Consider the following 54,876-nt stretch of genomic DNA (forward strand, 5'->3'; position numbering starts at 1 on the left):
AACGTCAACCGCAGCTACTGGAACGATCTCAGCCGTTCCTTCGGCGCCAAGGCCGTGCAGCCCTACGATTTTAGCGTCGGTGTCGCTAGGTGAGCCTTCCGGTCGCCATTGGCGCCTAATATGGCCAACTGGCGCGTCGCCAGCACTGGGCGCACTTCCTTGTGGAAGAAACGGAAATAGGAAGAGATCTGCGCCCGCGCATTCGAATTCACATCGAACTGGATGCCGACGCGGCCATTGTGCTTCCAGCGGATGACACCTTCGAGCAGCCCGAGGTTTTCGGCCTCGATGCGCACCTTGCTGCCGGAGGCGGCATGGAGCGGCCCCTTCATCTCCAGGGCGGCACCGGTTGGCGACAGGTTGAGGATGCGGGCATCCACCTGGCTGTTCAGGTATTTGACATGGCCGAAGACGCGGCAGCTTTTCCGATCAGTCTTTCGGGCCGTGATTTTCAAGTTGCGGGTCATACTGTCTCCCTTGATATAGCCAGGGAGCATAGCGCCGGAAAATTGAAATGGTTTTAGGGGCTTGGCTAAAATTGCAGTGAAACGTCAATTGGCAGCAACGGCCCTGCGTCCCACCACATGTTCGCGCCAGACCGTGAAGATGCCGGCGGCGACCACGATGACCGAGCCGACGATCGTGTTGAAACTGAGCGTTTCGCCATAGATCGTCATGCCAATGATAGAGGCGTAGACAAGTGACAGATAGGTCAGCGGCTGGACGGCGGCGGCATCAAGAATATCATAGGCGCGGATCAGGAAATAATGGCTGGAAATGCTGGTCACGCAGACGAGCGCCATCCAGCCCCAGTCGCCCGGCGACATCCAGCTCCAGTAGAACGGTCCGATGAGCGTCATCGTGACGCCGCCGACGACGCCGGTATAGAAGAAGCTGGTCATCGACGAATCGTCGCGGCTGACCAGACGGGTGGCGATGACGTAGAAGGCGAAGTTGAAGCAGGAAATGACGGCGAGAAGCAGCTTCACGTCGAAAAATTCGCCTTCCGGCTTCAGGATCAGCAGCACCCCGAAAAGTCCGGCGCCGATCGCTGCCCACCGCCGCCACCCGACCCGCTCGCCGAGGATCGGCATCGCCAGCAGCGCGATCAGGATCGGCGTCGCGGAAAAGATCGCCTGTGAACGGGCAAGGCCGATCATCGCAAAGCAGGTGATGGCGAGGACCACCTGGACGGCAAGCAGCACGCCGCGGGTTACCTGCAGGAGAGGGCGTTTGGTGCGGGCCGTCGCCTTGATGCCGCCACGCATCTTCGAAGCGAGGATGATCGTGAAAAGCGCAAAGGCCCAGTAGCGGATCATCGTCACGAAGATTGGCGGATAAGCCGTCGCCAGATGTTTCGAGATGGCATCCTGCAGGGAGAAGATGGTGATCGCCAGCAGCGCGAAAATATAGCCTTGGGTCTTCGATGTCATGATTTGCCATTACTGCATAATTTCACCCTTAATCGATTCCGATTAAGGGTGAAATTATGCAGAAGTCCAAAGTGTTACAGCGTCCTCTGCGCGTCTGAAAAGACGCGCGGCGCTGTAGTGGGGAAACGCCTGCGCGCATCGAAAGTCTGGGCAGGCTTTCGGCAAAGATGCAAGGCCTCAAAGGCCGACATTCGGCTTGTCGATGATTTCTCTGAGCGCGAAGCTCGAATTGATCTTGACGACATGGGGCAGGGCCGACAGCCAGTCGCGGTGGATGCGCTCATAGTCCTCGAGGTCGCGGGCGGCGACGCGCAAGATATAGTCGTATTCGCCCGACATCAGGTAGCAGACGAGCACGTTCGGGCAGAGCTTCACCGCTGCCTCGAATTCCGCCAGCGTCTTGGCGAACTGGCCGGAGAGCGAGATATGCACGATGGCGATCATCTTGTAGTCGAGCGCCTTGTGTGAAAGCCGCGCATGGTAGCCGTCGATGACGCCGCTTCTTTCCAGGATGTCGAGCCGGCGCGAACAGGCCGAAGGCGACAATCCGATTCTTTCGGCAAGCTCGGCATTGGTGATGCGGGCATTGGCCTGCAATGCCCGGAGAATCGCAAGATCGATGGTATCGAGATCGGCCATTCGAAGAACCTTCGAAGAAAGATGGGAGATGCGCAATAGTCGCCGAAAAATCGCGTCTTCGCAAATCGTCTTTGCAAGGACATTTCGCGGCCTTGATGGTTGGATTCCTCATCTGAAAAAATCCGCGGCCGCGGAGATAAAGTGAGAGGAACGCGCATGCGTGTCGGTTGCCCGAAGGAAATCAAGAATCATGAATATCGCGTCGGCCTGACGCCGGCTTCGGTGCGCGAATATGTTGCCCACGGTCACGAGGTCTGGGTGGAAACCAAGGCAGGCGTCGGTATAGGCGCTGATGATGCCGCCTATGCCGCGGCCGGCGCCAGGATCGCCGCCTCCGCCAAGGATATCTTCGAAAAATGCGACATGATCGTCAAGGTGAAGGAGCCGCAGCCCGCCGAATGGGCGCAGCTCCGTGACGGCCAGCTTCTTTACACCTATCTGCATCTGGCGCCGGATCCCGAGCAGACCAAGGGTCTTATCGCCTCGGGCGTCACCGCGATCGCCTATGAGACGGTGACCGACGAGCGCGGCGGCCTGCCGTTGCTGGCGCCGATGTCGGAGGTCGCCGGCCGCCTATCGATCCAGGCAGGGGCAACCGCGCTGCAGAAGGCCAATGGTGGCCTCGGCGTCCTGCTCGGCGGCGTGCCCGGCGTGTTGCCGGCCAAGGTCGCGGTCATCGGCGGCGGCGTCGTCGGCCTGCATGCGGCCAGGATGGCCGCCGGCCTTGGCGCCGATGTCAGCATTCTCGACAAGTCGCTGCCGCGCCTGCGCCAGCTCGACGATATCTTCGCAGGCCGCATCCACACGCGTTATTCCAGCATCCAGGCGCTGGAGGAGGAAGTCTTCTCGGCCGATCTCATTATCGGCGCCGTGCTGATCCCGGGCGCCGCCGCTCCGAAGCTCGTCACCCGCGAGATGCTCTCCGGCATGAAGAAGGGGTCCGTCATCGTCGACGTCGCCATCGACCAGGGCGGCTGCTTCGAGACCTCGCATGCGACGACCCATTCCGATCCGACCTACGAGGTCGACGGCGTCGTGCATTATTGCGTCGCCAACATGCCGGGCGCCGTGCCGGTCACCTCGGCGCACGCGCTGAACAATGCCACATTGGTTCATGGCCTGGCGCTTGCCGATCGCGGCCTGCGCGCCATCGCCGAAGACAAGCATCTGAGGAACGGCCTCAACGTCCACAAGGGCCGCATCACCAGCAAGCCGGTCGCCGACGCGCTGGGCTACGAGGCTTTCGCGCCGGAAAGCGTACTGAACGTAGCGTAAGCCAGCTCACTCAAGGTAAGGACTTACAGCGCGTTATTGTCGCCCAGCAAGGCGGTATCTGAGAGGATGCCGCCTTCTTTGCATGAATGCGCACCCGTAATCGAACGCGACCGTTGGCGGCGTTGGAGGTATGCTTCCCCCGTCGATCAGCGCGACGAGTTGTGTCTCCCGATCGGTTGCCATCATATCATGCCGATGGGCAGTCGCCATCCAAACGGAGCAGCAATGACGGTTGATAATCGGGAGCAAACATCGCCGGTTCCGCTTCGAACGTCACCTGCCGGCCTTGAAACATATATCGCCGGCAGAACACTCGTCAGCGGGGATGGACCGGCCTGGACGGATATATTCGTTCAGGTGTTTTCCCGCCTGACGGTGCAACGCCCCTTTCTTGTTCCGGCGGTCGCCGAACCTCTCGTCGTTTGGGTGATCTCAGGTCAGGCATGCGTGGAAGAACGCGATCTGGGTGGGGAGTGGGAAGCCAACACAGTCAGAGTCGGAGACTTTTTTCTGACGCGGTCGCCCACGCCATATGAAATGCGCTGGCGTGCCGAGGGAGACGAACTTTTCCAGGTGATGCATCTCTATCTCTCCGTTCCGTTGTTTGAGCGGGTGGCGGAAGCGGTTCTCGGCAAAGCTGCCAGCGCCATGCGCCTGCGCGACATATCGGGCGGCCGCGACCAACCTCTTTCCAGCATGCTGGAGCTGATCCATGCCGAACTGACGGCCGAAGGGCAGGGAAGTCGGCTCTTCGTGCAGGGATTGGCACAAACGCTCGCCGTTCATCTTATCCGGCAATATGCAACATTTGACGCGGAGGCACGGCCGTCAAATGCCCTCCCGGGCGCCAAGCTACGGCGGGCCATTGCATTCATGGAAGCCAACCTTCAGGAGCCGTTTGATCTCGCACGTCTGGCGCAAACGGCCGGCATGAGCGCGTTTCACTTCAGCCGCCTCTTCAAGAAGGCCACTGGCCTTTCTCCATCCCATTATTTCATTCGCCAACGCATAGCCAAGGCTCAGCAACTTCTGCAGGAAACCAGTACCAGCATCATCGAGATCGGCATGTCCGTGGGCTATTCGAGCCCCAGCCATTTTGCTCAGATTTTCCGCCGTGAGGCTGGCGTCTCCCCCAGCGACTATCGTCGCAGCTAAGGCGCGTCGCAATCTTTCAGATTCGCTGCTCGCGCTTTAGGTCTTTGTTTTTACGCATGTCGTTATCGTAAAACCGCTGCACACTTTTGCGCGACATACTTTAGAGTTGCTGATTTGAGCAATATCCCGACAGGTCTCGCAAGGTCCCGAGAGAGGGATCAAGCCCTCCTCCTTATGTTCCTTCTTGTCGAACACGACCGCCCTTTCTGTTGGAAGGACGCCAAGACAAGGAGATAAACCATGACGAATATCAATGGAAAAGTCGCGCTGGTCACCGGCGCCTCGAGCGGCATCGGCGCCGCAACCGCATTGAAGCTCGCCGAGGCCGGCTCAAAGGTCGGTATCGCCGCCCGTCGCACCGACAAGCTTGAAGACCTCAAAAAGGAGATCGTCTCGAAGGGCGGTGAAGCCCTCGTGATCGAAATGGACGTGGTTGATCCAGCCTCCGTCGAAGCCGGCGTCAAAAAGCTGGTGGGTGCCTATGGTTCGATCGACATTGTCGTCAACAATGCCGGCCTGATGCCGCTTTCGGATGTCGATCAGTTCAAAGTCGACGAATGGCACCGGATGGTCGACGTCAATGTGAAAGGCCTGCTGAACACCACGGCTGCGGTTCTGCCGCAGATGATCGATCAGCATTCGGGCCACATCTTCAACATGTCGTCGATTGCTGGCCGCAAGGTCTTCCAGGGCCTGTCGGTCTATTGCGCCACCAAGCATGCGGTCGCCGCATTCTCCGACGGCCTGCGCATGGAGGTGGGCCAGAAGCACAATATTCGAGTGACCTGCATCCAGCCGGGCGCCGTGGCGACCGAACTGTACGATCACATCACGGAGCCTGGCTATATCAAGCAGATGGACGACCTTGCCAAGCAGATGACATTCCTGCAGGGCGCGGACATCGGCGACACCATCGTCTTCGCGGCGCAGGCGCCCGCGCATGTGAATGTCGCGGAACTGTTCGTTCTGCCGGTCGAACAGGGCTGGTAACCACACCAGAACGTCTGTCAGCTTCCCCGCATAGGTGCGGAGAATAGACCCGCGATGGAGAGCGCACGATGAGAGAGATTTCCGCTTCCCAGGCCTATCGCATGCTCGAACCCGGCCCGATCGTTCTTGTGACGACGAACCTTGAGGGCACGCAGAATGTGATGACGATGGGTTTTCACATGATGATCCAGCATGCGCCGCCGCTGATCGGTTACGTCATCGGCCCCTGGGACTTCAGCCACCACACCCTGAAAAAGACCGGCGAATGCGTGATTGCGATTCCAGCTGTCGACCTTGCCGAAACCGTGGTGGACATCGGCAACTGCTCCGGTGACGCGGTGGACAAGTTTGAGCGGTTCAGCTTGCGGACTCGCCCAGCAAAGGATGTCGCAGCACACTTGCTGTTGGACTGCCTTGCCAATATCGAATGCCGTGTTGCCGATCCGAGCCTCGTCGATCGATACAATCTCTTTATCCTCGAAGCGAAGAGGATCTGGATCGACGAGACCAGCAAGGAACGACGGACCATGCATCATCGCGGTGATGGCAGCTTCACCGTGGATGGCGGCACGCTCGATCTCCGCAAGCGCATGGTTAAGTGGCGGCATTTGCCCTAAGCGCCACAGCACGCAAAAAACACATCCCCTGAACTTCACACTGATTGAAAGGACATCATCATGTCCGCCTACCTCGTTGTCGAACTCAATATCCACGACCCCGAAGCCATTGCCCATTACCGCTCGAAGGCCTTGCCCCTGGTGGCAAAGGCCGGCGGCCGCCTCATCGCTCTCGATGACGCACCGCTCGAACTCGAAGGCTGGCAGGCGACCAATATGCTGATCATCGAATTTCTCGATATGGATGCCATCCGTGGTCTCTTTGCATCGCCCGAATATGCGCCGCTCGCACGCCAACGGCAGGCTGCCGCAGGTTCGCGGATCATTGCCTTGCGCGGCGTTTAAGAACATTGGAAGGCGCGCGATCCCGACAGATTGACGACTTCCTCTTGCGCCTATCAGGCGCCGGCCTCCGCCAGGGCCGGCGCCTTTACCTTGTCGATCCGGCATTGGAAGCAGTTGTTGCGCGCGGAGCGCACATGCACATAGGCGATATCAGATCGTCCCAGCAGCTCTTCGCCATAGGCTGGAATATCGCCGATAGCAGTCACCGCGCCGGTGCCGTAGACGATGCGGTCATTTTCGTTATAGCCGCGGACGATGAAGTCACGGCTCGTCGTCAGCACCGGCGGCATGATCTCTTCGGCGACATAGCGTGCGCAAGGCTGCTTGTGCAGGAAGACCGGGCCGGTTTCGGCGTAGGGCTGCAGCTCGGGGAAGGGCCGGTAGGCGAAGACCAGCAACGCCTCGCCCGCATCGATATTTTCGAGGCAATGGCGGCAGGGATGACCGGGACCATCGGAAACGGTCGTCTCGGGCAGCCTGTCATAGGCGTCGCTGCCGCCGTTCCAGAGGTGTTCGGCGTCGGTCGTCGGCATGGCGACAAAACGAATGACGGTCATGGCAGATCTCCTTTGTGATTGCCATGAAATGCACCTCGACCAACGCGCAAGCCACCCGATTCTTGCCTGCATCTGGATATGAGATCGCCGAAGAGCGAAAAGCGGCGTATCTTCTGTCCGTACTCTGTAGGGCGAAAGGAGAAACCCTTGGCCGACGTTGATCTCGCGCTGCTGGCGCAACAGAATGCGGAAATACTGGAAGAGCTCAGGGCTCTGCGGCGCGAGGTGGCGGAGCTGAAGGAACAGTCGGGCCGCACGCTCGATTTCGAGCGCCGCAACGACCCGCGCCGCCCGAACAGCCTGACGCAGCGTTAACAGCTCTGCCTACGTCAGGAAGGCATCCGTCAGCTTTTCCGCGCAAGCTCTAGAAGCTCCTTGTCGCTGAGCGGTCGGACGATGCCGGTGCCGGTCGAAACCGGGGAGAAGCCGTACATCTGGTAGAGCTGCAGCGCACGCGGATGGTCGAGATTGTTGGTGGTGGTGGTGACCCGCTTCGGATTGAGCGACCAGATGGCATAGAGCGCCTGCAGCAGGAACCATTTGCCGATGCCGAGACCGAGCGCATGTTCGATCAGGCCGAAATGGCTGAGCTCGATCATATCCTCGTCTTCGCAGAAATATTCGTAGAAGCCGGCCGGCGCGCCGTTCACGTAGAGAACGCTGATATTGTTGCGCTTGTCGTTCAGCGTCTCGGCAAGCTGCTCGTCGCTCATGCGCAACCGGTCCACCCATTGCCAGCGCGCGCCCACCTGCCGGTAGAGATAGCGGTAGAAGGGCAACGGGATCTCGGGAGCGCGCATGATCGCCGTCTGGATATTGACGGGCACTGGCATGCTTGCCTTCGGCGGCGCCGTCATTTCGAGCCGGGTGATATGAGCTTTCAGCGAAGCGGGTGCCTTTCCCATGGCGATCAGACTTTGACCGGCGTCGGCGGACCGGTGACGATGGGCGTATCGTCACGGCTGCCCCATTCGCTCCACGAACCGTCATAAAGCTTGTTGTCGTGATGGCCGAGCGATTCCAGCGCCAGCGTGATGATCGCGGCGGTGATTCCCGAGCCGCAGGAGGTGACCACGGGCTTTGAAAGATCGATGCCGGCATCCTCGATCGTCTGCCTGAGTTCGGGCAGCGACTTGAATCGGCCTTGGCTGGCAAAGACGCCGGAGGGCAGGCTGCGGGCGCCCGGCATATGGCCGGAGCGCATGCCGGCGCGCGGCTCGGGTTCGACGGCGGCGAAGCGGCCGGCGCTGCGGGCATCGGCAATCTGCATCGCGCCGCTGGAGACGATGTCGCGCATCGTATCGAGCGTCACCACGCGGCTTTCGTCGAAGGCGGGCGTGAAGGTCGCCGGCGCATGATTGGGCATCGTGGTTTCGAGCGGACGGCCCTCGGCCTTCCAGCCGTCGAGACCGCCGTCGAGCACGAAGACGTTTTTCGCGCCCATCACCCGGAACAGCCACCAGACGCGCGGCGAGGCAAACAGACCCATGCCGTCATAGACGACGATCCGATCGTTCTCACTGATGCCGAGCCGGCCGACTTCGGCGGCGAAATATTCGGGCGAGGGGATCGTGTGCGGCAGCGATGTCGAATGGTCGGCGATCTTGTCCTGGTCGAAGCGGATGGCGCCGGGAATATGACCGGCCGCATATTCCGCATCGGCATCTCGCTTCTGCGCCGGCAGATAGAAGGAGGCGTCCAGCACCCGCAGGTCAGCTTTCCCGAACTCGGACTGCAGCCAGTCGGCCGAAACGACGAAACGGCTCTTGGTCTCACTCATGATGGTCTCCCTTGATGGTCAGGCTTCGTCGCCGGGCGTGCCGAAGCGGATGCGGAAGCGCCGGTTCTCTTTGCCCTTCTTCTCGATCTTGGCGATATGGATCCGGCCGACTTCCTGAGTCTCGGAGACATGTGTGCCGCCGCAGGGTTGGCTGTCAATCGAGGAGTTCTCGCCGATGCAGACGAGGCTGACGCGCCCGAGCCCCAACGGCGGGCGCACGTTCTTCGATTTGACGATATCGGGATTGGCCACAAGCTCCTCGTCGGTGATCCATTGCAGAGTGACCGGATGGTTCTGCTCGACCAGTTCCATCAGCTTGGCCGTCACCGCGTCCTTGTCGATCGTCTCGATCATGTCGAAGTCGACGCGGCTTTCCTCCTCGCCGACGGCAGCCCCGGTGATCGGATAGGAGCAGACGACGGAAAGCAAGTGGCAGGCCGTGTGCATGCGCATCAGCCTGTAGCGGCGCTGCCAGTCGACATGCAGCACCAGCGTCTCGCCGATCACGGGCCGCGGCGCACCTTCGAGCGGCACGTGGATGATGACATCCTTGCTTGGACCGTGCTTCGTCTGGCCGAGCGCGATCTTGCTGCCGTCGGCGCGCTCAAGCTCTCCGGTGTCTCCGGGCTGGCCGCCCGATGTGGCATAGAAGCAGGTCTGGTCCAATTCGATGCCCCCGTCTTCGTGAACGGCGGTGACGACCGCCTCGCACGTCGAGAGATAGAAGTCGTCACGATAGAGGGCATTGACGGGCATGGGGTCTCACACCGGCTCGTAGGGAACGTGGATACCGGGCGACTTGGCCATCCAGCCCGGAACGGGCAGCCCCTTCGACGTCAGGAAATCCGGGTTGAAGAGTTTTGACTGATAGCGGTTGCCGTAATCGCAGAGGATCGTCACCACCGTGTGACCAGGTCCGAGATCCCGGGCGAGGTTGACCGCGCCGGCAATGTTGATCGCCGTCGATCCGCCAAGGCAGAGGCCCTCGTTCTCGACGAGGTCGAAGAGATAAGGAAGCGCTTCGGTATCGGGGATCCGATAGGCATAGTCAGGCGTGAAGCCCTCGAGATTAGCGGTGATGCGGCCCTGGCCGATGCCCTCGGTGATCGAGGATCCCTCGGATTTCAGCGCGCCGTTCTGGTAGAATTCATAGAGTGCGGCGCCGTCGGGATCGGCGATGCCGATCTTGACGTCTGCCTTGAAAGCCTTGAGGCCGGCGGCGACGCCTGCCAGCGTGCCGCCGGAGCCGACCGAGCAAATGAAGCCATCGACTTTACCGTCGGTGTCTTGCCATATTTCTTTTGCCGTCGTTTCGACATGCGCCTGGCGGTTGGCGACGTTATCGAACTGGTTTGCCCAGATCGCCCCGTTCGGCTCGGTCTTCGCCAACTGCTCTGCCAGCCGCCCGGATACCTTCACGTAATTATTCGGGTTCTTGTAGGGAACGGCGGGCACTTCGACGAGTTCGGCGCCGAGCAGCTTCAGCGCGTCCTTCTTTTCCTGGCTCTGCGTTTCCGGGATGACGATGACGGTGCGGTAGCCGAGCGCCTTGGCGACCAGCGTCAGCCCGATGCCGGTATTGCCGGCCGTGCCCTCGACGATAACGCCGCCCGGACGAAGCAATCCCTTCCGCTCTGCGTCGCGGATGATGTAGAGCGCGGCGCGATCCTTGACCGACTGGCCGGGGTTCAGGAACTCCGCCTTGCCGAGAATGGTGCAGCCGGTCGCCTCGGAGGCGCCCTTGAGTTTGATCAGGGGCGTGTTGCCGATGGCTTCGAGGACGGAGGGGTGGAAGGTCATGGAATCTGCCTCTTTTCGAACTCTTACTTTAGGAACGGTCTTTTCCCTTCACAAGGCTGAGTTGGCAAGAAATGCTATTCCACGCCTCTGTCGGACACGATAAAATTTGCTTTCCTCTCCCTGAAATGACGCATGGCCCGCAATCCCGCCGTGTGAGGGGTGATCCGAAGATTGACTTTCCCCGTACGGATGACGACAAAGCGAAAACGGAACGCGGCAACAGGGCGTGACCGAAACCGACATGGTTCACGAGCAGATCGACACGATCGATGCATTGATGGCGCATTATGTTGCCGGCTCCTTGCCCGAGCCGGCGCGTGTGCTGGTCCAGTCTCATCTCGAAATGAAACCGGACAATCGCAGCCTGGTGAACAGCCTCGAGCTGCTGATAGGCGAAGCTCTGGAAAACGCGCCTGAAGCTGCCATTGCCGATCGCGACGGGCGGCTTGCGGCAATCTTTTCCTCTGCGTCTCCCATTCCGGCGCCACGGACGGTCACGCGACCGGAAAACGCGCTGTTTCCGCAAGCGTTGCGCGCCCTCTTGGGTTTCGAGGCCGAGGATGTGCCCTGGCGCCGGCGGTTGCCCGGTTTTAAGGAATATTCGCTTGACATGGACGGCTGCGAGGTCAGCCTGATGTGGATCCGGCCTGGCCGCGCCTTGCCGGCGCACACCCATAAAGGCGTGGAGCTGATCCTCATTCTCGACGGCGCCTTCAACGATGAACGCGGCCGTTTCGGCCCCGGCGACATCTCCGTTGCCGACGAGACGGTCGACCACCGGCCGGTCGCCGAAAAGGACAGGCCTTGCATCGCCTTTGCCGTTTCGGACGGGCCGGTCAAGCTCACCGGATCCTTCCGCCAGATGATCGGCGACCTGATCGGCTGAAAGCAGCCACAATAGTGTGATAGAGCCGTAAATCCGGAGGGGTTGAGGAACTTCCGGACCTGTTTTCGCATTTGATCAGGCAGCCGGAGGAACATGTCATGCGTGATTTCATTGCCCATCCCGAACATGGAATCGTCTGGATTTCGGGTGCGAGTTCGGGCATCGGCCGGGCGCTTGCACTGAGGCTCGCCGGCGAAGGATACAAGGTCGCCGTCACCGCCAGAAGCCACGAAAAGCTGGTCGAACTGCAAGCCGAAGCCAATGGCCTCTCGGGCAGTATCATTGTGCTCGACGGCGACGTCACCGATGCCGAGGACATGGAACATGTCATGGCCTCCATCGAATATGAGCACGGCACGCTCGCCATGGCGATCCTCAATGCCGGCGTCTACCTGCCTGTTCATGCCGAGGATCTGAAACGCACCGATTTCGAGAAGAGCTTTGCCGTCAACCTCTCCGGCGTCGTCAACTGTCTGCTGCCGGCGATCCGCCATATGAAGGCGAAAGGGCAGGGACAGATTGCCATCGTTTCCTCCGTTACCGGCTATGGCGGTCTGCCGACGGGGGCTGCCCATGGCGCCACCAAGGCGGCGCTGATCAACATGGCCGAGAGCCTGAAATTCGATCTCGACAAGCTGGGCATCCGCATCCAGCTCATCTGTCCGGGCTTCGTCGATACGCCGGCGACGAGGAAGAATGCCTTTCCGATGCCGGCTCTGGTACCGGTCGAGGAGGCGGCCCGGGAGATTGCCGCCGGCTTGAAGTCGCAAGCCTTCGAGATCACCTTCCCGAAGCGCTTCACCACCATGCTGAAGCTCGCGCGGCTGCTCCCTTACGGCGCCTATTTCACGCTGGTGAACCGCGTGACCGGCTGGCGGGAGCGACCGCCTCTGGCAGGTCACCGTCCGGTGACGCCGCATGCGGCGGAATGATCAACGGCGCGAGAAAACGACCTGGCGCACATCGATATTGCGGGCGCGGAAGCCGGCCTCGCAATAGAACAGATAGAATTCCCAGAGTCGCTTGAAACGCTCGTCGAAGCCCATCGGGCGGATGCGTTCCCAGACCGACCAGAAACGCTCGCGCCATTCGGCAAGCGTGCGGGCGTAATCGAGCCCGAAGCCGAAGTCCTTGACCAGCGACAAATCGACCTTGCAGGCAAGTTCGGCGAGATGATTGCGCGTTGGCAGCATGCCGCCGGGAAAGACATATTTCTGGATGAAGTCGGGGTTGCTGCGATACTGGTCGAAGGCTTCCGGCCGGATGGTGATGATCTGCAGCCCAGCCTTGCCGCCCGGCTTCAGACATTGCCGGAGCTTGGAGAAATAGGACGGCCAGTATTTTTCGCCGACCGCTTCGAACATCTCGATCGAGACGATCCGGTCGTAGAGCCCTGCTTCATCGCGGTAGTCCTGGAAACGGAATTCCACGCGGTCATCGAGGCCGGCCTTGTGAATGCGCTCCTCGGCAAAGGCGAGCTGCTCACGGCTGATCGTCAGCCCCGTCACCTTGCAGTTCAGCTCGCTTGCGGCAAATTCGGCAAAACCGCCCCAGCCGCAGCCGATCTCCAGCACATGATCGCCAGGCCCGATGCCGGTCGCCTCGGCAAGCGCCCGGTATTTGGCGTTCTGGGCCGATTGCAGATCATTGGCGCCGGTCGAATAGAGTGCTGAGGAATAGGTCATGCTCGGATCGAGCCATTCCCTGTAGAAATCGTTGCCAAGATCGTAATGGGCGGAAATGTTGCGCTTCGAGCCCGTTTTGGTATTGGCGTTCATCCAATGGCGGACGCGCTCGAAGAGGCGGCTAACGCCGCCTTTGCCATGTGCATAGCTGTGCGCGGCCTCGCCGTTGACGAGGAAGAGTTCAAGGAAGGCGGTGATGTCCGGGCTGTCCCAATCGCCGTCCATATAGGTTTCGGCGACCCCGATCGTGCCGCTTGTCAGCGCCCGATAGGCAAGGTTCCAATTGTTGAGGCTGAGCGCCGCCTTCGGCCCGGGCTGCTTGCCCTCGATCAGCAGCGTGCGGCCGTCGGGGAGGGTGACGGCAAGCGAACCGTGCTGCATGCGCAGAAGTCCGCGCAACGCCAGCTTCGCCTTGAAGGGCAGCCCCTTCGCCAGACGAGATATATTTTCCCCCGTCAGCGTCACCGCGTCACGGGCCAGCAGATTCCAGTCCTGCGCCTTGCTCATCTCTCCTCCTCCAGCATTTTTTTGCCGGTTAGGGACGGCGATACATTCGTGACCATGCGCTCGACCGGCCCCCGGCCATTGCATTGAAGGCTACTGCATAATTTCCTAATTCGGAACCGGTCCAAGGATAGATTATGCAGCAGTTCAATATGCTGCAACCCGCTTTGCGCGTGTGAAAAACGTGCGGCGCCGTCATGTCATTCCGCCGCTTCCGCAAGCGGGCGGGGCTGCCGGATGCTGACTTCAGGTGGAGCCGCCGGACGCCCGACGTAGCGTGCGCCCTTCAGCCACAATTTCAATGCTTCCCCATGGATGCCGGCGATGATCTTGAAGGTGAGGAAGGGATGCGCGGCGTCGAGGGCGTGGTTGTCGTCAAGTCGCAGGTCCTTGCGAAACCAGAGGATGACCGGTGGTGCCGCGTCCATTGTCAATGAAGCCGTTCCCCGCTTGTTTTTTTTCAACCCGCTACGGATGTACGGAACGCCCGGATTAAAGTTTCATCCGGCGGAAAAAGCTTTCACGGCTGTCGGCGACATGAAAAAGGCCGGCGTGAACCGGCCTTTTTCTGAGAGCGGCAGTCTGTTGCTTAGTTGTCGTATTCGCGGCAGGCGTCGCTGATGGATGCGCCGCTCTGTCCGCCACGCGTATCGACGCCGGACATCTGTTGCGGCATGCCGGGGCATTCCATCGTCTGCGGTCGGCCGATGCTCTGTGTCGTCGTCGGATCGACCGGCGAGACGGGTACCGGACGAAAGCCGTTGTCATCGTTGGTGTAATCGGATGAATAGGTGCCGGAACCGGGATCGGTCGAGCCGCCATTCGTTGGCCCGATCGGACTCGGGTTAGACTGGGCAAAAGCCGACGACGCCATGCCGATCGCGAGCAGCGAAGCGGCAATAAGGGATCTAGACATGGGATATCCTCCTTGGATTTTCATCTTGGATGACCTTGGGGTAACTGCCTGATGGAATCATTGTTCCGAAATTTGCAGAAAACCTGCATTCAAGCCTCGCGGCATACCCGCATGGTTATGCGTAAACCTTAACGGGGGATGTCGCTGGAACGGCGCCAGCACATGTCTTACTTGCATGCGGAGATACTAAAAAACCGTGGCATGAGGCCGCTATGTTTATCTCCTTTCGCGAAGCCGCAGATCTCGGTCTCCAGATCGTACTTGCACTCACCTTGACGCTGAGTGGCATGGCGGTCGCCTCCTACGCCGTCAGGAATGACAAGGCTAAAATTTCAACGATCGACGTCAGCCGTCCCTCGCTCTGGACCGCCGCTCCGATGCGCGTCGATCCGGCTACGCAAGCCTACCTGCGCGCCGATGCTTCGGCCGCACTGGAACTCGCCGATGGTGCCGACGACCTCTGCCACGACCCGATCGGCCTCCGGCTTTCCTGCGACTTGATCGTCACTTCCGGTACGGCGGCTTTTTAGGTGAAGGCGGTCGGGAGGCGTCACCGCCATTCCCGAAAGCTTGCAAAACCCAATGATTTGCCGTTTCATCGCGATAGCGACCACCGTCCGACTCTTTCCCTGAAGGATTCAGCCTTGTCTATGCCGATGCCCCGTGGCTTCGAGAAGCCCTATGCCGCCTTCCTGTTCGATATGGACGGCACCATCCTCAATTCGATCCGTGCGGCCGAGCGTGTATGGAGCGACTGGGCGAGGCGTCAGGGGCTCGATGTCGCCACCTTTTTGCCGAAGATGCATGGATCGCGCGGCATTGACACGATCACCCGGCTGAACCTGCCTGGAATCGATCCTGAACATGAATCGAAGCTGGTGACCGAGGCCGAGATCGCCGATGTCAGCGACGTCGTGGCCATTCCCGGCGCCGCGACCTTTCTGAGTTCACTGCCCCCGGATCGCTGGGCGATCGTCACCTCCTCGCCGTTGCGCCTTGCTCACCGGCGGCTGGAGGCAGCAGGCTTGCCGGTGCCGAGATTCATGGTGACGGCGGAGGACGTGAAGGTCGGAAAACCCGACCCGCAATGTTATATTCTCGGCGCCGAGCGCCTCGGCGTCAGCACGCAGGATTGCCTGGTGTTCGAGGATGTCGCAGCCGGCATTACCGCCGGCGAGGCGGCGGGTGCCGATGTCATGGTCATCACGGCAACACATCACCAAAAGATGGAGACGCCGCACCCGACGCTTTCATCCTATGATGAGATCTCGGTCCGCATCTCCTCCGATCACAGGATGCTGATCGTCCCGAACGCGGCCTGACAGTGCTCCGGCTGCGTCCTGCTTGCTTTTGCGCGGTTCACTCCGCGGCTGCGGCAAGACAGCGATCGATGATGCTGCCGATTTCGCTGCGGCAGGAGCCGCAATTGGTTCCAGCGCTGGTTTCCTTGCCGACCGCCTCGACGCTGTGACATCCGCCGCGCACGGCAGCGGCGATCTGGTTGACCCCGACACTGAAGCAGGAGCAGACGGTAGCGCCTGGATCCGGCCTGCCTGCGCCGGGACGACCCGCAACGAGCGCAAAGCGTTTCCTGAGGTCGCCATGCGAGGCGGAGAGCTGCGAGATTGCCCAGTTGCGCGCGACAGCGACGGGCTCGCGTGCCAAAAACAGCGCGGCAAGCAGGACCTCGCCATCGAAGAAGGCGAGCCTGAGGTCGCCGGATTGCCGGTCGGCATAACCAAGCGGTTCGATCTCGGCCGGAATGGCGAAAACCGCGCGGCACCAGGCCGTCCAGTCTTCGACGGTTTCGGCGAAGGCAAGCTCCAGCCGCCAGCCGCCGGCGGCTTTCGCCAGCGCCCAATAGGCGGCGTCAGGCGTGGCGGGTTTTGTGGCGGAGACGGCGAAACCGTAATGGGTGGCGCGGAAGGGCCGGACGGCGACGGCAACGTTCTTCGACGCCGGTTGACCGGAAATGGGGTCGGTTACCGGCGCGACCACGGCGTCGATGCGCGCTCTTGCGGCGAACTGGTCGTTCCAGTGCATCGGCGCAAAGATGCCGCCGCGCGCCTGGCGATCGGTCACCAGCGCCCGCACGATTGCCTTGCCGTGCGGGCTGTCGATCTCGACGAGGCCGGCGCTTGATATACCGGTCTCGATCGCGTCGCGCGGATGGATTTCGGCAAAGGGTTCGGCGATATGGGCGGAAAGCCGCGCGCTCTTTCCTGTTCGCGTCATCGTGTGCCACTGGTCGCGGATGCGCCCGGTATTCAGCGTGAAGGGGTACTCGGCATTGGTGCGATCGGTTGCGGGCGGTTTGACCGCGACGAAGCGCGCCTTGCGATCGGGATGGAAGAAACCGCCCTCGGCGAAGAAGCGGGTGATGCTCGGTTCTGTCCCCGCCGCCTGCGGCCACTGGAAGGGCGACAGTTCGCCATAGGCCCCGCCGCTCATGCCGGCGCGCGCGCCGATGTCGAAATCGCGGCTGCCGTTATTTTCGAAGGCGGAAAGCGCGGCGTGTTCGGCGAAAATTGCGGCCGGCGCGTCAAAATCGAAGGCGGCGGCAAATCCCATGCGGCGTCCGATCTCCGCAAGCTGCCACCAGTCGGCCCTTGCATCGCCGGGGATATCAAGAAACGATCGTTGCCTTGAAATGCGCCGTTCGGAATTGGTGACGGTGCCATCCTTCTCGCCCCAGCCGAGCGAGGGCAGAAGCACATTTGCGTGCCGGGTCGTATCCGTCTCTTTCAGGATGTCCGACACGACGACGAAGGGACAGGCGGCGATCGCGTTTTCGACACTGTCGGCATCCGGCATCGAGACGACGGGATTGGTCGCCATGATCCAGAGCGCCTTGATGCGTCCGTCGGCCACGGCTTGGAACATGTCGACCGCCTTCAGGCCGGGTTTTGCGGCGATGACGGGCGAATTCCAGAAGCGCTGCACGCGGTCCCGGTCTTCGGTGTTCTCGATCGCCATATGGGCGGCAAGCATATTGGCGAGACCGCCGACCTCGCGTCCGCCCATGGCATTCGGCTGGCCGGTCAGCGAAAACGGTCCCATGCCGGGACGGCCGATGCGGCCGGTCGCCAGGTGGCAGTTGAGAATGGCATTGACCTTGTCGGTGCCGGAGGAGGATTGGTTGACGCCCTGGCTGTAGCAGGTCACGACCTTCGGCGTCGTCTCGAACAGCCGGAAGAACTCCCTGATCTGCATGGCGGGCAGGCCGGTCCGTTCCAGGAGATCGTTGATATCGAGCGCGGCGGCCGCCGCAAAAGCGTCGCCGAAACCTTCTGTATGGGCGCCGACATAATTCTGGTCGATTGCCGGACTGGTCGCCAGATGGGCAAGTAGTCCCATGAACAGCGCAACGTCGCCATCAGGACGGATGGCCAGATGCAGGTCGGCGATGTCGCAGGTCATCGTCCGGCGCGGATCGATGACGACGATCCGCATGTTTGGCCGCGCCGTCTTTGCGGCGGCAAGCCGTTGGTAGATGACCGGATGACACCAGGCGAGGTTGGAGCCGGTCAGGACCACCAGATCCGCAAGTTCGATATCCTCATAGGTCCCGGGCACAGTATCGGCGCCGAAGGCGCGGCGATGCCCCGCCACGGAGGAGGACATGCAGAGCCTTGAATTGGTGTCGATATTGCCGGAGCCGATGAAGCCCTTCATCAGCTTGTTGGCGACATAGTAATCCTCGGTCAGCAACTGGCCCGAGACGTAGAAGGCAACGGCGTCGGGCCCGTGTTTGGCGATCGTTTCAGAAAAACGGCGGGCGACCAGATCAAGCGCCTCGTCCCAGCCGCTCTGTTTGCCTTCGATCTCGGGATAGAGAAGCCGGCCATCGAGATCGATGGTTTCGGCAAGGGCTGAACCCTTCGAGCAGAGCCGGCCGAAATTCGACGGATGCTCGGGATCTCCTTTGACGCTGACTGCGCCTGCCTCGTCGACCGTGGCGATAACGCCGCAGCCTACACCGCAATAGGGACAGGTGGTCTTGACCTCAGCCGCCATCTATTCCGCCGCCATCATCAGGCTTTCCAGAGCGATGAACAGCCTGCCGTCTTCGTTCAGCACCTGTATCGTCCGGACCTCGCCTTCGTCGGCGCCGAGCGCCTTGCCTGTTTCCAGCGAGATCACCCAGTTGTGCAGCGGGCAGGTGACTGACTTGGCGTGGACGATGCCTTGGGAGAGCGGGCCGCCCTTATGCGGGCAGTGATCCTCGATGGCGAAGACCTCGTTTTCGGCCGTGCGGAAGACAGCGATCTTGCCTTGTGGCGTCTTCACGCAGCGCGCGCCGCGCAGCGGGATGTCGGAGATGTCACCGATTGCGATCCAGTTCATGTCCATCTCCTTATTCTGCAGCCTGCGGATAGCCGATCGTCGCCATCGGCTTGAACTCATGCTTGTCCTTGCCGGAAACACGCTCCGACCAGGGGTCGACCTGGGCAAATTTCTGGGAGAAGACGAAGCGCTCGTAATAGGCTTTGCGCTTTTCGGCATCACCCATGATCTGGCGGCGGATTTCATCCAGGCCGACGCGCTTAGCCCATTTGTAGATGCGTTCGAGGTAACGGGCCTGTTCGCGGTACATCTGCGTCAGGGCCACGATATGCTCCAGTGCCTCGTCCTCAGTCCGGACAAGCCCTAGAACCTCGGTGCCCTTGATGTCGAGACCGGCCGCACCGGCGAAATGGATCTCGAAACCGGAATCCACGCAGATCACGCCGATGTCCTTGCAGGTTGCTTCCGCGCAGTTGCGCGGGCAGCCGGAGACGGCCATCTTCAACTTGGCCGGCGTCCAGGAGCCCCACATGAACCTTTCGATCCGGATGCCGAGGCCGGTGGAATCCTGCGTGCCGAAGCGACACCAGTCCGAACCCACACAGGTCTTCACGGTGCGCAGGCCCTTGGCATAAGCCTGGCCGGAGACGAAGCCGGCCTTGCCGAGATCGGCCCAGACGGCGGGCAGGTCTTCCTTCTCGATGCCGAGCAGATCGATGCGCTGGCCGCCCGTCACCTTCACCATCGGGATCTCGAACTTGTCGACGACATCGGCGATGGCGCGCAGCTCGTTCGAATTGGTGACGCCGCCCCACATGCGCGGAACGACGGAGTAGGTGCCGTCCTTCTGGATGTTGGCATGCACGCGTTCATTGATGAAACGCGACTGGTAGTCGTCGGCATATTCGTCCGGCCAATCGCAGACCAGGTAATAGTTGAGCGCCGGCCGACATTTGGCGCAGCCGCAGGAAGTCTTCCACTCGAGCTCCTGCATGACGGCAGGAATGCTCTTCAGGCCCTTGGCCTTGATCAGCCGGCGAACGTCGTCATGGCCGAGTTCGGTGCAGGTGCACATCGGCTGTACGGCAGTCGGATTGTAGCTGTCGCCGAGCGTCAGCGCCATGAGTTGTTCGACGAGGCCGGTGCAGGAACCGCACGAGGCGGATGCCTTCGTGTGGGCGCGTACGTCGTCGAGCGACGTCAGCCCCTTGCCTGAAATCGTCGAAGTGATCTTGCCCTTGCATACGCCGTTGCAGCCACAAATCTCCGCGTCATCCGGCAAGGCTGCAACGGCCGCCATAGGGTCCAGCGGCGACCCTCCCTGATAGGCCTGTCCGAAGATCAGCGTCTCGCGCATCTCCGAAATATCGGTTGCCTTCTTCTTCAGGTCATTGAACCAGGCACCATCGGCAGTTTCGCCGTAAAGCACAGTGCCGATAATCTTATTGTCCTTGAGCACCAGACGCTTGTAGACGCCGGCGCTGGCATCGCGCAGCACGATCTCCTCGCGGTCGTCGCCGTCGGCGAAATCGCCGAGCGAATAAAGCTCGATGCCGGTGACCTTGAGCTTGGTCGGCGTATCCGCATGAACGAAGGCGGGCGAGCGATCGCCGGAAAGATGCGAGGCGGCGATACGGGCCATTTCATAGAGCGGCGCAACGAGGCCATAGACCATGCCGCCCACCTCGGCGCATTCGCCGAGCGCGAGAATATCGCCATCCGAGGTCTGCATGCCGGCATCGACGACGATACCGCGATTGACCGCAATGCCGGCGTCCTTCGCCAAGCCCACACTCGGACGGATGCCGACGGCCATCACGACCAACGTTGCCGGGATGATACGGCCGTCGTCAAGCTCGATGCCCTCGACCTTGCCATTGCCGACGATCGCCTTGGTATTGGCCTTGCAGATGACCTTGATGCCGCGTTCCTCGACTGCCTTCTGCAGCAGGTAACCGGCGGCGGGGTCGAGCTGGCGCTCCATCAGCGTCGGCATGACGTGCAGTACGGTGACGTCCATGCCGCGCTGGGCAAGACCGGCCGCCGCTTCGAGGCCAAGCAGTCCGCCGCCGATGACGACGGCCTTTTCGCGCGACTGGGCGGCAAGCAGCATCGCCTGCACGTCGTCGAGATCGCGATAGGTGATGACGCCGGGCAGATCCTTGCCGGGAACAGGGATGATGAAGGGCACGGACCCGGTTGCGATCACCAGCTTATCGTAGCTTTCGGTGACACCGTGGTCGGAGGTGACGGTCTTGGCGGCACGATCGATGTTGACGATCTTGTGGCCCTTGTAGAGCATGATGCCGTGCTTGATATACCAGCCATCGCCGTGAATGATGATCTGCTCGTAGTCCTTTTCTCCGGAGAGAACCGGCGACAGCATGATGCGGTCGTAATTGACGCGCGGCTCGGCATTGAAGATCGTAACTTCATAGCGTCCGGGCGCCTGCTCGAAGAGGTGCTCCAGCATGCGCCCGGGCGCCATGCCATTGCCGATGATGACAAGTTTTTCGGTCATATTTCCAGGTCCTTAGATCAGGTTGCAGCCACGGGCGCCGAGTGCCCTTGGCGCGACAGTTGCTTTACGGACAGGTGCATCCAGATGAGAGAGATCACGACGATCGCAAAGAGCAGCAGGAAACAGCTGGACCAAAGGCCGGTCATGTCCTTGAGGAGGCCAAAGGCAATCGGAAGGATGAACCCGCCAAGGCCGCCCATCATCCCGACGACGCCGCCGACTGCGCCGACGTTTTCGGGGTAGTAGGCCGGGATGTGCTTGTAGACGGCAGCCTTGCCGAGGCTCATGAAGAAGCCGAGCACGAAGATGACGACGATGAAGATGACAGGGGTGATACCAAACGCCGGACCCGTCCCGGACGCGTCGGCGGCCGGCAGCGAGAGGATGAGGGTGGCGACGGCCGACACGGCAAACATCGTATACATCACGCTGCGCGCGCCCTTCTTGTCCGACAGCACGCCGCCGAAGGCGCGGAAGATGCTGCCCGGGATGGAGTAGGCGGCCGCGATCATGCCGGCGGTTTCCAGGTTGAAGCCGTAGACGCCGACCAGGTAGCGCGGCAGCCACAGCGACAGGGCGACGAAGCCTCCGAAGGCGAAGAAATAGTAAAGCGAGAAGCGCCAAACCTGAACGTTCTGCAGTGGCGCGAATTCCTCGACGAAACTCTTGGTGGCAACGCGGCGTTCGCGGCGGAGACGGAAGGCCGGATCATCGGTCGTGGTGAACCAGAAGACGATTGCCATCAGCGCCAGGCCGACGGCCCAGATCTCCGCAACCGCCTGCCAGCCCCATGCAATTAGCACGAAGGGGGCTGCGAATTTGGTTACGGCCGCGCCAACATTGCCGGCACCGAAGATGCCGAGTGCGGTTCCCTGCTTCTCCGCCGGGAAGAAAGGCGAGACATAGGCGACACCGACCGCGAAGGAGCCGCCGGCGAGGCCGACGCCGAGGCCAGCGATCAACATCTGCGTATAGGTCTGGGCGTAAGAGAGCAGAAAGGTCGCCAATGCAGCGGCCAGCATGGTGAGGGTGTAAACGAGACGGCCGCCGTAACGCCCCGTCCAGATGCCAAGAACGATGCGCACCAGCGAACCGGTGAGCACGGGGGTGCCGACCAGCAATCCGAACTCGGCCTCGTTCAGGCCGAGATCCTGCTTGATGCGAATGCCGATGATCGCGAAGATCGTCCAGACGGCAAAACAAAGGGTGAAGGCTACGGTGGAGATCCACAATGCCTTGGCTGGTTCGCCGGCGGACATGGGCTGTGATTTCTCGATGACAGACATAACTTCTCCGAGGCCCGACAAGGTCGTGCCAATCCATCGCTGAGGGTTAAAACAAAAAAGCCGCTGGTCAGGACGCGCATACACGAGGTGCGCGAAATATCCTGATCAGCGGCTTTGCTGGTGGCGCCCGCCGTTGGACGCCGAATTCTTAGGCCCTCTGGCCCATTTGCCTGAAGGCAATCCGTTGGCCAGATTGCTCAAGCTAAAACCTACCTCTTCAATCTGAAGAGCAATCTCTGTGTCTTCCGTGAGCGTCTATCGCGCGCTCATTCTGCACTGATCGTCATTGACCGGTGCTATTAAAGACGATGCAAACTGCGTGCCAGTTTGGTAGTCTGCATTCAAGTCACTGAATGCAAATGACATTTTATGAAACGCGCCGCCTGCTTGTTTTTCGGGCCGCCACCCGCGCGTGCAAATATTTTGTGCGCTTGACATGAGGCGGGCAGATGCTTGCTGGTGTTTTGTGCAGGCCGGCATCGGTTAGACCTCGTCGTTGGAAATGAAGGGTAGGGCGCTTTTGACTGCAAAACCTGCGACATAGTCCGGCAGCCTCGCCGGGTCGAAGACGTGGCCGTCCATGAAACGGTCGCCCTCGTCACTGCCTTCGATGCGGATATCGGCATCTTCGGGTGCGTTGTCGTCACCGAGAGCCGTGCGATAGAGATCCGGGCGGTAGGCGGATGCTGCGGCCCTTGCCATGTTGAGGCTGATCTCGGCCTGTCCCCAGCGGATCATCTGGCTGTAGATCCACAGCGCATGGCTTGGCCGGGGATAATTGGCGAAGCCGGAATGGAACATGAAATAGTCGGTGATGATGCGGCGGTTACCCTTTGCGTCGAGGCTGAATTCGCCGGCAAGCACACGGCGAATGATTTCGACGGGGGCAGCGATGTAGCGCGGGTCGGCAAGAGCTGCCGCCAGCGCGTCGTGATTTTCCGGCTGGTCGCACCACTGGGCTGCCGCATCGAGCGCCACGATCAGCCGGGAAACGGTTTCAGGATGGCTTTCCGCCCAGTCCGGCCGCATGCCGATCACCTTTTCCGGTGCCGACGGCCAGATATCCTGTTTGGCGGCGACGATGCGACCGACGCCGCGCTCTGAAGCAACCATGTTCCACGGCGCGCCGACGCAGAAACCGTCGATCGCACCGGCTGCCAGCGCATCCGAAGTCATGGGCGGTGGCACGACCACGAGCTTGACATCCTTGTCGGGATCGATGCCGCCGGCTGCCAGCCAGTAGCGGAATTCGTAATTATGCGAGGAGAAGGGGTAGGTGACACCGAAAGTCGGCAGCGGCTCGCCGCGGGCCTTCATTGCCGCCAATGTTTTTGCCAGGGCGCCGGCATTGTCGAGCGCGCTTGCCGTTTCCGGCAATCCCACGTCATTCCGCATCCTGTCGAAGAGCCGCGTCGACAGCGTGATCGCGTTGCCGCCACGCCCCAGCGAAAATGGCGTGATCGTCGGCGAGGGATTGGAGCCGAGACCGAGCATGGAGGCGACGGGCATCGGCGACAGCATGTGAGCGATGTCGAACTGGCGGAATGCCAGGCGGTCGCGCACATTCGCCCAGGAGACGTCCTTGACGAGATCGAGCGTTAGGCCTTCCTTCCGCGCGAAACCGAATTCCGCCGCCGCAATCAGCACCGATGCATCGACGAGCGGAATGAAACCGGCCCGCAGCACTTTCGGTCCTTCGTTGTTCATCCGGACGGGTGAGGGCAGCTCGCCGCCGGCGTTGGAGGTCGTTGTCATCATATCCACTCCGGTTTCCTCCGGAAATTCATCAGGTCGGCCATTACATCAACAGCCCCGCGGCAGTGACGACGCTCTGGGCGATTTCCGACATCTTCTTCTTTTCGTTCATCGCTGTCTGGCGCAGCAGGGCGAAAGCCTCTTCCTCCGACAGGCCGCGCATCTTCATCAATATACCCTTGGCGCGCTCGACCAGCTTGCGTTCCTCCAGCGCGGAGCGGGCATCGGCAAGCTCCCGCCGTAGCCGGTTGAAGGCATTGAAGCGGCTGACGGCCATGTCGAGGATCGGTTTGACGCGTTCCTTCTTCAAGCCGTCGACGATATAGGCCGAGACGCCGGCATCGACGGCAGCCTCGATCGAGGCCGTGTCGGACCGGTCGACGAACATGGCGATCGGGCGGCTGACGGTGCGCGTCAGCTGGAACAGATGCTCCATCATGTCGCGGTTGGGATTTTCGATATCGATGATGATCACATCGGGCATCAGCGTTTCGATGATTCGCGCGATGCCGTTGACTTCATGCACGACGGTGACGCGCACATGCCCTGCCTCGCGCAGGCCTTCTTCGATGATGGAGGCGCGAATGGCATTTTCGTCGATCACCAGAATTGTCAGATCGAGATGCGTCATTGCTATATTCATGACGCACTGCAGCAATTTTGGCAAGCGCGCCCGCCTTAAAAGTGTGCATAAATAGATGCGCACAAAAAATGATCAAAGTGCCGCTTTTGGGCGCAGTTATAGTCTCACTTGCATTCTAATCCGATCAACGGCTGACGTCGATCTGTTGTCTTTCCTGCATGCTGCTCCTTGAGGAAGTCTGTTGTTTCAGCGAAAAGGTCAGCCGCGGTTCGGTCTCAGCAGGGAGGCTCGAAGGAGTGCAATGACGCTTAATCGATACTCGTCGATCGCGATCTTTTGATTGTCAGGAGGCCTGATCCTCAGGGCGGAAGGTAAGTTGAGTGGCTACCGGTGAATTTCATCCGATTGAAAAGACTACTCCGGATGACCGCATGGCGGCAAGCGTTCTGCGGGTGGTCGAAGCGGTTCTAGGCATTGCCGCGGCAGTCGTTCTCGCCGCGCTGCTCTTGATGGTGCTCGTCACCGTCTGCCTGCGCTATTTCTTTAGCGCCGGCTTCATCGGCGCCGAGGATCTCGGCATCTGGCTGCATGTGGGTCTGGTCGCGCTCGGCGCGCCGCTCAGCCTCAACAGCGCGCTTGCTATGCGCCTCGACATCTTCGTCAAGATGCTGCCGGAAAGCCTGCGGAAGGTCACGCCGATCGGCGCCGATGTGTTCACCGTGCTTTCGGCGCTGATCCTGAGCTTCGGCGGCAGCGAGATCATGACGATGCTTGGCGGCGTGTCGCCGACGCTCGGCGTGCCGGAATGGATCCGCTTCGGCTTTCTTGGCGCCGGCGGCGCGCTGATCCTCGTCATGCTGCTGCTGCAGCGCATCGCCGAAGGCAAGATCCTGCCGGTTTTGCTCTCGCTTGCCGTCGGTGTCGCGCTCTATGCCGGCATCCCGCATGTCGCGCTCGATCTCGACTGGCCGCCGAGCATTTTTCTCGGACTGATCGCCGCGGTCGGCCTCGTGCTTGCTGCGCCGCTGCCGCACGCCTTTCTTGCCGCAGCTTATGTCGTCATCGCCTTCGGCAGCAGCCTGCCCGAGCCGGCGATCGTTTCCGCGACCGTCACCGGCATATCGAAATTCCTGCTGCTCGCCATTCCCTTCTTCCTGCTCGCCGGCGGCCTGCTGACGGCCTCCGGAGTCGCCAACCAGCTCGTGCGCTTCGCCGCCGCCATGGTTGGTCATCGTAGGGCCGGGCTGGCGCAGACGACACTTTTGACCAGCGTTCTCTTTTCCGGCGCCTCCGGCTCGTCGGTCGCAAATGCCGCTTTCGGCGCATCGACCTTCCAGCCCGAGTTGGTCAAACACGGCTACCCTCCGGCGCAGGCAGCGGCGATCATCGCCTCGACATCGGTTCTCGACAATGTCATCCCGCCGTCGATCGCATTTCTCATCCTTGCGACGGCGACCAATCTTTCCGTCGGCTCGCTGCTCATCGGCGGCTTCTTTGCCGGCGGCCTGATGGCCATATGCCTGGCGGTCGCAATCCATATGACGGTCAGCGAACAAGTGCCGTTGCCACGCGCAAATGCGAAACAGCGCTGGCAATCGGCGGTTCAGGCGATTCCGGCTTTCGGGCTCGGCATCATCGTCGTCGTCGGCATCCGCATCGGCATCGTCACCACCACCGAAGCCGCAGCACTTGCTGCTTTCTACACCCTGCTGCTCGGCATCGGCGCGCGCCTCGGCATTCTCTCGTTCTACACCGCCTTCCGTCAGGCGGCAGTCGAAGCGGCGGCGATCGGTCTCCTCATCGGCACGGCCGGCCCCTTTGCCTTTTTGCTGGCGGTCGACGACGTGTCGGGGCTGATCTCGCATCTGACGACGGCGCTCGGCGGCAGCGCGCTTGCGGTCATCCTGCTGTCAAACGTCATCCTGCTGGTGGTCGGCCTCGTTCTCGATATCGGCGCCGCAATCCTGCTCTTCGGTCCGATCCTGCTGCCGGCAGCGGTTGCCGCCGGCATCGATCCCATTCAGTTCGGGGTGATCATCGTCGTCAACCTGATGATCCACGGACTGACACCGCCGCTCGGCATGCTGATCTTCGTCGTCAGCGGCGTCACGCGCATTCCCGCCTCGGAGCTCTTTCGGGCGGTGGTTCCCTATCTGCTCGCTCTCCTGGTCTCGCTCGCAATCCTCTGCGCCTGGGCCATCATCTTCTCGTAAACAGGACAAGCCATGGACAATTTCAACCGACGCAATTTCCTGAAGACCGCAGCTCTCGCTGGAACGGCGCTTGCAGCGCCCGCCTTCGTCCGCAGCGCCGCCGCCCGCACGACGACGATCACGATTGCCTCGCTGCTCGGCGACGACAAGCCGGAAACGAAGATCTGGGTGAAGATCGGCGAACTGGTCGAAGCGAAACTCCCCGGCCAGTTCAAGTTCAATATCGTCAGGAACGGCGCACTCGGCGGCGAGAAGGAAGTGGCCGAAGGCGTGCGCCTCGGCTCCATCCAGGCCAGCCTTTCCACGGTCTCGTCGCTCTCCGGCTGGGCGCCGGAACTGCAGATCCTCGATCTGCCCTTCCTCTTTCGCGATGCCGATCATGTCCGCAAAACCGTCGCCGGCGATGTCGGCGCCGATCTCAAGCAAAAACTGCAGGCGCAGAATTTCGTCGTCGGCGATTTCATCAATTACGGCGCCCGCCATCTTCTGACCAAGGAGCCGGTGACGCGGCCCGAGCAGCTCAAGGGCAAGCGCATCCGCGTCATCCAGAGCCCGCTGCACACCAAGCTCTGGAGCGCATTCGGCACGACGCCGATCGGCATTCCGATCACCGAGACCTATAATGCGCTCGCAACCGGCGTCGCCGACGCGATGGACCTGACCAAGTCGGCCTATGCCGGCTTCAAGCTCTATGAGGTGGTGCCCGATATGACCGAGACTGGCCACATCTGGGCATCCGGCGTCATCTATTATGCCTCGACCTTCTGGGCCGGCCTGAACGACGAGCAGAAGGCGGTGTTCCAGCAGGCTTCCGGCGAAGGGGCTGCCTATTTCAACCAGCTGATCGTCGACGACGAATCTAAATCCGTCGAGACGGCGCTTGCCAACGGCGGAAAGCTCTTGAAGCCGGAAGCCTTCGACGAATGGCAGAAGGGCGCCCAAGGTGTGTGGGCCGATTTCGCGCCTGTTGTCGGCGGCATCGACAGGATCAAATCGATCCAGTCCGCCTGAGCAAGCGGCGGTGGTTCTCCTGACGCTTTGAACGGGACCGGTGGAAAAACCACCGGTCTTTCATCGCGCGAACCTGCCGGAAAAATAATGCCGGAGCAGGCCGGAAATCGAAAGAGCATGCCTTCGGTGATCGTGGTATATGACTTACTGAAAATCCTGGGATGGGAAGTTTTTTACCTTCGGCCGGTGCGATCCTGTTGACCGCAATCTCGCGACCGCTTCCGGCGGACGGATCCCATGGCCTCGATTTGAAATAAACAACATTTAACACAAGGCTTTGGAGGGCCGACCATGAGCTTACGTATCAACGACATTGCCCCCGATTTTACCGCCGACACCACGCAGGGACCGATCAGCTTCCATGAGTGGATCGGTAACGGCTGGGCCGTCCTGTTCTCGCATCCGAAGAATTTCACGCCTGTGTGCACCACCGAACTCGGCGCCATGGCCGGTCTGGCTGGGGAATTTTCCAAGCGTGGCGCCAAGGTGATCGGCATCTCCGTCGATCCGGTGGAAAGCCATGCCAAGTGGAAGAACGACATCAAGACTGCTACCGGTTTCGAGGTCGAATACCCGCTGATCGGTGACAAGGACCTTAAGGTTGCCAAACTCTACGACATGCTGCCGGCCGGCGCCGGCGAGAGCTCGGAAGGCCGCACGCCTGCCGACAACGCGACGGTGCGTTCGGTCTTCATCATCGGTCCGGATAAGAAGATCAAGCTGATCCTGACCTATCCGATGACGACGGGCCGCAATTTCAATGAAATCCTGCGCGCCATCGATTCCATCCAACTGACGGCCAAGCACCAGGTGGCCACACCAGCGAACTGGAACCAGGGCGAGGACGTCATCATCACCGCCGCGGTTTCCAACGAAGACGCGATCACGCGTTTCGGCTCCTTCGATACGGTTCTGCCCTATCTCAGGAAGACCAAGCAGCCGACGGCCTGATTGTTGCTTTCAAGCTGTTCCTCGAGCCGCCGCGGCCATCTGGCCCGGCGGCTTTTTCGTGTTCGCATTCAGGAGGAACGTCACACAGTTCGTTGCATCATTTCGAGTGCGAATATGGAAATGGGGAAGCTTCGCTCCTTGATCGATGTTATTGAGAAATCAGCGTCGCGATGGAAGTTCGAACCTGCTGAGATCCGATGATAGGGCGAAAGCGTCAAACCGGCATAGGGAGGAGAGCGGGGAGGGCCATGCTTTCGCTCTGTCTTCCGTTTTCTCAAGCGGACACGATCATGGCCCAGCCGGAAGGAAGCGCCGGGCCTCCGGCCTGCTTGTATTCCGGGCCTTCGGCATCGGGATCGGGTGAGACGCTTTGCATCCGTAAGGATAGTTTCAATCGAGACCTTTGCGTTGCGATCGAGCATTTCGCCGACGCCAATCAATTGCCAGCCGATTATTTCGCTCGTCTCATCTGGCGAGAGAGCACCTTTCGTCCCGATGCAGTCAGCTTCAAAGGAGCGCAGGGGATTGCGCAGTTCATGCCCGGAACGGCGAAACTGCGCGGCCTTGAAGACAGCTACCAGGTGTTGGAAGCCCTGCGGAAATCGGCGCAGTATCTCGACGAATTGCGCAATCGTTTCGGCAATCTCGGCCTTGCCGCCGCCGCCTATAATGCCGGGGAAAACGGTCTTGCTTCTTACCTTACGTCAGGTAAATTACCCTACGAGACGCGCAATTACGTCATGGCAATCACCGCCCATACAGTCGAGGAATGGAAGGATAACCCACCGGAAGATGCGGCCACCCCGCTCGACAAGGACAAGTCCTTCCTCGATGGCTGCGTGGCGCTTGCGGAGAGACGGACGTTGAAGGACACGCCCTGGCGTCAGGAGGGTGAATGGGCGCCCTGGGGCGTCCAGCTTGCGGCGAACGCAAATATCGCGGTGGCCCGGCGTATGTTTCTCGATGCCGTGCAGGATCTGCCAGCGCCACTGAATGCGGAGCAGCCGCTGATCCTGCGCCAGCGCGATCGCAGCTTCGGCTTTCGACCGCGTTATGCCGCCCGCATCGGCCGGCAGACGCGCATGGAAGCCAACGACCTCTGCAACCAGATCCGCAAACACGGCGGCACCTGTCTTGTTTTCAAGAATCGATAGCGGGCTGGTCCAGCCCCTTGATCACGAAAAGTCTGCTTGCAGGATCACCTGAGCGCAGCATATTCAACACGGAAATGCCAAGGGAGGAACGATGATGCGGGTTTTGGTAATCGGGGCAACGGGCCATGTCGGAACCTATCTCGTTCCCCGTCTGGTGGAGGCAGGTCACGACGTCGTTACGATCAGCCGCGGCACGGCAAAGCCCTATACGGCAAACCACGCCTGGGCTGCCGTCGATCAGCGTCAGATGGATCGGGCAGCCATGGAGCTGACGGGTGATTTCGGCCCGGCCGTACGTGCATTGAAAGCCGACATCGTCATCGACATGATCTGCTTCTCGCTGGAAAGTGCCGAGCATCTGGTGACGGCGCTGTCGGGGCATGTCGGTCACTTCCTGCATACCGGCACGATCTGGACGCATGGCCACTCGATGGTCGTACCGACGCTGGAGGAGACGCCGAAATTTCCCTTCGGCGACTATGGGACGCAGAAGGCGGCAATCGAAACCTATCTGCTGCAGCAGGCAAGGCTTCGCCGATTTCCGGCAACCATCATCCATCCCGGGCACATTGTCGGTCCCGGCTGGACGCCGCTCAATCCGGCCGGCAATTTTAACCTGCAGGTCTTTTCAACCCTTGCCCGCGGAGAGACCCTGGCGCTGCCCCATTTCGGCTTGGAGACCGTTCATCACGTCCATGCCGATGACGTGGCGGCGATGTTCATGGATGCGATCGCCAACTGGAATGCGTCGACCGGCGAAAGTTTCCACGCGGTCTCGGAGCAGGCATTGACCCTTCGCGGCTATGCCGAATCCATGTCTCGCTGGTTCGGGCACGAGCCGAAGCTCAGCTTCGCCCCATTCGACGCCTGGGCCGAAAGTCAGACGGCTGAGGATGCGAAGGCGACCTGGGAACATATCGCCCGCAGCCCGAATTGTTCGATCGCAAAAGCCGGACGCCTGCTCGGTTACACTCCGAGATACACCTCCCTGCAGGCGGTGCAGGAATCGGTGGGTTGGCTGGTCGGGCAGGGGCGGATCGAGACCTGATCCGCCAGCGCAGCGCGTGACGGTCGGCTGCTTTTGTTTTACGCAATTCCGGACGGAAAACCGCTTCGCACTTTTCCTGAAATTGCTCTAACGGATCAGGATCGCCCTGAAATCATTGACGTTGGTTCCGGTCGGGCCGGTTTCGAAGAGATCGCTGGTGGCCGCAAAGCCCGAATAGCTGTTATTGCCGTCGAGCAGCCGGCGTGGATCGAGCCCGGCGGCGCGCAGGCGCCTCACCGTGCCGCCATCGGCAAAGGCGCCGGCATTATCCTCCGAGCCGTCGATCCCGTCCGTGTCGGCAGCGAGGACATGAATGCCCTCCTGTCCGTCGATCGCAAGCGCCATGGCGAGCGCGAATTCGCCGTTGCGTCCGCCCTTGCCACCTTTGGCTCTCAGCGTCACCGTCGTCTCGCCGCCGGAAAGGACGACGACCGGCTTGGAAAACGGCCTGTTCCGGCCCCACACCTCGCGGGCGATCGCCGCATGCACCAGCGCCACGTCGCGCGATTCCCCCTCGATCGCATCTGAAAGGATCGCCGGCTCGATCCCCTGCGAATTTGCCAGGGCGGCAGCCGCCTCCAGCGAAACGCCGGCGGAGGCGATGATATGATGCGCGTGCCGCAAGAAGACCGGATCGTCCGGCCGCGGTGCATCGGCCTTCGGCGAGTTCAGATGGTCGAGTGCTGCCTGCGGCAGCTGCAATCCGTATTGCCTGATGATCTCGAGCGCATCGTGCCGTGTCGAACCATCAGGCACTGTCGGCCCGGAGGCGACATGAGCCGGGTTGTCGCCGGGAATGTCGGAGACGATCAGACTGACGACCCTCGCTTTGGTCGCTGCCGCAAGTCTGCCGCCCTTGATGGTGGAGAGATGCTTGCGCACGACATTCATCGCCGAAATCGGCGCGCCCGAGGCAAGCAGCATTTCGTTGAGTGCGATTTCGTCTTCAAGGGTCAGCCCCTCCGGCGGGGCGGGCAGCAGCGCCGAGCCGCCGCCGCAGATCAGCGCGATCACCAGATCGTCTTCCGTCAGCCCGTTCACCGTCTCCATCAGCCGCCTTGCAGCAATAAGCCCGGCGGTATCGGGCACCGGATGCGCTGCCTCGAGGATCTCGATACCGCGTGTCTCGCAGCCATAGCCGTAACGGGTGACCACCACACCTTCGAGCGGTCCGTCCCAGACGCTTTCGAGCGCTCGCGCCATCTGCGCCGCGCCCTTGCCGGCGCCGATCACCACGGTCCTTCCCTTCGGCCTTTCAGGCAGATGCGCCTTGATGCCGGTCAGCGGATCGGCGGCGCGAACCGCCGCGTCGAACAGGCTTTTCAGGAAATCGCGGGGAGCGGTTATCGTCATCGGTGGTCTCTGCTGCCTCGGTATCGATGGTGGGTGATGTGGGGCGCTTGCTGCCCCATAGCCTACTGCATAATGCAGCAATTCAAAGTGTTACAGCCTCCTTTGCGGCTCTCGAATAGCTGCGCGCTGTAGGCTCGCGCTAGTCGGCGAGTGCCGCCAGGATGCGAACCCAGGATCGTATACCTTTATGAAAGCTGGAGAGATCGTATTTTTCGTTCGGGCTGTGGACGCGGTTGTCGAAGCGGGCGAAGCCGACCAGGAGGGCATCGCATCCGAGCCGCTGTTTGAATTCGCCGATGATGGGGATCGAGCCGCCCGTGCCGGCAAGGGCAGCTTCGCGTTGCCATTCCGTCGAAAGCGCCTGAAGCGTCCTGGTGAGAAACGGACTGTCGATCGGCATAACCGTTGCCGGCGAAAGCCCGTAATCCCTGAAGCTGACCGAACAATCCCGAGGGATGCGTGCGCGCACGTGCCGCTGAAAGGCATCGCGGATCGCCTGGGGATCCTGTCCTTCCACCAGGCGAAACGATATCTTGGCGCTTGCCTTCGCCGGAATGACCGTCTTGAAGCCTTCGCCTGTATAGCCGCCGCTCATGCCATTGATCTCGCAGCTCGGCCGCGCCCAGATCTGTTCGAGGACGGAACGTCCTGTCTCACCGGCCGGATCTCTGAGGCCAATATCGCCGAGAAAGGCCTCCTCGTCGAAGGGCAGCCTTTTCCACAGCGCCTTGGTGGCGTCCGGGAGCTCTTTCACGCCATCATAAAAACCCTCGACCGCGACGCCGCCGTCGGCGCGCCGCAGGCTCGAAACGACGTCCGACAACACCTGCAGCGGATTGCGCGCGGCATTGCCGAACATGCCGGAATGCAGGTCTTGATCGGCGCAGGTGACCTCGATTTCCGTACTGAAGATACCGCGCAGCATCGTCGTGACGGCAGGCGTTTCGCGATCCCACATATCCGTGTCGCAGACGAAAACCGCATCGGCCTTCAACTCGTCCGCCGTGGCATCCAGAAAGGGTGCGAGGCTCGGGCTGCCGGCCTCTTCCTCGCCTTCGAACAGCATACTCACCTGCACCGGCAGATTTCCGGCGACGCTCTTCCAGGCGCGGCAGGCTTCGACGAAGGTCATCAATTGTCCCTTGTCGTCGGACGCGCCGCGCGCGACGATCGCGGTATCGCCGTTCGGCAAGGCTTCCATGCGCGGCTCGAACGGATCGCTCGTCCACAGCGCCAGCGGATCGACCGGCTGGACATCGTAATGGCCGTAAAACAGCAGATGCGGTCCGGACACCGCTTTTTCATGGGCGACGACCATCGGATTGCCGGTCGTTTTGCGCACCGATGCTTCGAAGCCGATGGCAGCCAGATCCCGGCTCAGCCATTCGGCAGCGGTGCGGCAGTGATCGCGATAGGCCGGGTCGGTCGAGACGCTCGGAATGCGGATCAGCTCGAAAAGCCGCGCCAGGCTGCCATCGAGGCTTTGGTCCACATGGGCAAGAACGGCATCGATGTGCTGATTGTTGGAACTGGTCATCGTTTCTCCTCAGCGGCTCAATCTTCCGGGTCGAGAATGCAGCATTGCTCGGCCACAGGAGACAGCACGGCGGACGCCCCTGTTTCCAGCGGATCGGACAACGCCCCATTGGCGGTGATCTCTCCCGCTGGTGTCATGCATTTGTACTGATAGGCCCGGCCGAGATAGGTGCGCGTGCCGAGCACGGTCGCGATGCCAACACCGTCACGGCTGACCGCAAGACCGTCTGCGCGGCAGGCCAGGACGAAGTCGTCCTTGATCGGCCCGAATGTTTCCTGTGACAGCTGCAGCCGCGCTCCACCCGTTGTTTCGGCGGTCACAAGCGCGCCGTTGCGCGCGGTCACCTTCATGCGGATCAGGTTCTCGAATCCGACGAAACGGGCGACGAAAGCGTTGGCCGGCTGGCGATAGAGCACCTCTGGCGCGTCGAGCTGCATGATGCGCCCGGCATTCATGATCGCCACTCTGTCGGAGATCGAGAACGCCTCCTCCTGGTCGTGGGTGACGTAGAGCGACGTCGTGCCATTCGCGCGCTGCAGCTGCCTGATTTCGACGCGCATGTCGATCCTGAGCTTTGCATCTAGGTTGGAAAGCGGCTCGTCGAACATCAGCAGCGGCGGCTCGATGACCAAGGCCCGGGCGAGAGCCACGCGCTGTTTCTGGCCGCCCGAGAGCGCCGAAGGCAAGCGGTCAGCGAGGGCGTAAAGGCCGACGCGTTCCAGCATGGCCATCGTTCTTTTCGTCCGTTCCGGCTGGGGAATACGACGCTGCCTGAGCCCGAAGGCGACGTTGTCCTGCACGCTCAGATGCGGAAAAAGCGCGTAGTTCTGAAAAACCAGGCCGATGTCGCGCGCATGCGCGGGAAGTCCGGTCAGGTCGCGCTCGCCGAGCTTGATGCTGCCGCTGCTCGGCTGCAAAAAGCCGGCCACGAGGCGCAATGTCGTCGTCTTGCCGCAGCCGCTGGAGCCGAGCAGGGACACCAGTTCCCCGGCCATGATTGAGATCGACAGGTCTTTGAGCACCTGGGTGCTGCCGTAATGGGCGGAGATGGAATCGATGGTGAGGGATACGGTCAAGAGCGTTCTACTTTGTCAGGAAGGTGAGGCCGAGCGTGGCCTCGACGACGGCCATGACGCCGACTGTCACGAACATCAGCAGCACCGAGACCGATGCGATCGTCGGATCGAAGAACTGTTCCATATGCGCAAGGATCTGGATCGGCAGCGTCGAGATGCCCGGCCCGGTCAGGAAGACCGAAACCGACACGTCGTTGATCGAAGTGATGAAGGCGAGGATGAAGGCGGCAATGACCCCGGCGCGGATATTCGGCAGGACCACGGTCAGGAAGGTTTTCAGCGGCGGGCAACCTAGGCTGATCGCCGCCTCTTCGACGGAAAAATCGAAGGCCGCCAGGCTGGCGCCGACGACACGCACTGAATAGGGCAGGATCAGCAGGGCATGGCCGACCAGCAGGCTGATGAAGATTGGAAGCCCGAGGCCGATCGTCACCGATTTCATCAGCGAGAATCCGAAGACGATCTCCGGCACCAGAATCGGCAGGACGAAGATGGTGGACAGCCAGCGCGGCAATTCCACCCGATAGCGATTGATCGCATAGGCCGCCGGGACGCCGATCAGCAGGGAGAGCGCCGTGCCGAGAAAGGCGACCTGCAGGCTGGTGATCGCGGTCGTGCGGAAGGCCTCGATCTGGAAGATATTGACGAACCACCGCAATGTCAGGCCCTGTGGCGGGAAGGTCAGATAGGTCGTGTCGCTGACGGCCGCACCGATAATGATGACGAGCGGTGCGAGCAGGAAGAAGAAAACGCAGGCCGCAAAGGCGGCGAGGATCGGGTGAACGCGCCTGTCCATCACACCGCCATCGGATTGAGCCGGCGTGCGATGCGGCTCATGATCAGGACCACGCCCAGCGTCAGCACCACCATGATGGCGGCGATCGTCGATGCGCCGACCCAATCGAAAGTCACCATGGCGCGCTGGTAGAGGAAGGTCCCCATCATCATCTGCTTTTCTCCGCCGAGCAGTTGCGGTGTCGCATAGGAGGTGAAGCTGCCGGTGAAGACCAGGACCGCGCCGACGATGAGGCCGGGTGTCGCAAGCGGCAGGATCACCTGAAGGAATGTCATCAGCGGTCTCGCGCCGAGCGAGGCTGAGGCATCGATCAGATCGCGCGGGATGCCTTCAAGCACCCCGACGAGTGTCAGGATCATCAGGGGAACGAAGAGATAAACCATGGCGACGATCACCGCACCTTCGGTATAGAGCATCGAAAGCGGCTCGCTGAGGATGCCGGTCGAGATGAGCATGGCGTTCAGGATGCCGTTCTTCCCGAGAATGATCAGCCATGCGAAGGATCGGACGACGACACCCGTCAGCAGCGGAAAAACCGCTGCGACGATCATGATGCTCTTTGCGCGACCGGGCATCTGCGCGATCACATAGGCCGTGATGAAACCCACGGTGAGTGAAATCGCCGTCGTGATCAGGGCGATCTCCAGCGTCCGATAAAGAACCGCCCGGCGAAAGCCGCTGCTGAAGAATGTTACATAGGGCGCAAAAACGCCCTTCGGTTCCGTAAACGTCGCCGCGATGGTGATGGCGACGGGAACGATGAGAAGCACAACGACGGCAATCGTCGCCGGCATCGTCAACACCCATCTGGCAAAAGGCTTCATCTCGAAACTCGTCGCATGTCCGAATGTTCAGAGCGCCGCATCTTGGGTCCGGATGTGCGGCGCTTCAATGTCTGGCGGCGAATCGGCCGGGATATCGCCCAGCTTATTGACCAAAGACTTCGTTCCAGCGATCGATCCAGTCGGCCTTGGCAGCGTTCATCTTGGCATAGTCGATGCGGGTGAGGCCTGCCACCATATCCGGGCCATAGGTCCAGATCTTCGCCTGGTCCGGCGTCAGGCTGACCTTGGTCGAGATCGGCGCATCGACGCCTTGTTCGGCTTCAGCCTGCTGGACGTCCTTTGACAGGATGAAGTTGATGAACTGATGCGCGAGTTCGACATTTTCCGAACCCTTCGGGATGTTTACGGTGTTCAGCGTGGCGATATCGCCGTCTGTGAGCTTTGCCCATGTCATCGTCGGAACGGCCGCCTGCATCGATGCCAGGGTAAAATCCTGGGCCAGCGCAACGCGCACTTCGCCTGTTGATATCAGGTTCACCAGCTCCGAGCCGGTGTTGTAGTTCTTGACGACATTGGGCTTGAGTGCCTCGATTTCGGAGAAGGCCTTGTCGGTGTCCTCATAGGCATCTGCGCCGCCATGCTTGCCGGCTTCCAGAACGACCAGCGGGCCGGCAGTGGTGGTGATGCCGGGCAGGGAGACGGAGCTTTTCAAATCGTCGCGCCACAGGTCGCCCCAGGCAGTGATCGGCGGATTGACCTTGGCGGAATCATAGACGATGCCGACGCGACCGATCGTGTAGGCGGGGCCGTATTTGCCTTGAGGCGCCTTGCCCAGCTCGTAGATATCCGCGAGGTTGGGGATCTTCGACGGATCGATCTCCTGGAACAATCCCTGTTCGATGCCGAGCTGCGAGAAGCTGTCGGTGAGATAGATGACATCGACGCCCTTGCCATCGCGCAATTTCAGCTTGTTGAGCCGGTCGGCATTGTTGCCGGTTTCGAACACGATCTCGCAGCCGCAGATCTTCTTGAACGGCGTGATGATGTTCGCATTCATCTTCTCGCCGTTATAGCCCCACCAGGAGATGGTCAGCGTCTTCGATTGCGCATGTGCCGCAGCGGTGCTGCCGACGGAGGCAAGCAGCGCAAGAGACAGGATTTGGGCAAAACGTCTGGCCTTCATGAGCAATGTCCTTCTGTGAAAAGCGGCGTTGGCAATCGGGATCGTACCCCCCACGATTTGAGGGATACTATTTTTTGATCGATCGGGCCGCAAGCTCAATAATTGGGCAAATACGCTCTTGTGCGGAGAATTTTCCGGGACCGGACCATCAGCTAACTCCCGGTTGATGGCGTCTGGTCATCGCTCACAAAACGTGTGGTTCATCAGCGCTTTACACATCCGGGCATGGTCTCTACGGTCCGGCGGTTGCAGCTTCTCACGGGCATTCCATTCATGGCCACTTCGCGCACTGTTCTTCCTGATGATCTGCTGATCAACGCGTCCGACGAGGTTCTGACACGGCAGGATCTCGTGCTGACGGCGCTCGGACGCCGGCCCGCCGACAGGTTGTTGCGCGTGGGCAGGTTGCTCGATGTCCATTCGAGGACGTGGCTTGACGATCAGGAGATCGTCATCAAGGGCCGCCGTATCGCCTATGTCGGCCCCGCAGGCAGTTACGCAGGCGAAGTGAGCGAGCGGTTCTCCGAGCCCGATCTTGCGGCCGTGCCGGGCTTCGGCGAGGCGCACAAACATATCGAAAGCTCCCATCTGACGCCGGAATGGGAGGCGGCTCTGGTGATGCCGCATGGCGTGACCTGGACATGCGAGGCGAGCCACGAATTTTCCAATGTCAACGGCGCCCGCAATCTGGAATTCTGGCTGGAAGCGCGCCGGCGCGGATCGCCGATGAAAATCTTTCCCCTGCCTGGCTCCGCCGTCCCGCCGACCGCCTATGAATGGGGTGGCGGCTGGTTCGGCTACGACGAACAGAAAGCCTTCCTTTCCGAAAGCCTGATGGTCGCCGGGCTCGATGAGGTCATGGACTGGCCGTCCATATCCGATCCCGGCAATCCTTCCTACGATCGGCTGTGGGGCATGATCGGCGCGACCTTCGAGCAGCGCGGCGTGGTCGAAGGCCACGGTGCCGGACTGCGCGACATGGCCTCGATCAATGCCTTTGCCGCGGCAGGTCTCGCCTCCGATCACGAAGGCTGGTTTCTCGATGAGATCTGGCAGAAGCTCCTCCACGGCCTTTTCATCGAGCTCAGGCCGCATTCCCTGCCGGAGGTCATCCGCGGCCTGATCGACAAGGGGCTGACGGACTGGTCGCAGATCGCCCTGGTGACCGACGACCGCAGCGCCTCGGACACACTGAAAATCGGTGCGACCGACCACAATGTCCGGCTCGCCATTGAAAACGGCCTTGCACCGGAGACCGCCATCCAGTGCGTCACCCTCAATCCGGCACGCCATATGCGGCTGACGCCGTGGGTCGGATCGATCGCGCCGGGCCGCTTCGCCGATTTCGTTCTTCTTGGCGACGTCGCCAGCCTGTCGATCGAAAAAGTGTGGGCCGACGGGAGGCCTGTGTCCGAGGGTGCGACATTCATTGGCGTGCGTCCTGAAATCGATTGGCCGCAATGGGCGACGCGGACCGTGAAAATAGACAGGACGGTCACGGCTGACGATTTCCGCATCGAGGCGCCGCCGAACCGGACCACGGTCAACGCAGCACTTTTGCGGCCGTTTCACTGGCACGACGATTTCATCACCATGGAATTGCCGGTGGAAGAGGGCGCCGTGCAGCGGGATCCCGCGTGCAATGTCACCAAATTCTCGATTGTTGACCGGTTTTCCGGAGAGGCCAAGGTCTCCAGGATGTTCTGGCTCGGCACCGGACCGCGCACGCCGGAGACGGCGCTCGCCTCCACGCTCGGGCACGACAAGCACAATATCTGGACGGTCGGCTCATCCGACGAGGCGATGGCGATATCAGTCAATGCCCTGAACGAGCAGCAGGGCGGCTGGGTGCTGGTATCCGCCGGCAAGATTCTCGCCCGCGTCCGCTACGAGGTCGGCGGCCTGATGACGGCGCGTTCGGCCGAAGTGCTCGATGCGGAGATGCAGGCTCTTTATGCCGCCGGCGCCGGGATCGACTGGATCTACGAGCCGACCTTTTCGCCTCGATGGTGGCCGGGCTTTCCCGAGCGTCTGTCGTTTGCGACGCTGACCTGCTCGCCCTGGCGCTGGGTCCTGGTCGCGCCGTCGAGGCTGGCGCCGGAGGGGTTCGTGAACGTGCTCACCGGCAAAACCCATCCGATTGTCTGGTGACATTGCGGCCCGCTAAATTTCCACCTGATTGATCTTCTTACTGCAGCAAATAGAAAGCATTAACCATAGTCCCGTAGACAACGAACAGGATCAAAGGAACCTGTGTTCGATGGCTACTGAAATGACCCGCCGGCCTGCCGGCGCCAATGAAGGCAAGATTATTGCCTTTCCCGCTGGAACCGGAACTGCCAATGTCGAGCGCTGCGCTCGCGAACTCGGCCGGCGGCACGGCGCAGATGCGATAGAATTCTGGAAGGCCGAATGCCGCAGGCTTGCTGATCAGCTTCTGGCGGCAGGGATGCCGGAGAGCGATGTCGGTCAGCGGGTGCTGCAGTTTCAGCAAGATGTCCAGAGCGAACTGGTCTTCAGCCACCAAAACGGACCACTGCCCAAGTCTCAAAACCGATAGCGCCGATCTTCGGGCAGGTCTGCCCGATCTGGCCGAAAACCGCGCTACCGAACTCTTCTTTCCGATCGTGGTCGATCTGTAAGATTTATAGCTTCACTAGAACAGGATGATTTTAGGCCGGGTCGGCCTAAAATCTGAATCCCTTTCTAAATTATATAGTTATAGCATGATGTTGCCCAAAACCGCTCACACTTTTCGGCATCATGCTCTAGGGAGAGTGGTCGTCCTATCCCTCTTCGTAAACCGCCTCCGGCGGCAGCGCCAGCAGCCGGTCCGCCATCTCCTGCTTTAGCCAGGCGAGACGCTCCTCTTCCTGGGATGTTCGGTCGGGCTTGCGAGCGAGCATGATGAATTCCTCGCGGACATGGCCGTCGCGCAGTTGCAAGGTGACGGTGCGGCCGCGATAGCTGAGCTCGAAGACGTAGCGGGCAAGGATGTCGCCGCGCTCCGGCCGGTCGAGCGAGGGATCGACGCTATAGCGCCCTTCCGTCAATGCGCGCGTCACCATTTCGAAAGCGTCACGCCCGCCCGGACCGCGAAAGGCCGTGCGGACCGAGATTTCGCGGCGCTCCGGCGGTCCGTCGGCGCTGAGCAGCGGAAAGGCGCGTTCCATCACCTTGAAGGCATGGGCGACACCGCCGGGAAAACCATAGCCGTGATAATGCATGATGTCGGCGAAGCCGTAGGCAAGCGGCTTGCCGTCTTCGAGCACTTCGATCTTCGTTTCGTTCATTCCGATTTTTCCTTGTCCAATTCTTTGCGCATCCAGGGAAGGAAACCATCCAGGAAGCGCGTCGTCGCTGGCATGAAATGCGATCCGTGGTGGAAGCAGGGGTCGAGACTGGTGATCACCATGCGCCCCGCCGTCGTGACCTCGTCTACATAGAGGATCGGCTTGCCTTCCTCGTTCACTGCCAGAACCTCGGCGCCCTCGGGTGGGTCGAACCAGCCATGAAGGTGCCAGGCCAGGTCGTCCTGCCCGAGATGTTCGAACAGCGAATGGCCGGGTGCTGAGATCCTGACGCCGAGATCGGCGCCCTCGGTCAGCCACCACCACCAGTTTGTCGGTTGCGGTGTGAAATGGATCGCCGGCAGAAACGTTTCCCATACCGTCTCGCCGGTCGCAACGATCGTGCCGCCCTGGTCGAGGTAGCCTCGCAGCTGCGCTGCATGCGGCGCCATCCGATCCGCCGGCGTCCGGCAGGGAATGAACAGCACCTGGTAGTCGCTGAGTTCCACCGAGGGCAAATCCTCCGGGCGCATCAGCCTGTCGAAATAATGCCGGTAACTCGGCGCTTCCAGCGTCTCGATGTGGTAGTAGGCGCCGGGATGGATCGCGAGCACGCTCATCGGTTCAACTTCCCCTCCAGCCAGGCGATAACACGGTCGGCCAACTTCTTCTTGATGTCGGGATCGTCTCCGCAACCCCAGAACTCGTTTCCGGCATGCGACAATACTTCTCCGCCTGCCGGCCGAGCCCAGATCCAGTCGATGGGAACGGCAGCCGGTCCCAACGTATTGATCGCAACGGCGCCCGATGGCATCGGGTTGTGTCCGCGGCCGTAGAAACCGGCGACGCCACGGTTCGTTTCCAGCATCCTCTGGTCGATGCCGGTAAAGACCGGATGATCGAAGCGCCGAGCTTGCACGAAGTCGGCTCTTTTCGGCTGCGGCATGGGAATATAGGTGCCGAGTTCCGGCAGAATCGGCCGAAGCATGTGGCCGTTGAAGATCCACCGGCCGCCTCGGTCGAGGAAGGAAGCCACCGCCGGCGCGTATCTGACGAAGCCGACCTGATCGAGATGGATCGTGGTGATGAGGCCGCTTACCGCGGCGAAATGCGCCGCGGTCAGCTCCATCTCGCGTACGGTGATCAGCTTGCCCTGCATGGTTGCCTCGGCGAAAGCCGGCGGGGTCATGCTGAAAGGGTCTTGATAATGCGACTGGATCAGAAGGATGCTCATGCGGCGCGAATTCCTGCAAAGGCCGGCAGAACCGCCTGATGTCTATCGCCTGTCGGGCCGATAAGCTCGATCACCCGCATCGGGACACCGTAGAGCCGTTCGAGATGTTCCGGCGTGATCGTCTCCGCGACCGGACCGAACAGCGATTGACCATCCGGCATCATCAGCAGCGCATCGTCGGCGGCGGCAAGCGCATGGTTCGGATCATGCGTCGTGAAGGCGATCGCCTTGTCGCGCGGTTCGCGCAGGCTTTTGAGCAGGTTCAGCAGCCGCTCCTGGTTGTGAAGGTCGAGTGCCGCCGCCGGCTCGTCGAGGACGATCGCCTCCGACCCGGTGGCGAGCGCTCGCGCCAGAAGCACGAGCTGCCGTTCACCGCCGGAAAGCCGGTCGAAGAAATGATCGGCAAAGCGGACCGCTCCCGCCCGCTCGAGCGCGGCATGGGCAATCTCGAAATCGGAAGGTCCCGGTTGCCCGAACAGGCCGAGATGCGCTGCCCGCCCCATGACGGCGACATCGATGGCGCGGTAGCGCTGGTTGCTGCTTCCTGTCTGCGGGACATACCCGACGATGGCTGGCGCGACACGGCTGCCCGCGTCCAGCTGCTGAAAGCCGAGCATGGCTTTCAGTGTCGTCGTCTTGCCGCGGCCGTTGGGACCGAGAATGGCGAGCGAACGCCCGACGGGAACCGAGAAACTCAGGCGGTCGAGGATGGTGCGCGCCCCGAACCTGACGACCGCATCCGTCAATCCAATCATGATCCGGTCCTTTCGCGATAGTGATGGCGCAGCAGAGCCGCAAAGATCGGCGCGCCGACAAGGGCGGTGATGACGCCGAGCGGGATTTCCGCCGCCGTCGCGGTGCGGGCGAGGGTGTCGATGCAGACCATGAAGCCTGCGCCGAGCACGGCGGCTGCCGGCAGCAGCGTACGGTGATCATGGCCGACCAGCAGGCGGGCGGCGTGGGGAATGACGATGCCGATCCAGCCGATGATGCCGGAGACCGCGACCTGGCTGCCGACGATGACGGCGATGAGGCAGAAGACCAGCCATCTCTCGCGCGTCGTATTTGCGCCGAGGCTGCGGGCTTCGGCTTCGTCGAGCGACAGGATGTTGAGCCGGAAGCGGAGCATCCACAGGAAGCAGCTTCCGAGGATGAGGCCTGGCGCTGCCACCAGCGTGCGCTCCCAAGTGGCCGTCGCAAAGGATCCCATCAGCCAGTAGACGATGGCGGGAAGGGATGTGTTGGGATCGGCAATGAACTGCAGCAGCGAAACAACAGCCGAGAACATCGAGCTGATAACCAACCCCGATAGGATCACGGTTACCGTTTCCGACCGGCCGTTGATGCGCGAGAGCAGCCCCACTAGGATGACGGCCACCATGCCGCAGAGGAACACCATGGCAATCAGCGGAAATCCCCAAATGCCGAGCATGATCGCCAGCGCGCCGCCGAAGGCGGCACCCTGGGAAATGCCCAGTATGTCGGGCGATACCAGCGGATTTCGAAACACGCCCTGAAGGCCGGCGCCCGAAATGGCAAGCCCGGCGCCGGCGAGTGCGGCAAGCACGACGCGCGGCGCACGCACCAGCAACACGATACGCTCGTCGATCCCGGCAAGCTCCCGTGACGGATCGCTGATCCCCTGCCAGATCAACTCCAACGCGCGTCCTGGCGGCACCGAGAAGCGCCCGACGCAGAGGCTGACGGTGAAGGCGACCACCAGCAACACCAGCAGCAAGGCAAAGACCAGCGTCTGCCTGGCGAGGTGAATCCGGTGGGCGGCGGGCGCCGTCTCGTCCTCAGTTATCGTCGCCATACGTCACTTCGCCTCGAACTGCGCGTAGTCGGCGGCGGCGCCCTGTTCCTTCAGCCAAAGGATATTGTCGATATCGCCATCGGTCAGGTCGTAATTGTAAAGCGTCTTGTAGGCCGTCTTCATTTCCGCGCGCAGATCGTATTTGAAGATCTCAGGATGGAGCAGGTTTGCCGTCCACATCCAGGACAACGGCGATTCCTGGCTCGGCGGATCCCAGCGATAGCCGCCGAGCGGCATCTTGTAGACCCGCTTGGATTTGGCGGCGTTGGTGAGAGAGAGAATCGGATCGTTATAGACCCAGTCGACATTCAGCTTTGCCTCGAATGCATTGAGGAAGATGACGTCGGGGTTCCACGCTGCGATCTGCTCCTTGTTTACCGAGACGGTGCCGTTGAGTTCGGCCGAGGCGTTTCTGCCGCCCGCAAGTTCGATGGACCAGGCATTGTAGTTGCCCTTGGTGCCGGAGGCGCTGATATCGGAGAGCGCACGGCCGAGGTAGAGAACGTTCGGCTTCTTGTCGTCGGGGATAGCAGTCACCTTGGCCCCGATATCCTTCTGAACGCGGTCGCGCCATTCCACCAGTTCGCCGATCCGCTCTGGCTTGCCGATCGCCTTCGAGGCCATGGACATATATTCGCGGGTCCGTTCCTCGGTGCCGTAGAGGATCAGCATCGTGGTGAGGCCGGCATTGGTGATCGGCGCGACGATATCGGCGCCGCGATCGCCCCATTGGATGACGAGGTCGGGATTGGCGGCTGTGAGCGCCTCGACATTCGGCACAAAATTCGGCGCGGTCACATCGGAGGGAATATCCTTGGCTTCGGGGAAGATCTTTCCGAGAATCCCTTCGACCACGGCGCTCTTTGCCGTCGGGTTCATGCCAATGAGCTTCCGGGTGCCGCCATCCAGCGCGATGACGGTGGAAGCCATGGGGATAACGATCGAGACGACACGTTCGGCAGCCTTTGCCAGCCGCACCTCGCGGTTCCCCTGATCCGTGAACACGATCTCTTCGGCAAAAGCTGCCGGTGCAAACAGCACGGCGGCAAGTGCAGCCGTCATGCGGCGGCGCGAAGGAGTTGCGATAAAAAGCGGAACCATGGTGTCTCCCGGTATGACGATGAGCGCCATTCCTATTCCGCGTGTTTATTCTTGTCTACAAATCTCCACTTTAATTAGCAACATGACTACCGCATTAGCCCAGCGGATCGGAGGGCATCTTCAATGACCTTCTGAATGCCGCCACGGTCGCTGCCCGCGCCGAATGGACCTGCGACGTTTTCCGGTTGCGCAGCCGAGGGTTTCGCGTTGCGCCGTTTTTCAAATGAGGGAACCAAACCCCAGGACCTGGCAATTTCGACGGTCGAGGAAATTCCGACGTCAAGCATGAAGGGGGCGCTTGTCCCGTAGCCGGTGCCGACATCGAGAGGCGTGCCGTGATCCATACCGGCAATCGTATAGAGCTCGATCGCCTCGCCACCGTCAGCATCGGTCCACACTCTTCGCTGATGTCGTCCGATATCTTCGACGCGCGCCGGCAATGCGTCGACGCCGTGGACATGTCTCCATTGCTCGACGATCGTATTTGCGTTGGATGGCACGACGGTTCTGTCTGCGCTTCCCTGCCAGATCGATAGTGTCGGCCACGGTCCTTTGTGCTCTGAAGCATTTCTCAACCGCTGTTGAAGCTCTTTGCCGGTCGGGCCGCGGTGGCCGCGCATTCGGTCGAACGCCTCGGGAATGGTAGCGGCACTGGCATATGGCAGGCCCGCGATGATTGCGCCGCCCGCAAAAACGTCGGGATAGGTGGCGAGCATGGCAGCGGCCATGGCGCCGCCCGCCGAAAGCCCGGTCACGAACACGCGCCTGCCGTCGATATCGTGATCCGCAACCACCTTTGCGATCATCTGACGAATGGAAAAGACCTCGCCGTGATCCCGGCGGATGTCCTCCGGGTTAAACCAATTGAAGCAGAGGTTTGGGTTGTTTGCCGGCCGTTGCTCGGGAAACAGCAGCGCGAAGCCATAGTCCTCGGCCATGCGCGACCACCCGGACCCGATATCATAGCCGGCGGCGGTCTGGGTGCAGCCATGCAGGACCACGACCAGGGCCATGTTCTTCCCGCGCCTTGACGGCAGATAGATATAGCCTCCCAAAGCACCCGGGTTTGAGCCAAACGTTTCCAATGCGACAAGATCAGGGTTGCTCTGCGTGGCTTGGGCGCGAAGGGTTCCTCGCAGCGCAGCAAGGCGTGCGAGAGTGTCCGACATAGATCTCATGAAAGCCTCCGCCAATCAGCAGCCGGGATGGCGGTGATGCTGAACTAAACGCGTCAATCTACGAAAAGGTTGCTGCAGTGCACAATGATTTATTTTTTGGAGTAACCGTTTCTGAGCGCGGCTTGGGGCAAACCAGCTAATTTATTCGGATATCTTATTTTCTTTGGCCGGCAGGGAGAACATGTCTGCGGGTACATCGGAGCAGCTTCCATCACCTGCGTTGGATAATAGGGCGGCATACGACATAAAACCCGGGTTTCCGCGGGTTTCGACTAGCCATTCTCGTGCGGACCTGACGGCGAGACGGTCAATTCAATTTGACCGATGGCTCTCGACCCCAGACCCGCAGTTTGCCAAGCGTCTTGATAAAAGCCGGAACATCCTTCGCCGCTCCGAGCGCAATCACGCCCTCATCCAGGGAATCGGCAATTCCAGCCTTCTGCATCAGCGGCAGCGCTGTTTCCACATAGCCGATGAACTTGCAGTGTACGAACGCGTCCGCCACGAAATCGCGGGCCGTCGCCTCCTTTAGCAGGTCGCCGGTTCCCTCGGCGGAGGGGAGGAGTGCGACGGCGTCGTAAAGTACCGAAGGTCCGCCGTCGATCATCTGATGTGCTTCGATCCAATTGCCGTCCGAGAGTGTCACGCCGCCGATCTTTGGCGCGATCACTTCGAATGCGGCCTTCTGCTCGGTGATCTCGGCAAGCAGCGCCTTGAAGATAGCGGCATCGGTGCCATCGCTGACAAGCATGCCGAGCTTGCGTCCTTCGAACCGCTTCGGGCCGCGCTCTATGATGCTGAGCGCCGGCGACGGCTCAAGATCCTGCCGCGTCGGCATGGCCGCATCGGCAGGCTTCGGCATCGATTTGAAGCCGAGTGCGTGGCCGACCTTGCTGGCCAGCGTCTCATCGATATTCATCAGATGCGAGACCATACGCTCGCGAATGACTGGCGTTTCGACCTTGCTCAACTCGAAGATCAGCGCCGCGGCGATATGGCGTTGTTCCGGTGGAGTCTGACTGACGTAGAATTGCCGGGCCTGGCTGTAATGATCGGCAAAGCTTTCCGGCCGCAGCCGAACCTTGGCCCCCTGTTCTTCGGCAGGGAAGTGGCGGTAGCCCTGAACCGGCGATTCCCGCGGCCCCTCATTCCACGAGTTCGGTTGGTAATTGACGCGGCCGACGGGATTGCGCATCGCCATATGGCCATCCTGCTGGAAATTGTGGAAGGGACACTTCGGTGCATTGATCGGCAGATGCGTGAAATTCGGACCGCCCAGACGTTTCAGCTGCGTGTCGAGATAGGAGAAATTCCGTCCCTGCAGCAGTGGATCGTTGCTGAAGTCAATGCCGGGAGGAACATTCTGCGTCATGAAGGCGACCTGCTCGGTCTCTGCAAAAAAGTTGTCGGGCATTCGGTCGAGCACGAGACGGCCGATCGGTTTGACCGGAAGGATCTCCTCGGGAATGATCTTCGTCGGATCGAGGATGTCGAAGTCGAACGTGTCGGCGAAATCCTGATCGAAAAGCTGCACGCAGAGTTCCCATTCCGGAAAATTTCCCGACTGGATCGCCTGCCAGAGGTCGCGGCGGTGGAAATCCGGATCCGCACCATTGATTTTGACCGCCTCGTTCCAGGCGACGGATTGCAGGCCGAGTTTCGGTTTCCAGTGAAATTTGACGAAGGTCGAGTCGTCAGTCGCGTTGACGAAGCGGAAGGTGTGCACGCCGAAACCCTCCATGAAACGAAACGATCGCGGAATGGCGCGGTCCGACATCACCCACATGATCATGTGCATGCTTTCGGGCGTGAGGCTGATGAAGTCCCAGAAATTGTCATGCGCCGACTGCGCCTGCGGAAATTCCTTGTCGGGCTCCGGCTTTACGGAATGGATGACGTCGGGAAACTTGATCGCGTCTTGAATGAAGAAGACCGGGATATTGTTGCCGACGAGGTCCCAATTCCCCTGCTGCGTATAGATCTTGACCGCGAAACCACGCACGTCGCGCGCCAGATCGAAGGAACCCTTGCTACCGGCGACGGTCGAAAACCGAACGAAGGCCGGCGTCTTTTCGCCTGGCCGCTGGAAAAGATCGGCCCGGGTATAGGCGGCCAGCGATTCATATGTTTCGAAATAGCCATGGGCGCCGTAACCGCGCGCATGGACGACCCGCTCTGGGATGCGCTCGTGATCGAAATGAAAGATCTTCTCGCGGAAGTGGAAATCGTCGATGAGAGCCGGGCCGCGGGCGCCGAGACGAAGCGTGTTTTGATCGTCGGAAACGGGGCCACCTTGCGCTGTGGTCAGCATCGGCTTGCCGTCTTCGGCAAACTGATGAAGCTCACCGCCTGCACCCCGGTGCAGTTTCTGATCATGGATCGTTGCGTTGTCCGCGGGCGAGATTTTGGACGTCTTCTTGGCCATCTATTTACTCCGGTAAAGGTTTCGACCTAACCGAAGCTCCACTACGGCCACATGTTCCGCTCGATGCGAAATAAACCGCCACTTGGGAAAGAGGCCGGGGCGGACGATAGTCCAACAAGAGCAGAGCCTCGGAGGGGCGCCAGATAAAATAGGACGCGTGGCCCTTCGGCCCCGCGCCCTGGTTTCCGTCGGTTCTTAAATTCGAGGCGTGACGAGAAGGTCTTCCTCTTCGTCGCGTTGCGATCCGCCGAACGCTGCGGCGGCAGCGGCGATGAAAGCCCCGATCAGAAGCGACAACGCGCCGAGCAATGCCGTGGTGGAGGCCGCCTGGCGTGCCTCATCGGCGGCTTTCTGGGCGGCGACCTTGGCGTCGTCGATCCGCTTCAGCACGGTGTCGACGCGGGTGCGCGCATCGGCTTCGGAAAGACCGGTCCGCGCAGAGACGATGGTGGCAAGATAGGCCTTGTCGTCATCGGGAATTTGGCCCTCAGCGGCGCCGTTGAGGAGGATGCGCGATACTTCCGCCGTTGCCGCGGCGTCATTCGACGTTGCCGCCGCGCGAGCTTGATCAGGACGTAGCAACGCGTCGGTAAAATAGGCAGTGGGCAGATCCATCGGCGACGCTGTCGACGATGCTGCTGCCGTGCCGGCGGCAGTGGCGGTCGAACCCACAGCTTGTGCGGCGGAACCCACCGCCTGTGCGCCTGCGCCGGCAAGCGAGGTCAGCGACGACGCCAGAAACCCGGCGACGAAGATCGTCGCCAGCGCCCAGCTGATGAAGCCATGCGCCGTATCGCGGAAGAACACCTCATCGGTGTGGACGGCCGCCCACTTCGTGCGCAGCCGGCCGGTGATGTAGCCTCCGAGCCCGGAGGACAGCCATTGCACGACAACCAGCCAGATCGCCGCCGTCACCCCGACCGTGCCGAGCGAACTGCTTTGCCCCGACCAGGGTGATACCATCGTCAACCCGACCCCGGATCCAAGGAGCAAAAGAATAAGGGTCACTCCGATAGCCGCAGCGGCGCCCCCGAAAATTGGCCCCCATGTCATGGCGGATTTGGAGGATTCGACCGGGGTAGCAATCTCCCCGGAACCTGTCATTGAAACCGACATGATCTGTTCCTATCGCATAAACAGAGCAAGAAGGATGATGATTGGAAGTGGAACACCAAGCAGCCAAAGCAGAATACCGCGACCCATGAGAGACCTCCTGTCAGAAACTGACGTTACGTGGTTGATGCCACTCAACTTTTATCCACGGCGTTTGTTCCCGAGCGGCTTCTATCTGGGTTGGTGCGCCCAAGATGGGACTGTTTCATCAGCGGGCCGAGCCGCTCGCGGGGGGGGGGGCCGGCTTCTCCCGCGCGGGTCCAGCCGAAACCGACACGATCTGGTGCGCAATCTCCTTCAATCGCGCGGCAGCTTCTGAAGTAACAGCACATTGTCGGACCGGTTGCCGCATCCTCGACATTTGAGGCGCCTGGCGAGCTTGGCGAGAGACAGGTCATGGCCGTAGCGCCGGGCAATTTCCTGCCGGTCGATAGATGTTTCGTGACGGCATCTGCGGCAACGAGCATGGATGATGTACCACCGCGGCAAGGTCGACAGCGTTTCCTTTTCGATTTCGACCGCATGGCTATCAGGTGGTGCGAGTTCAATACTGCGGCGATGTTTCATGCCCGTTCGACAGTCGGTGTCCATCCACGTGTCATGCCGCAGCTCATCCCTCTTTCCGCAAGGGCAAGCTGAAGCCGCAGGTGACGGCAATCCAGCAGCAATGTCGTAATGGCGGCGCGGATGTCCCCATCGTGAAAGGCGACAACTGCGTCGACTTCTCCTCTCGGCGCTTCTTCTGCCAGCTTTTCAGCTATCTGCGGACGCACGAGCTCGATCTCCTTCAGAGTTTCCACCGCAAGTTTTCGGATTTTGGCGGCGCTACGCCGATGTTCCCATTATGTTCCGTTCAGTTCGCGAGTCAAGAGAGGCCGAAGCGGAGTTTCCGTCGCTTTCGAACGGAAACAATCTCGAGAGCCTTGGTTGACGTTGCAGAGCTTACGGAGATCGCAAAGAGAATCTTGCGCGTTCGGAGCTAACCCCGACCGAGGAGCGCGCCTATATGTTGAGGCTCAAGATGATTTGGGAGCAGATGAGTTCCGGAAAATTTCTCCCAGGTTCCGAAAGGGAGAGGCTCTCATCATGTCGTAAACTGGAGAAAAATCGATGCACAGATTTCAGGCATTTGTAGCAGCCGCGGCAATCAGCCTTGCCACCATGACCTCGGCCTGCTCGACACCACCAAATTCATATGGCTCGGCATCAGGATATCAGCCGGGAGATTCAATGAACCCGGCCTGTGCGGATGGATTTCGACCCGGCGACGGCCGTTCATGCAGCTATTAGAGGCGGGCGTCTCATTGTCAGTACAAGCAGGCAGTGGCTGGACGCTTCAGCGCTCAGGTTCCTGGAGCGTAAAACCGGTGTCGCCCGCGAGACACCGGCGAGCTATTTCGCCGGCCGCCGGCCCGCAACATAAGCGCGCCGTCTGGTGATTTTATCGAGCATGCCTGCTCTCGTGGCTTGTTCGGTGCGCGATGGCGGAATCGTCCGTCGTGGACCTTTCCTATTTGTTTGCGCGGCCGCGCTGTTTGGGGTTTATGCCGCCAAATCGGTTGGAATCGTTGGCCACATCGCCTTCTTCAGTGTTCTGCCCGGCAATATCGTCGGCGCCCGTGTCACGATGCAGCCCCTTCGACTGTCCGATACCCGGATCTCGCTCGAGATCTGCGTCGGTAGGGCGAGTTGACTTGGGATGTTTGGAAGTCATGATTTTCCTCCGTTTCGTTGCCTGGATGCAAAACAGCGGCCGGCTGCGAGAGTTCCAGTGAAAGCGGAATTAAGCGGGCATATCGGGTGTTTTAATCAGAACACCTAGGGGCGGCAGATCGCCTCCAGAACAGCCTGCCTAAAGCGGCGCGGTCCCGCATTGTGTGCCGTTTAAGGTGACCTCATCTGGGTCAACGTTCGCGCGCGACTTTGGGAAGAGACCGAGGCCGAGGCACTGCCAGCGCTACCGTTTTTTCCGGAGGTCACCTGGCAAAGCGTCGATTAGTTGATGCACTTTTCCGGTGGCGAATGCGATGTCCTCGCGCGGCAGATGGACTGTTATCTCAATCTCTTCCCACCTGCCGCCATGGTCTTTTGCGAACCTGACGGCGGCTTCCAAAGAGGTGAATTGCACGGCCGGTGCCTTGGCGGTCCAGAACTGCACGCTGCAGTCCGCCGCACTGTAATCTAAAAATGCTTTTTCGGGATCTAGTGCCATGACGTTTGCTGTACACCGCCGGCAGTTTTTTGGCCAGCGGTTGCCTACCCGTCGTAAAAAGCGCGTTGTCCGTCAGCAGAATTTTAACACCGAAGCCACCACAAATGCGCTGTCGGCCAAAAGTCGATTTCAAAGGCGGGGAGGGGAAAGCGCCTGCATTCGGAGTTTTCAACGAAACAGGCGCTTAACTTTGAAAAATGGCTCCCCGGGCCGGATTCGAACCGGCGACCTGTCGATTAACAGTCGAATGCTCTACCGCTGAGCTACCAGGGATCACTGCTTGGCGCGGTGTGAGTGGGCTAATACAAACGCTTTCCCGATTTGCCAAGCGGTTTTTTCAAAAAAATGAAATGAACTTGTATTTGGGATGCCTGCGCCCATCTGTGGGGAATGACAAATGTGAATGATCGTGAGGAGACGAGAGGCGGCGAGAAGCGCAAGGCACGGGCAGTGCGCTTCGGCATCGATCATGCAAGCGGCAGGCTTGTGCTCGGCTCTTTCAGCATCGGCATGCCGCGCTCGCGCATCGCGCGGATGGCACTCGGCATGGCCCTCATTTTCTGCGGCGTGTTGGGTTTCCTGCCCATCCTCGGCTTCTGGATGCTGCCGCTCGGCTTCCTCGTGCTCTCGCACGATCTGCCGTTCGCGCGCCGGCTTCGGCGGCGGCTGGCGGTCTGGTGGCACAGGCGGCGAAAACCGGCTGGCTGATCGTCAAGGAGGGTGTGGAACTGTGGGGCGCTTTTCGCATTCGTGGTTTATAGAATGTAAAACGCAAAATTGCGTCACGATGGTTCAGGTGAGGAAATGAAAGTATCTTTTGTTGTCGTCCTGTCGGCAGCGGCGCTTCTCTCAGGCATTTCCGCCGAGGCCCAAGCCATCGACAGCCGCGGTTTCGACGCTCGCGGCATCTGTCGCCGTCCCGAAGGCTGCGTGGTCGACCACGGTCAGGGCGGCAGCTACAACGGGCCGCGCAACTATCGCAATTTCAACGGCCGGAACGAGCGTGATAGGAACGACCGCGAGCGGGACAATCGGCGCTACCGTTCTCAGAACAGGAGCGACAATTTCGACGCCGGAACCAGCCGCCTTGTCGCAGGCCCTGAGATTGGGCTGGGCGCGCAACTCATCCACTTTCCCGTCTAGTTAGATCTGAGTTCGCTTTCCTCGAAAGTCCCGCCACGGTCCTGGTCGAGACCGGTCGCCATCAACAAGCTACAGGCGGCAAGGAGCAGCACGAGCTTGACTGCGTAGGACGCAACGGAGACCGGTTGTCGATGCGCCTGCGATACGCGACACGGCGCTATATAATATTTGTAGTAGAAATGCGGATCATCCGTTTCCAGCAGGTTCTGGTAGACGTGCGGCGGAATATCCGCATGTTTCACCGGCGCAGAACCGGGAAATTTTACATAAAGATCCCGGGTTTCGGCATCATATGCGGCACGCACGCGCTTCGATTTGAGGGCAGCCCAATCCATCGCAAGCTCCTATACCCTCCCGGCCATAATTGAGGCCCGGACGAGGATCGAAGTCAAGTTAAGAATTTGTTTCAAATGCCATCATTGCCAGGAAATGGGGCATCGTTGCGGCCATGGAAATTCCAGCCTGCGCCCGCGCCGTTCCGGGATGGAAAAATGGCCTTCTCGGCAGCAGCGGAACGGCGTTTTTCCGAAATGCCCTCTTGCGATTTCCTTACGATCATTCTAAACGCTCGCCACAGCTCAGATAACGAGCGCGTGAGGCCTCGTGGCGGAGTGGTGACGCAGAGGACTGCAAATCCTTGTACCCCGGTTCAATTCCGGGCGAGGCCTCCAATATCTTCCCACCACATTGATAACCCATTGCGATACCCCGGTAATTTTCGAGGTGTGGCAGTTTGGACTTGAACCGTTCCGCCACACCAAAGGTGAGGTGTGGCAATGTGTTCCCGGTTTATTCATTCGCCACGTCGCTTTCTTCGGTCAGCGCGAGCAGTTTGGTACCGACGCCATCCCAGTTGATTCGTGCGACCGTTTGTCGCGCCAGGCGGGCGCCGTCGGCATTTCTTGTATAAATTTTTCATGTCTTTGCATCGCGCCAGCCGAACATCGCTTCGAGCATGCTGTCGGTCGCCTCGTTGTGCGCAACGTCTGTCGCCAAGCCTTTTCGGACGGAATGTGCCGTCAGATGACCGAGGCCGGCCTGGCGGAACCAATCCGAGATCCTGTTTCCCAGTCCCTTGATTGAGAACGGTTTGCCGAATTCGGTGACCAAATAGGTCATCGCCGTCACCTTGTGCATGGCGAGCACCGATTCGAGGATCGGATGAATGGCGATCTCGATATCGTAAGGTTTGCGATTGCTGTTCTTGAAAAGCCGCAGATTGAACATGTCCCTTGCGGCGGTG

General features: G+C 60.7%; 58 protein-coding genes, 2 tRNA genes and 2 pseudogenes (2 of these 62 running past the window's edge). 22 read left to right on the top strand and 40 right to left on the bottom strand.

Annotated elements, in window-relative coordinates; translation table 11 throughout:
* Window positions 1-93: the final stretch of a hypothetical protein gene (locus V8P77_RS06020; RefSeq protein ID WP_335911250.1), read on the top strand. 630 nt of this gene lie to the left of the window's left edge; the window shows 93 of its 723 coding nt (coding positions 631-723); its start codon lies beyond the left edge, outside the window; it ends in the stop codon at window positions 91-93.
* Here V8P77_RS06020 and V8P77_RS06025 read toward each other — a convergent pair.
* The 3 genes from V8P77_RS06025 to V8P77_RS06035 form a co-directional block, all read right to left on the bottom strand.
* Window positions 63-467: a PilZ domain-containing protein gene (locus V8P77_RS06025; RefSeq protein WP_335911251.1), complete on the bottom strand. Its 405-nt coding sequence runs from the start codon at window positions 465-467 to the stop codon at window positions 63-65. The two genes, V8P77_RS06020 and V8P77_RS06025, sit on opposite strands and share 31 nt — an antisense overlap.
* Before the next feature lie 84 nt (window positions 468-551).
* The gene (locus V8P77_RS06030; RefSeq protein ID WP_335911252.1) at window positions 552-1,433 is read right to left on the bottom strand and encodes a DMT family transporter; all 882 of its coding nucleotides are present in this window, start codon (window positions 1,431-1,433) and stop codon (window positions 552-554) included.
* Window positions 1,434-1,610: 177 nt separating this feature from the next.
* On the bottom strand, window positions 1,611-2,072 hold the full coding sequence (locus V8P77_RS06035; protein ID WP_283198979.1) for an Lrp/AsnC family transcriptional regulator: 462 nt from the start codon (window positions 2,070-2,072) through the stop codon (window positions 1,611-1,613).
* Window positions 2,073-2,228: 156 nt separating this feature from the next.
* On the opposite strand from V8P77_RS06035, the gene ald reads away from it, so the two are divergent.
* The 5 genes from ald to V8P77_RS06060 all read left to right on the top strand — a co-directional run bounded on the left by ald (window position 2,229) and on the right by V8P77_RS06060 (window position 6,454).
* On the top strand, window positions 2,229-3,347 hold the full coding sequence (gene ald / locus V8P77_RS06040; protein ID WP_335911253.1) for an alanine dehydrogenase: 1,119 nt from the start codon (window positions 2,229-2,231) through the stop codon (window positions 3,345-3,347).
* Between the two features lie 225 nt (window positions 3,348-3,572).
* Window positions 3,573-4,502 carry a helix-turn-helix domain-containing protein gene (locus tag V8P77_RS06045; RefSeq protein ID WP_335911254.1) on the top strand — a complete coding sequence of 310 codons (930 nt, stop codon included), beginning with the start codon at window positions 3,573-3,575 and terminating at the stop codon, window positions 4,500-4,502.
* A 240-nt stretch (window positions 4,503-4,742) separates the two neighbouring features.
* On the top strand, window positions 4,743-5,492 hold the full coding sequence (locus tag V8P77_RS06050; protein ID WP_335911255.1) for an SDR family oxidoreductase: 750 nt from the start codon (window positions 4,743-4,745) through the stop codon (window positions 5,490-5,492).
* A gap of 68 nt (window positions 5,493-5,560) precedes the next feature.
* The gene (locus V8P77_RS06055; RefSeq protein WP_335911256.1) at window positions 5,561-6,109 is read left to right on the top strand and encodes a flavin reductase family protein; all 549 of its coding nucleotides are present in this window, start codon (window positions 5,561-5,563) and stop codon (window positions 6,107-6,109) included.
* A 60-nt stretch (window positions 6,110-6,169) separates the two neighbouring features.
* Window positions 6,170-6,454, top strand: coding sequence for a DUF1330 domain-containing protein (locus tag V8P77_RS06060; RefSeq protein WP_335911257.1), 285 nt, complete (start codon window positions 6,170-6,172; stop codon window positions 6,452-6,454).
* A 53-nt stretch (window positions 6,455-6,507) separates the two neighbouring features.
* Here V8P77_RS06060 and V8P77_RS06065 read toward each other — a convergent pair whose 3' ends face one another.
* The gene (locus V8P77_RS06065; protein WP_335911258.1) at window positions 6,508-7,011 is read right to left on the bottom strand and encodes a DUF1203 domain-containing protein; all 504 of its coding nucleotides are present in this window, start codon (window positions 7,009-7,011) and stop codon (window positions 6,508-6,510) included.
* Window positions 7,012-7,089: 78 nt separating this feature from the next.
* Between V8P77_RS06065 and V8P77_RS06070 the strand changes: the two genes are divergently transcribed.
* Window positions 7,090-7,326, top strand: coding sequence for a hypothetical protein (locus V8P77_RS06070; protein WP_051449390.1), 237 nt, complete (start codon window positions 7,090-7,092; stop codon window positions 7,324-7,326).
* Window positions 7,327-7,355: 29 nt separating this feature from the next.
* On the opposite strand, the gene V8P77_RS06075 is transcribed toward V8P77_RS06070, so the two are convergent.
* Genes V8P77_RS06075 through V8P77_RS06090 form a run of 4 tightly spaced genes read right to left on the bottom strand, consistent with a single transcriptional unit; the run spans window position 7,356 to window position 10,591 of the window.
* Window positions 7,356-7,916, bottom strand: a complete 561-nt coding sequence (locus V8P77_RS06075; protein WP_017960121.1) for a GNAT family N-acetyltransferase — start codon at window positions 7,914-7,916, stop codon at window positions 7,356-7,358.
* A 5-nt stretch (window positions 7,917-7,921) separates the two neighbouring features.
* On the bottom strand, window positions 7,922-8,791 hold the full coding sequence (gene sseA / locus V8P77_RS06080) for a 3-mercaptopyruvate sulfurtransferase (protein WP_335911259.1): 870 nt from the start codon (window positions 8,789-8,791) through the stop codon (window positions 7,922-7,924).
* An 18-nt stretch (window positions 8,792-8,809) separates the two neighbouring features.
* The gene (locus V8P77_RS06085; protein ID WP_335911260.1) at window positions 8,810-9,547 is read right to left on the bottom strand and encodes an alanyl-tRNA editing protein; all 738 of its coding nucleotides are present in this window, start codon (window positions 9,545-9,547) and stop codon (window positions 8,810-8,812) included.
* Between the two features lie 6 nt (window positions 9,548-9,553).
* Entirely contained in the window at window positions 9,554-10,591 is a 1,038-nt protein-coding gene (locus V8P77_RS06090; RefSeq protein ID WP_335911261.1) for a cysteine synthase A, read from the bottom strand.
* A gap of 226 nt (window positions 10,592-10,817) precedes the next feature.
* Between V8P77_RS06090 and V8P77_RS06095 the strand changes: the two genes are divergently transcribed.
* Window positions 10,818-11,477 carry a ChrR family anti-sigma-E factor gene (locus V8P77_RS06095; protein WP_335911262.1) on the top strand — a complete coding sequence of 220 codons (660 nt, stop codon included), beginning with the start codon at window positions 10,818-10,820 and terminating at the stop codon, window positions 11,475-11,477.
* A gap of 98 nt (window positions 11,478-11,575) precedes the next feature.
* A complete protein-coding gene (locus V8P77_RS06100; protein WP_335911263.1) occupies window positions 11,576-12,409 on the top strand; it encodes an SDR family NAD(P)-dependent oxidoreductase in 834 nt (277 codons plus the stop codon).
* On the opposite strand, the gene V8P77_RS06105 is transcribed toward V8P77_RS06100, so the two are convergent.
* The 4 genes and pseudogenes from V8P77_RS06105 to V8P77_RS06120 all read right to left on the bottom strand — a co-directional run bounded on the left by V8P77_RS06105 (window position 12,410) and on the right by V8P77_RS06120 (window position 14,582).
* Window positions 12,410-13,669 (bottom strand): class I SAM-dependent methyltransferase, encoded by a 1,260-nt coding sequence (locus tag V8P77_RS06105; RefSeq protein ID WP_335911264.1) that lies wholly within the window; start codon window positions 13,667-13,669, stop codon window positions 12,410-12,412.
* A gap of 197 nt (window positions 13,670-13,866) precedes the next feature.
* Window positions 13,867-14,028 (bottom strand): annotated as a pseudogene (locus tag V8P77_RS06110) (DUF1365 family protein); the annotation flags it as partial.
* A pseudogene (locus tag V8P77_RS06115) lies at window positions 14,014-14,100 on the bottom strand (deoxyribodipyrimidine photo-lyase); the annotation flags it as partial. The pseudogenes V8P77_RS06110 and V8P77_RS06115, both read right to left, overlap by 15 nt.
* Window positions 14,101-14,255: 155 nt before the next feature.
* Window positions 14,256-14,582: a hypothetical protein gene (locus V8P77_RS06120; RefSeq protein WP_335911265.1), complete on the bottom strand. Its 327-nt coding sequence runs from the start codon at window positions 14,580-14,582 to the stop codon at window positions 14,256-14,258.
* A 212-nt stretch (window positions 14,583-14,794) separates the two neighbouring features.
* On the opposite strand from V8P77_RS06120, the gene V8P77_RS06125 reads away from it, so the two are divergent.
* Window positions 14,795-15,112 (top strand): hypothetical protein, encoded by a 318-nt coding sequence (locus V8P77_RS06125; protein ID WP_335911266.1) that lies wholly within the window; start codon window positions 14,795-14,797, stop codon window positions 15,110-15,112.
* Window positions 15,113-15,226: 114 nt separating this feature from the next.
* A complete protein-coding gene (locus V8P77_RS06130; protein WP_335911267.1) occupies window positions 15,227-15,904 on the top strand; it encodes an HAD family hydrolase in 678 nt (225 codons plus the stop codon).
* Window positions 15,905-15,941: 37 nt separating this feature from the next.
* On the opposite strand, the gene V8P77_RS06135 is transcribed toward V8P77_RS06130, so the two are convergent.
* The 6 genes from V8P77_RS06135 to V8P77_RS06160 form a co-directional block, all read right to left on the bottom strand.
* Window positions 15,942-18,599: a nitrate reductase gene (locus tag V8P77_RS06135; RefSeq protein ID WP_335911268.1), complete on the bottom strand. Its 2,658-nt coding sequence runs from the start codon at window positions 18,597-18,599 to the stop codon at window positions 15,942-15,944.
* The gene (gene nirD / locus V8P77_RS06140) at window positions 18,600-18,935 is read right to left on the bottom strand and encodes a nitrite reductase small subunit NirD (protein WP_017960132.1); all 336 of its coding nucleotides are present in this window, start codon (window positions 18,933-18,935) and stop codon (window positions 18,600-18,602) included.
* A 4-nt stretch (window positions 18,936-18,939) separates the two neighbouring features.
* Entirely contained in the window at window positions 18,940-21,390 is a 2,451-nt protein-coding gene (gene nirB / locus V8P77_RS06145; RefSeq protein WP_027666079.1) for a nitrite reductase large subunit NirB, read from the bottom strand.
* 17 nt (window positions 21,391-21,407) lie between these two features.
* On the bottom strand, window positions 21,408-22,676 hold the full coding sequence (locus V8P77_RS06150; protein WP_017960134.1) for an MFS transporter: 1,269 nt from the start codon (window positions 22,674-22,676) through the stop codon (window positions 21,408-21,410).
* A gap of 483 nt (window positions 22,677-23,159) precedes the next feature.
* Window positions 23,160-24,440 (bottom strand): CmpA/NrtA family ABC transporter substrate-binding protein, encoded by a 1,281-nt coding sequence (locus V8P77_RS06155; RefSeq protein WP_335911269.1) that lies wholly within the window; start codon window positions 24,438-24,440, stop codon window positions 23,160-23,162.
* Window positions 24,441-24,474: 34 nt separating this feature from the next.
* Window positions 24,475-25,062 carry an ANTAR domain-containing response regulator gene (locus V8P77_RS06160; RefSeq protein WP_018241751.1) on the bottom strand — a complete coding sequence of 196 codons (588 nt, stop codon included), beginning with the start codon at window positions 25,060-25,062 and terminating at the stop codon, window positions 24,475-24,477.
* A 332-nt stretch (window positions 25,063-25,394) separates the two neighbouring features.
* On the opposite strand from V8P77_RS06160, the gene V8P77_RS06165 reads away from it, so the two are divergent.
* From V8P77_RS06165 to V8P77_RS06185, 5 genes are all read left to right on the top strand, one after another.
* Window positions 25,395-27,227 (top strand): TRAP transporter large permease, encoded by a 1,833-nt coding sequence (locus V8P77_RS06165; RefSeq protein WP_335911270.1) that lies wholly within the window; start codon window positions 25,395-25,397, stop codon window positions 27,225-27,227.
* A gap of 12 nt (window positions 27,228-27,239) precedes the next feature.
* Entirely contained in the window at window positions 27,240-28,238 is a 999-nt protein-coding gene (locus V8P77_RS06170; protein WP_335911271.1) for a TRAP transporter substrate-binding protein, read from the top strand.
* Between the two features lie 291 nt (window positions 28,239-28,529).
* Complete coding sequence (locus V8P77_RS06175) at window positions 28,530-29,189, top strand: peroxiredoxin (RefSeq protein WP_335911272.1); 660 nt, start codon at window positions 28,530-28,532, stop codon at window positions 29,187-29,189.
* A 197-nt stretch (window positions 29,190-29,386) separates the two neighbouring features.
* Window positions 29,387-30,343: a lytic transglycosylase domain-containing protein gene (locus V8P77_RS06180; RefSeq protein ID WP_335911273.1), complete on the top strand. Its 957-nt coding sequence runs from the start codon at window positions 29,387-29,389 to the stop codon at window positions 30,341-30,343.
* 91 nt (window positions 30,344-30,434) lie between these two features.
* Window positions 30,435-31,391, top strand: coding sequence for an NAD-dependent epimerase/dehydratase family protein (locus tag V8P77_RS06185; protein ID WP_335911274.1), 957 nt, complete (start codon window positions 30,435-30,437; stop codon window positions 31,389-31,391).
* An 87-nt stretch (window positions 31,392-31,478) separates the two neighbouring features.
* Here V8P77_RS06185 and V8P77_RS06190 read toward each other — a convergent pair whose 3' ends face one another.
* The 6 genes from V8P77_RS06190 to V8P77_RS06215 all read right to left on the bottom strand — a co-directional run bounded on the left by V8P77_RS06190 (window position 31,479) and on the right by V8P77_RS06215 (window position 38,121).
* Window positions 31,479-32,744: a glycerate kinase type-2 family protein gene (locus tag V8P77_RS06190; protein ID WP_335911275.1), complete on the bottom strand. Its 1,266-nt coding sequence runs from the start codon at window positions 32,742-32,744 to the stop codon at window positions 31,479-31,481.
* 139 nt (window positions 32,745-32,883) lie between these two features.
* The gene (locus tag V8P77_RS06195; protein ID WP_335911276.1) at window positions 32,884-34,281 is read right to left on the bottom strand and encodes a M20/M25/M40 family metallo-hydrolase; all 1,398 of its coding nucleotides are present in this window, start codon (window positions 34,279-34,281) and stop codon (window positions 32,884-32,886) included.
* A gap of 17 nt (window positions 34,282-34,298) precedes the next feature.
* Window positions 34,299-35,357 carry an ABC transporter ATP-binding protein gene (locus V8P77_RS06200; RefSeq protein WP_335911277.1) on the bottom strand — a complete coding sequence of 353 codons (1,059 nt, stop codon included), beginning with the start codon at window positions 35,355-35,357 and terminating at the stop codon, window positions 34,299-34,301.
* Window positions 35,358-35,364: 7 nt separating this feature from the next.
* A complete protein-coding gene (locus V8P77_RS06205; RefSeq protein ID WP_065279702.1) occupies window positions 35,365-36,156 on the bottom strand; it encodes an ABC transporter permease in 792 nt (263 codons plus the stop codon).
* Window positions 36,153-36,977 carry an ABC transporter permease gene (locus V8P77_RS06210; protein WP_335911278.1) on the bottom strand — a complete coding sequence of 275 codons (825 nt, stop codon included), beginning with the start codon at window positions 36,975-36,977 and terminating at the stop codon, window positions 36,153-36,155. The genes V8P77_RS06205 and V8P77_RS06210 overlap by 4 nt, the downstream gene beginning before the upstream one ends.
* A gap of 103 nt (window positions 36,978-37,080) precedes the next feature.
* Window positions 37,081-38,121: an ABC transporter substrate-binding protein gene (locus V8P77_RS06215; protein WP_335911279.1), complete on the bottom strand. Its 1,041-nt coding sequence runs from the start codon at window positions 38,119-38,121 to the stop codon at window positions 37,081-37,083.
* Window positions 38,122-38,346: 225 nt separating this feature from the next.
* On the opposite strand from V8P77_RS06215, the gene V8P77_RS06220 reads away from it, so the two are divergent.
* Together V8P77_RS06220 and V8P77_RS06225 are read left to right on the top strand one after the other, a co-directional pair.
* Complete coding sequence (locus tag V8P77_RS06220; protein WP_335911280.1) at window positions 38,347-40,272, top strand: adenine deaminase; 1,926 nt, start codon at window positions 38,347-38,349, stop codon at window positions 40,270-40,272.
* Window positions 40,273-40,381: 109 nt separating this feature from the next.
* A complete protein-coding gene (locus tag V8P77_RS06225; RefSeq protein WP_003538909.1) occupies window positions 40,382-40,681 on the top strand; it encodes a DUF6074 family protein in 300 nt (99 codons plus the stop codon).
* 226 nt (window positions 40,682-40,907) lie between these two features.
* Here V8P77_RS06225 and V8P77_RS06230 read toward each other — a convergent pair whose 3' ends face one another.
* From V8P77_RS06230 to V8P77_RS06280, 11 genes are all read right to left on the bottom strand, one after another.
* A complete protein-coding gene (locus tag V8P77_RS06230; RefSeq protein ID WP_335911281.1) occupies window positions 40,908-41,414 on the bottom strand; it encodes a hypothetical protein in 507 nt (168 codons plus the stop codon).
* On the bottom strand, window positions 41,411-42,031 hold the full coding sequence (locus V8P77_RS06235) for a hypothetical protein (RefSeq protein ID WP_335911282.1): 621 nt from the start codon (window positions 42,029-42,031) through the stop codon (window positions 41,411-41,413). Before V8P77_RS06235 ends, V8P77_RS06230 begins: the two co-directional genes overlap by 4 nt.
* Window positions 42,028-42,645: a hypothetical protein gene (locus tag V8P77_RS06240; protein WP_335911283.1), complete on the bottom strand. Its 618-nt coding sequence runs from the start codon at window positions 42,643-42,645 to the stop codon at window positions 42,028-42,030. The genes V8P77_RS06235 and V8P77_RS06240 overlap by 4 nt, the downstream gene beginning before the upstream one ends.
* Entirely contained in the window at window positions 42,642-43,400 is a 759-nt protein-coding gene (locus V8P77_RS06245; protein WP_335911284.1) for an ABC transporter ATP-binding protein, read from the bottom strand. Before V8P77_RS06245 ends, V8P77_RS06240 begins: the two co-directional genes overlap by 4 nt.
* Entirely contained in the window at window positions 43,397-44,461 is a 1,065-nt protein-coding gene (locus V8P77_RS06250) for a FecCD family ABC transporter permease (RefSeq protein ID WP_335911285.1), read from the bottom strand. The genes V8P77_RS06245 and V8P77_RS06250 overlap by 4 nt, the downstream gene beginning before the upstream one ends.
* Window positions 44,462-44,464: 3 nt before the next feature.
* A complete protein-coding gene (locus tag V8P77_RS06255) occupies window positions 44,465-45,592 on the bottom strand; it encodes an ABC transporter substrate-binding protein (protein WP_335911286.1) in 1,128 nt (375 codons plus the stop codon).
* Between the two features lie 56 nt (window positions 45,593-45,648).
* Window positions 45,649-46,740: an extracellular catalytic domain type 1 short-chain-length polyhydroxyalkanoate depolymerase gene (locus tag V8P77_RS06260; RefSeq protein WP_335911535.1), complete on the bottom strand. Its 1,092-nt coding sequence runs from the start codon at window positions 46,738-46,740 to the stop codon at window positions 45,649-45,651.
* Window positions 46,741-47,047: 307 nt separating this feature from the next.
* The gene (gene katE / locus V8P77_RS06265) at window positions 47,048-49,165 is read right to left on the bottom strand and encodes a catalase (RefSeq protein ID WP_335911287.1); all 2,118 of its coding nucleotides are present in this window, start codon (window positions 49,163-49,165) and stop codon (window positions 47,048-47,050) included.
* Window positions 49,166-49,360: 195 nt separating this feature from the next.
* Window positions 49,361-50,281: a hypothetical protein gene (locus V8P77_RS06270; protein ID WP_335911288.1), complete on the bottom strand. Its 921-nt coding sequence runs from the start codon at window positions 50,279-50,281 to the stop codon at window positions 49,361-49,363.
* A gap of 294 nt (window positions 50,282-50,575) precedes the next feature.
* A complete protein-coding gene (locus tag V8P77_RS06275; protein WP_335911289.1) occupies window positions 50,576-50,845 on the bottom strand; it encodes a hypothetical protein in 270 nt (89 codons plus the stop codon).
* Entirely contained in the window at window positions 50,842-51,078 is a 237-nt protein-coding gene (locus tag V8P77_RS06280; RefSeq protein ID WP_335911290.1) for a hypothetical protein, read from the bottom strand. The genes V8P77_RS06275 and V8P77_RS06280 overlap by 4 nt, the downstream gene beginning before the upstream one ends.
* Before the next feature lie 310 nt (window positions 51,079-51,388).
* Between V8P77_RS06280 and V8P77_RS06285 the strand changes: the two genes are divergently transcribed.
* Window positions 51,389-51,568 carry a hypothetical protein gene (locus tag V8P77_RS06285; protein ID WP_335911291.1) on the top strand — a complete coding sequence of 60 codons (180 nt, stop codon included), beginning with the start codon at window positions 51,389-51,391 and terminating at the stop codon, window positions 51,566-51,568.
* 220 nt (window positions 51,569-51,788) lie between these two features.
* Here the strand turns inward: V8P77_RS06285 and V8P77_RS06290 are convergent, their stop codons facing one another.
* The 3 genes from V8P77_RS06290 to V8P77_RS06300 all read right to left on the bottom strand — a co-directional run bounded on the left by V8P77_RS06290 (window position 51,789) and on the right by V8P77_RS06300 (window position 52,763).
* Window positions 51,789-51,992, bottom strand: coding sequence for a hypothetical protein (locus V8P77_RS06290; protein WP_335911292.1), 204 nt, complete (start codon window positions 51,990-51,992; stop codon window positions 51,789-51,791).
* Between the two features lie 243 nt (window positions 51,993-52,235).
* Entirely contained in the window at window positions 52,236-52,490 is a 255-nt protein-coding gene (locus tag V8P77_RS06295) for a hypothetical protein (protein ID WP_335911293.1), read from the bottom strand.
* 198 nt (window positions 52,491-52,688) lie between these two features.
* A tRNA-Asn gene (locus V8P77_RS06300) sits at window positions 52,689-52,763 on the bottom strand.
* A 117-nt stretch (window positions 52,764-52,880) separates the two neighbouring features.
* Here V8P77_RS06300 and V8P77_RS06305 point away from each other — a divergent pair.
* Window positions 52,881-53,198 (top strand): membrane protein, encoded by a 318-nt coding sequence (locus V8P77_RS06305; RefSeq protein ID WP_025394316.1) that lies wholly within the window; start codon window positions 52,881-52,883, stop codon window positions 53,196-53,198.
* 96 nt (window positions 53,199-53,294) lie between these two features.
* Window positions 53,295-53,633 carry a hypothetical protein gene (locus V8P77_RS06310; RefSeq protein ID WP_335911294.1) on the top strand — a complete coding sequence of 113 codons (339 nt, stop codon included), beginning with the start codon at window positions 53,295-53,297 and terminating at the stop codon, window positions 53,631-53,633.
* On the opposite strand, the gene V8P77_RS06315 is transcribed toward V8P77_RS06310, so the two are convergent.
* Window positions 53,630-53,968 carry a KTSC domain-containing protein gene (locus V8P77_RS06315; RefSeq protein WP_335911295.1) on the bottom strand — a complete coding sequence of 113 codons (339 nt, stop codon included), beginning with the start codon at window positions 53,966-53,968 and terminating at the stop codon, window positions 53,630-53,632. The genes V8P77_RS06310 and V8P77_RS06315 overlap by 4 nt on opposite strands.
* 262 nt (window positions 53,969-54,230) lie before the next feature.
* Here V8P77_RS06315 and V8P77_RS06320 point away from each other — a divergent pair.
* A tRNA-Cys gene (locus tag V8P77_RS06320) sits at window positions 54,231-54,304 on the top strand.
* A gap of 244 nt (window positions 54,305-54,548) precedes the next feature.
* On the opposite strand, the gene V8P77_RS06325 is transcribed toward V8P77_RS06320, so the two are convergent.
* Window positions 54,549-54,876: the 3' portion of a site-specific integrase gene (locus V8P77_RS06325; protein WP_335911296.1), read on the bottom strand. The gene runs 23 nt beyond the window's last position; only the last 328 of its 351 coding nucleotides appear in the window; its start codon lies off the right edge, out of view; its stop codon occupies window positions 54,549-54,551.

The sequence above is a fragment of the Rhizobium aouanii genome, from assembly GCF_037002925.1.
Lineage (GTDB): Bacteria > Pseudomonadota > Alphaproteobacteria > Rhizobiales > Rhizobiaceae > Rhizobium > Rhizobium aouanii.

Bases quoted from the DNA above. Each gene is read 5' to 3' on its own strand.
- V8P77_RS06025 (WP_335911251.1), bottom strand. From the start codon at position 467: ATGACCCGCAACTTGAAAATCACGGCCCGAAAGACTGATCGGAAAAGC.
- V8P77_RS06030 (WP_335911252.1), bottom strand. From the start codon at position 1,433: ATGACATCGAAGACCCAAGGCTATATTTTCGCGCTGCTGGCGATCACC.
- V8P77_RS06035 (WP_283198979.1), bottom strand. From the start codon at position 2,072: ATGGCCGATCTCGATACCATCGATCTTGCGATTCTCCGGGCATTGCAG.
- ald (WP_335911253.1), top strand. From the start codon at position 2,229: ATGCGTGTCGGTTGCCCGAAGGAAATCAAGAATCATGAATATCGCGTC.
- V8P77_RS06045 (WP_335911254.1), top strand. From the start codon at position 3,573: ATGACGGTTGATAATCGGGAGCAAACATCGCCGGTTCCGCTTCGAACG.
- V8P77_RS06050 (WP_335911255.1), top strand. From the start codon at position 4,743: ATGACGAATATCAATGGAAAAGTCGCGCTGGTCACCGGCGCCTCGAGC.
- V8P77_RS06055 (WP_335911256.1), top strand. From the start codon at position 5,561: ATGAGAGAGATTTCCGCTTCCCAGGCCTATCGCATGCTCGAACCCGGC.
- V8P77_RS06060 (WP_335911257.1), top strand. From the start codon at position 6,170: ATGTCCGCCTACCTCGTTGTCGAACTCAATATCCACGACCCCGAAGCC.
- V8P77_RS06065 (WP_335911258.1), bottom strand. From the start codon at position 7,011: ATGACCGTCATTCGTTTTGTCGCCATGCCGACGACCGACGCCGAACAC.
- V8P77_RS06070 (WP_051449390.1), top strand. From the start codon at position 7,090: ATGAGATCGCCGAAGAGCGAAAAGCGGCGTATCTTCTGTCCGTACTCT.
- V8P77_RS06075 (WP_017960121.1), bottom strand. From the start codon at position 7,916: ATGGGAAAGGCACCCGCTTCGCTGAAAGCTCATATCACCCGGCTCGAA.
- sseA (WP_335911259.1), bottom strand. From the start codon at position 8,791: ATGAGTGAGACCAAGAGCCGTTTCGTCGTTTCGGCCGACTGGCTGCAG.
- V8P77_RS06085 (WP_335911260.1), bottom strand. From the start codon at position 9,547: ATGCCCGTCAATGCCCTCTATCGTGACGACTTCTATCTCTCGACGTGC.
- V8P77_RS06090 (WP_335911261.1), bottom strand. From the start codon at position 10,591: ATGACCTTCCACCCCTCCGTCCTCGAAGCCATCGGCAACACGCCCCTG.
- V8P77_RS06100 (WP_335911263.1), top strand. From the start codon at position 11,576: ATGCGTGATTTCATTGCCCATCCCGAACATGGAATCGTCTGGATTTCG.
- V8P77_RS06105 (WP_335911264.1), bottom strand. From the start codon at position 13,669: ATGAGCAAGGCGCAGGACTGGAATCTGCTGGCCCGTGACGCGGTGACG.
- V8P77_RS06120 (WP_335911265.1), bottom strand. From the start codon at position 14,582: ATGTCTAGATCCCTTATTGCCGCTTCGCTGCTCGCGATCGGCATGGCG.
- V8P77_RS06125 (WP_335911266.1), top strand. From the start codon at position 14,795: ATGTTTATCTCCTTTCGCGAAGCCGCAGATCTCGGTCTCCAGATCGTA.
- V8P77_RS06135 (WP_335911268.1), bottom strand. From the start codon at position 18,599: ATGGCGGCTGAGGTCAAGACCACCTGTCCCTATTGCGGTGTAGGCTGC.
- nirD (WP_017960132.1), bottom strand. From the start codon at position 18,935: ATGGACATGAACTGGATCGCAATCGGTGACATCTCCGACATCCCGCTG.
- nirB (WP_027666079.1), bottom strand. From the start codon at position 21,390: ATGACCGAAAAACTTGTCATCATCGGCAATGGCATGGCGCCCGGGCGC.
- V8P77_RS06150 (WP_017960134.1), bottom strand. From the start codon at position 22,676: ATGTCTGTCATCGAGAAATCACAGCCCATGTCCGCCGGCGAACCAGCC.
- V8P77_RS06160 (WP_018241751.1), bottom strand. From the start codon at position 25,062: ATGACGCATCTCGATCTGACAATTCTGGTGATCGACGAAAATGCCATT.
- V8P77_RS06170 (WP_335911271.1), top strand. From the start codon at position 27,240: ATGGACAATTTCAACCGACGCAATTTCCTGAAGACCGCAGCTCTCGCT.
- V8P77_RS06175 (WP_335911272.1), top strand. From the start codon at position 28,530: ATGAGCTTACGTATCAACGACATTGCCCCCGATTTTACCGCCGACACC.
- V8P77_RS06180 (WP_335911273.1), top strand. From the start codon at position 29,387: ATGATAGGGCGAAAGCGTCAAACCGGCATAGGGAGGAGAGCGGGGAGG.
- V8P77_RS06185 (WP_335911274.1), top strand. From the start codon at position 30,435: ATGATGCGGGTTTTGGTAATCGGGGCAACGGGCCATGTCGGAACCTAT.
- V8P77_RS06190 (WP_335911275.1), bottom strand. From the start codon at position 32,744: ATGACGATAACCGCTCCCCGCGATTTCCTGAAAAGCCTGTTCGACGCG.
- V8P77_RS06195 (WP_335911276.1), bottom strand. From the start codon at position 34,281: ATGACCAGTTCCAACAATCAGCACATCGATGCCGTTCTTGCCCATGTG.
- V8P77_RS06210 (WP_335911278.1), bottom strand. From the start codon at position 36,977: ATGAAGCCTTTTGCCAGATGGGTGTTGACGATGCCGGCGACGATTGCC.
- V8P77_RS06215 (WP_335911279.1), bottom strand. From the start codon at position 38,121: ATGAAGGCCAGACGTTTTGCCCAAATCCTGTCTCTTGCGCTGCTTGCC.
- V8P77_RS06220 (WP_335911280.1), top strand. From the start codon at position 38,347: ATGGTCTCTACGGTCCGGCGGTTGCAGCTTCTCACGGGCATTCCATTC.
- V8P77_RS06225 (WP_003538909.1), top strand. From the start codon at position 40,382: ATGGCTACTGAAATGACCCGCCGGCCTGCCGGCGCCAATGAAGGCAAG.
- V8P77_RS06230 (WP_335911281.1), bottom strand. From the start codon at position 41,414: ATGAACGAAACGAAGATCGAAGTGCTCGAAGACGGCAAGCCGCTTGCC.
- V8P77_RS06235 (WP_335911282.1), bottom strand. From the start codon at position 42,031: ATGAGCGTGCTCGCGATCCATCCCGGCGCCTACTACCACATCGAGACG.
- V8P77_RS06240 (WP_335911283.1), bottom strand. From the start codon at position 42,645: ATGAGCATCCTTCTGATCCAGTCGCATTATCAAGACCCTTTCAGCATG.
- V8P77_RS06245 (WP_335911284.1), bottom strand. From the start codon at position 43,400: ATGATTGGATTGACGGATGCGGTCGTCAGGTTCGGGGCGCGCACCATC.
- V8P77_RS06250 (WP_335911285.1), bottom strand. From the start codon at position 44,461: ATGGCGACGATAACTGAGGACGAGACGGCGCCCGCCGCCCACCGGATT.
- V8P77_RS06255 (WP_335911286.1), bottom strand. From the start codon at position 45,592: ATGGCGCTCATCGTCATACCGGGAGACACCATGGTTCCGCTTTTTATC.
- V8P77_RS06260 (WP_335911535.1), bottom strand. From the start codon at position 46,740: ATGAGATCTATGTCGGACACTCTCGCACGCCTTGCTGCGCTGCGAGGA.
- katE (WP_335911287.1), bottom strand. From the start codon at position 49,165: ATGGCCAAGAAGACGTCCAAAATCTCGCCCGCGGACAACGCAACGATC.
- V8P77_RS06270 (WP_335911288.1), bottom strand. From the start codon at position 50,281: ATGTCGGTTTCAATGACAGGTTCCGGGGAGATTGCTACCCCGGTCGAA.
- V8P77_RS06275 (WP_335911289.1), bottom strand. From the start codon at position 50,845: ATGAAACATCGCCGCAGTATTGAACTCGCACCACCTGATAGCCATGCG.
- V8P77_RS06285 (WP_335911291.1), top strand. From the start codon at position 51,389: ATGCACAGATTTCAGGCATTTGTAGCAGCCGCGGCAATCAGCCTTGCC.
- V8P77_RS06290 (WP_335911292.1), bottom strand. From the start codon at position 51,992: ATGACTTCCAAACATCCCAAGTCAACTCGCCCTACCGACGCAGATCTC.
- V8P77_RS06295 (WP_335911293.1), bottom strand. From the start codon at position 52,490: ATGGCACTAGATCCCGAAAAAGCATTTTTAGATTACAGTGCGGCGGAC.
- V8P77_RS06305 (WP_025394316.1), top strand. From the start codon at position 52,881: ATGACAAATGTGAATGATCGTGAGGAGACGAGAGGCGGCGAGAAGCGC.
- V8P77_RS06310 (WP_335911294.1), top strand. From the start codon at position 53,295: ATGAAAGTATCTTTTGTTGTCGTCCTGTCGGCAGCGGCGCTTCTCTCA.
- V8P77_RS06315 (WP_335911295.1), bottom strand. From the start codon at position 53,968: ATGGATTGGGCTGCCCTCAAATCGAAGCGCGTGCGTGCCGCATATGAT.